At 74.0% G+C, this 56009-nt stretch carries 52 protein-coding genes and 1 pseudogene (2 of these 53 running past the window's edge); 29 read left to right on the top strand and 24 right to left on the bottom strand.

The annotated features are described in order from the left end of the window. Positions 1-561 carry the 3' portion of a hypothetical protein gene (locus AB0C76_RS07080; protein ID WP_359960868.1) on the top strand. The gene continues 96 nt to the left of window position 1, outside the view, so only the last 561 of its 657 coding nucleotides appear in the window; the start codon falls outside the window, past its left edge; it ends in the stop codon at positions 559-561. An 87-nt stretch (positions 562-648) separates the two neighbouring features. After that, positions 649-1389 (top strand): BTAD domain-containing putative transcriptional regulator, encoded by a 741-nt coding sequence (locus AB0C76_RS07085; RefSeq protein ID WP_359960871.1) that lies wholly within the window; start codon positions 649-651, stop codon positions 1387-1389. A gap of 82 nt (positions 1390-1471) precedes the next feature. Here AB0C76_RS07085 and AB0C76_RS07090 read toward each other — a convergent pair whose 3' ends face one another. Further along, positions 1472-2806 carry an MFS transporter gene (locus AB0C76_RS07090; protein WP_359960873.1) on the bottom strand — a complete coding sequence of 445 codons (1335 nt, stop codon included), beginning with the start codon at positions 2804-2806 and terminating at the stop codon, positions 1472-1474. Between the two features lie 344 nt (positions 2807-3150). Here AB0C76_RS07090 and AB0C76_RS07095 point away from each other — a divergent pair, with 344 nt between their 5' ends. Further along, the gene (locus AB0C76_RS07095; RefSeq protein WP_359960876.1) at positions 3151-4782 is read left to right on the top strand and encodes a hypothetical protein; all 1632 of its coding nucleotides are present in this window, start codon (positions 3151-3153) and stop codon (positions 4780-4782) included. Positions 4783-4786: 4 nt separating this feature from the next. On the opposite strand, the gene AB0C76_RS07100 is transcribed toward AB0C76_RS07095, so the two are convergent. Beyond that, positions 4787-5230 carry a VOC family protein gene (locus AB0C76_RS07100; protein ID WP_329928491.1) on the bottom strand — a complete coding sequence of 148 codons (444 nt, stop codon included), beginning with the start codon at positions 5228-5230 and terminating at the stop codon, positions 4787-4789. Between the two features lie 159 nt (positions 5231-5389). Between AB0C76_RS07100 and AB0C76_RS07105 the strand changes: the two genes are divergently transcribed. Both AB0C76_RS07105 and AB0C76_RS07110 read left to right on the top strand, forming a co-directional pair. Beyond that, the gene (locus AB0C76_RS07105) at positions 5390-6562 is read left to right on the top strand and encodes a hypothetical protein (protein WP_359960878.1); all 1173 of its coding nucleotides are present in this window, start codon (positions 5390-5392) and stop codon (positions 6560-6562) included. Positions 6563-6708: 146 nt separating this feature from the next. Then, a complete protein-coding gene (locus tag AB0C76_RS07110) occupies positions 6709-8190 on the top strand; it encodes an alkaline phosphatase PhoX (protein WP_359960881.1) in 1482 nt (493 codons plus the stop codon). A gap of 29 nt (positions 8191-8219) precedes the next feature. On the opposite strand, the gene AB0C76_RS07115 is transcribed toward AB0C76_RS07110, so the two are convergent. After that, positions 8220-9821 carry a helix-turn-helix domain-containing protein gene (locus tag AB0C76_RS07115; protein ID WP_359960883.1) on the bottom strand — a complete coding sequence of 534 codons (1602 nt, stop codon included), beginning with the start codon at positions 9819-9821 and terminating at the stop codon, positions 8220-8222. A 153-nt stretch (positions 9822-9974) separates the two neighbouring features. Between AB0C76_RS07115 and AB0C76_RS07120 the strand changes: the two genes are divergently transcribed. The 4 genes from AB0C76_RS07120 to AB0C76_RS07135 all read left to right on the top strand — a co-directional run bounded on the left by AB0C76_RS07120 (position 9975) and on the right by AB0C76_RS07135 (position 14735). After that, a complete protein-coding gene (locus tag AB0C76_RS07120; protein ID WP_359960886.1) occupies positions 9975-10571 on the top strand; it encodes a PadR family transcriptional regulator in 597 nt (198 codons plus the stop codon). Further along, a complete protein-coding gene (locus tag AB0C76_RS07125) occupies positions 10568-11815 on the top strand; it encodes an FAD-dependent monooxygenase (RefSeq protein WP_359960888.1) in 1248 nt (415 codons plus the stop codon). Before AB0C76_RS07120 ends, AB0C76_RS07125 begins: the two co-directional genes overlap by 4 nt. 206 nt (positions 11816-12021) lie before the next feature. Then, positions 12022-13650 carry an L-glutamate gamma-semialdehyde dehydrogenase gene (pruA, locus tag AB0C76_RS07130; RefSeq protein WP_359960891.1) on the top strand — a complete coding sequence of 543 codons (1629 nt, stop codon included), beginning with the start codon at positions 12022-12024 and terminating at the stop codon, positions 13648-13650. Between the two features lie 155 nt (positions 13651-13805). Further along, the gene (locus AB0C76_RS07135; protein WP_329928485.1) at positions 13806-14735 is read left to right on the top strand and encodes a proline dehydrogenase family protein; all 930 of its coding nucleotides are present in this window, start codon (positions 13806-13808) and stop codon (positions 14733-14735) included. A gap of 76 nt (positions 14736-14811) precedes the next feature. Here AB0C76_RS07135 and AB0C76_RS07140 read toward each other — a convergent pair whose 3' ends face one another. Further along, positions 14812-14985 carry a hypothetical protein gene (locus AB0C76_RS07140; RefSeq protein WP_359961225.1) on the bottom strand — a complete coding sequence of 58 codons (174 nt, stop codon included), beginning with the start codon at positions 14983-14985 and terminating at the stop codon, positions 14812-14814. Positions 14986-15131: 146 nt separating this feature from the next. On the opposite strand from AB0C76_RS07140, the gene AB0C76_RS07145 reads away from it, so the two are divergent. Beyond that, a complete protein-coding gene (locus AB0C76_RS07145; RefSeq protein WP_359960894.1) occupies positions 15132-15824 on the top strand; it encodes an RraA family protein in 693 nt (230 codons plus the stop codon). Between the two features lie 6 nt (positions 15825-15830). On the opposite strand, the gene AB0C76_RS07150 is transcribed toward AB0C76_RS07145, so the two are convergent. From AB0C76_RS07150 to AB0C76_RS07160, 3 genes are all read right to left on the bottom strand, one after another. After that, positions 15831-16319, bottom strand: coding sequence for a GNAT family N-acetyltransferase (locus tag AB0C76_RS07150; protein WP_359960897.1), 489 nt, complete (start codon positions 16317-16319; stop codon positions 15831-15833). A gap of 62 nt (positions 16320-16381) precedes the next feature. Next, positions 16382-17647, bottom strand: coding sequence for a TerD family protein (locus AB0C76_RS07155; protein WP_359960900.1), 1266 nt, complete (start codon positions 17645-17647; stop codon positions 16382-16384). A gap of 138 nt (positions 17648-17785) precedes the next feature. After that, a complete protein-coding gene (locus AB0C76_RS07160; protein WP_359960903.1) occupies positions 17786-19042 on the bottom strand; it encodes a hypothetical protein in 1257 nt (418 codons plus the stop codon). Positions 19043-19337: 295 nt separating this feature from the next. On the opposite strand from AB0C76_RS07160, the gene AB0C76_RS07165 reads away from it, so the two are divergent. Beyond that, positions 19338-19838 carry an SsgA family sporulation/cell division regulator gene (locus tag AB0C76_RS07165; RefSeq protein ID WP_359960906.1) on the top strand — a complete coding sequence of 167 codons (501 nt, stop codon included), beginning with the start codon at positions 19338-19340 and terminating at the stop codon, positions 19836-19838. Here the strand turns inward: AB0C76_RS07165 and AB0C76_RS07170 are convergent. The 3 genes from AB0C76_RS07170 to AB0C76_RS07180 all read right to left on the bottom strand — a co-directional run bounded on the left by AB0C76_RS07170 (position 19757) and on the right by AB0C76_RS07180 (position 22813). After that, positions 19757-21289: a GAF domain-containing protein gene (locus tag AB0C76_RS07170; RefSeq protein ID WP_359960909.1), complete on the bottom strand. Its 1533-nt coding sequence runs from the start codon at positions 21287-21289 to the stop codon at positions 19757-19759. The two genes, AB0C76_RS07165 and AB0C76_RS07170, sit on opposite strands and share 82 nt — an antisense overlap. 160 nt (positions 21290-21449) lie before the next feature. Next, positions 21450-22439, bottom strand: a complete 990-nt coding sequence (locus AB0C76_RS07175; protein WP_359960912.1) for a M56 family metallopeptidase — start codon at positions 22437-22439, stop codon at positions 21450-21452. Further along, positions 22439-22813: a BlaI/MecI/CopY family transcriptional regulator gene (locus AB0C76_RS07180; RefSeq protein ID WP_359960915.1), complete on the bottom strand. Its 375-nt coding sequence runs from the start codon at positions 22811-22813 to the stop codon at positions 22439-22441. The genes AB0C76_RS07175 and AB0C76_RS07180 overlap by 1 nt, the downstream gene beginning before the upstream one ends. A 106-nt stretch (positions 22814-22919) precedes the next feature. On the opposite strand from AB0C76_RS07180, the gene AB0C76_RS07185 reads away from it, so the two are divergent. The 3 genes from AB0C76_RS07185 (at position 22920) to AB0C76_RS07195 (ending at position 24851) form a co-directional block, all read left to right on the top strand. After that, on the top strand, positions 22920-23588 hold the full coding sequence (locus AB0C76_RS07185; RefSeq protein ID WP_359960918.1) for a DedA family protein: 669 nt from the start codon (positions 22920-22922) through the stop codon (positions 23586-23588). Further along, a complete protein-coding gene (locus tag AB0C76_RS07190) occupies positions 23588-24220 on the top strand; it encodes a phosphatase PAP2 family protein (RefSeq protein ID WP_359960921.1) in 633 nt (210 codons plus the stop codon). The genes AB0C76_RS07185 and AB0C76_RS07190 overlap by 1 nt, the downstream gene beginning before the upstream one ends. Positions 24221-24335: 115 nt before the next feature. After that, entirely contained in the window at positions 24336-24851 is a 516-nt protein-coding gene (locus AB0C76_RS07195; RefSeq protein WP_359960924.1) for a pyridoxamine 5'-phosphate oxidase family protein, read from the top strand. A 51-nt stretch (positions 24852-24902) separates the two neighbouring features. Here AB0C76_RS07195 and AB0C76_RS07200 read toward each other — a convergent pair whose 3' ends face one another. The 6 genes from AB0C76_RS07200 to AB0C76_RS07225 form a co-directional block, all read right to left on the bottom strand. After that, positions 24903-25223, bottom strand: a complete 321-nt coding sequence (locus AB0C76_RS07200) for a multidrug efflux SMR transporter (RefSeq protein WP_359960926.1) — start codon at positions 25221-25223, stop codon at positions 24903-24905. Positions 25224-25230: 7 nt separating this feature from the next. Further along, complete coding sequence (locus AB0C76_RS07205; RefSeq protein ID WP_359960928.1) at positions 25231-25920, bottom strand: HAD family phosphatase; 690 nt, start codon at positions 25918-25920, stop codon at positions 25231-25233. Positions 25921-25971: 51 nt separating this feature from the next. Then, positions 25972-27057, bottom strand: coding sequence for an ABC transporter ATP-binding protein (locus AB0C76_RS07210; RefSeq protein ID WP_359960930.1), 1086 nt, complete (start codon positions 27055-27057; stop codon positions 25972-25974). A 34-nt stretch (positions 27058-27091) separates the two neighbouring features. Further along, positions 27092-27835, bottom strand: a complete 744-nt coding sequence (locus tag AB0C76_RS07215) for an ABC transporter permease subunit (RefSeq protein WP_359961195.1) — start codon at positions 27833-27835, stop codon at positions 27092-27094. 65 nt (positions 27836-27900) lie between these two features. Beyond that, positions 27901-28884, bottom strand: a complete 984-nt coding sequence (locus tag AB0C76_RS07220) for an ABC transporter permease subunit (protein ID WP_359960931.1) — start codon at positions 28882-28884, stop codon at positions 27901-27903. Positions 28885-28891: 7 nt separating this feature from the next. After that, positions 28892-30058, bottom strand: coding sequence for an ABC transporter substrate-binding protein (locus AB0C76_RS07225; RefSeq protein ID WP_359960933.1), 1167 nt, complete (start codon positions 30056-30058; stop codon positions 28892-28894). Between the two features lie 346 nt (positions 30059-30404). On the opposite strand from AB0C76_RS07225, the gene AB0C76_RS07230 reads away from it, so the two are divergent. Further along, positions 30405-31193 (top strand): GntR family transcriptional regulator, encoded by a 789-nt coding sequence (locus AB0C76_RS07230; RefSeq protein ID WP_359960935.1) that lies wholly within the window; start codon positions 30405-30407, stop codon positions 31191-31193. A gap of 56 nt (positions 31194-31249) precedes the next feature. On the opposite strand, the gene AB0C76_RS07235 is transcribed toward AB0C76_RS07230, so the two are convergent. Further along, the gene (locus AB0C76_RS07235; RefSeq protein WP_359960937.1) at positions 31250-32830 is read right to left on the bottom strand and encodes a phosphonate degradation HD-domain oxygenase; all 1581 of its coding nucleotides are present in this window, start codon (positions 32828-32830) and stop codon (positions 31250-31252) included. 329 nt (positions 32831-33159) lie between these two features. Here AB0C76_RS07235 and AB0C76_RS07240 point away from each other — a divergent pair, with 329 nt between their 5' ends. After that, a complete protein-coding gene (locus tag AB0C76_RS07240; RefSeq protein ID WP_359960938.1) occupies positions 33160-34734 on the top strand; it encodes an APC family permease in 1575 nt (524 codons plus the stop codon). 55 nt (positions 34735-34789) lie between these two features. On the opposite strand, the gene AB0C76_RS07245 is transcribed toward AB0C76_RS07240, so the two are convergent. Beyond that, positions 34790-35872 (bottom strand): aminotransferase class V-fold PLP-dependent enzyme, encoded by a 1083-nt coding sequence (locus tag AB0C76_RS07245; protein WP_359960941.1) that lies wholly within the window; start codon positions 35870-35872, stop codon positions 34790-34792. A gap of 200 nt (positions 35873-36072) precedes the next feature. Here AB0C76_RS07245 and AB0C76_RS07250 point away from each other — a divergent pair, with 200 nt between their 5' ends. From AB0C76_RS07250 to glnII, 4 genes are all read left to right on the top strand, one after another. After that, on the top strand, positions 36073-37164 hold the full coding sequence (locus AB0C76_RS07250; RefSeq protein WP_359960944.1) for an amidohydrolase family protein: 1092 nt from the start codon (positions 36073-36075) through the stop codon (positions 37162-37164). Positions 37165-37222: 58 nt separating this feature from the next. Next, the gene (locus AB0C76_RS07255; protein ID WP_359960947.1) at positions 37223-37900 is read left to right on the top strand and encodes a uracil-DNA glycosylase; all 678 of its coding nucleotides are present in this window, start codon (positions 37223-37225) and stop codon (positions 37898-37900) included. A gap of 126 nt (positions 37901-38026) precedes the next feature. After that, the gene (locus AB0C76_RS07260; RefSeq protein ID WP_359960950.1) at positions 38027-39007 is read left to right on the top strand and encodes an SCO1860 family LAETG-anchored protein; all 981 of its coding nucleotides are present in this window, start codon (positions 38027-38029) and stop codon (positions 39005-39007) included. 176 nt (positions 39008-39183) lie between these two features. After that, positions 39184-40206: a glutamine synthetase GlnII gene (glnII, locus tag AB0C76_RS07265; protein WP_359960953.1), complete on the top strand. Its 1023-nt coding sequence runs from the start codon at positions 39184-39186 to the stop codon at positions 40204-40206. Positions 40207-40294: 88 nt separating this feature from the next. On the opposite strand, the gene AB0C76_RS07270 is transcribed toward glnII, so the two are convergent. Next, on the bottom strand, positions 40295-43189 hold the full coding sequence (locus AB0C76_RS07270; protein ID WP_359960956.1) for a ricin-type beta-trefoil lectin domain protein: 2895 nt from the start codon (positions 43187-43189) through the stop codon (positions 40295-40297). A 130-nt stretch (positions 43190-43319) separates the two neighbouring features. Between AB0C76_RS07270 and AB0C76_RS07275 the strand changes: the two genes are divergently transcribed. After that, positions 43320-43868 carry a hypothetical protein gene (locus AB0C76_RS07275; protein WP_359960959.1) on the top strand — a complete coding sequence of 183 codons (549 nt, stop codon included), beginning with the start codon at positions 43320-43322 and terminating at the stop codon, positions 43866-43868. Further along, entirely contained in the window at positions 43865-44680 is an 816-nt protein-coding gene (locus tag AB0C76_RS07280; RefSeq protein WP_359960962.1) for an MOSC N-terminal beta barrel domain-containing protein, read from the top strand. The genes AB0C76_RS07275 and AB0C76_RS07280 overlap by 4 nt, the downstream gene beginning before the upstream one ends. A 12-nt stretch (positions 44681-44692) precedes the next feature. Here AB0C76_RS07280 and cobC read toward each other — a convergent pair whose 3' ends face one another. Both cobC and AB0C76_RS07290 read right to left on the bottom strand, forming a co-directional pair. Beyond that, on the bottom strand, positions 44693-45745 hold the full coding sequence (gene cobC / locus AB0C76_RS07285) for an Rv2231c family pyridoxal phosphate-dependent protein CobC (RefSeq protein ID WP_359960965.1): 1053 nt from the start codon (positions 45743-45745) through the stop codon (positions 44693-44695). Then, positions 45742-46971 (bottom strand): cobalamin biosynthesis protein, encoded by a 1230-nt coding sequence (locus AB0C76_RS07290; RefSeq protein WP_359960967.1) that lies wholly within the window; start codon positions 46969-46971, stop codon positions 45742-45744. Before AB0C76_RS07290 ends, cobC begins: the two co-directional genes overlap by 4 nt. Positions 46972-47256: 285 nt before the next feature. On the opposite strand from AB0C76_RS07290, the gene AB0C76_RS07295 reads away from it, so the two are divergent. The 4 genes from AB0C76_RS07295 to AB0C76_RS07310 all read left to right on the top strand — a co-directional run bounded on the left by AB0C76_RS07295 (position 47257) and on the right by AB0C76_RS07310 (position 51450). Continuing rightward, positions 47257-48162, top strand: a complete 906-nt coding sequence (locus AB0C76_RS07295; protein ID WP_359960970.1) for an alkaline phosphatase family protein — start codon at positions 47257-47259, stop codon at positions 48160-48162. A 5-nt stretch (positions 48163-48167) separates the two neighbouring features. Next, a complete protein-coding gene (locus tag AB0C76_RS07300) occupies positions 48168-49478 on the top strand; it encodes an MFS transporter (RefSeq protein ID WP_359960973.1) in 1311 nt (436 codons plus the stop codon). Positions 49479-49531: 53 nt separating this feature from the next. After that, the gene (locus tag AB0C76_RS07305; protein WP_359961198.1) at positions 49532-50584 is read left to right on the top strand and encodes a TolB-like translocation protein; all 1053 of its coding nucleotides are present in this window, start codon (positions 49532-49534) and stop codon (positions 50582-50584) included. A gap of 92 nt (positions 50585-50676) precedes the next feature. Beyond that, the gene (locus AB0C76_RS07310; RefSeq protein WP_359960976.1) at positions 50677-51450 is read left to right on the top strand and encodes a hypothetical protein; all 774 of its coding nucleotides are present in this window, start codon (positions 50677-50679) and stop codon (positions 51448-51450) included. 62 nt (positions 51451-51512) lie between these two features. On the opposite strand, the gene AB0C76_RS07315 is transcribed toward AB0C76_RS07310, so the two are convergent. Continuing rightward, the gene (locus tag AB0C76_RS07315; protein ID WP_359960978.1) at positions 51513-52445 is read right to left on the bottom strand and encodes an EamA family transporter; all 933 of its coding nucleotides are present in this window, start codon (positions 52443-52445) and stop codon (positions 51513-51515) included. A gap of 126 nt (positions 52446-52571) precedes the next feature. On the opposite strand from AB0C76_RS07315, the gene AB0C76_RS07320 reads away from it, so the two are divergent. The 3 genes from AB0C76_RS07320 to AB0C76_RS07330 all read left to right on the top strand — a co-directional run bounded on the left by AB0C76_RS07320 (position 52572) and on the right by AB0C76_RS07330 (position 55421). Then, on the top strand, positions 52572-53090 hold the full coding sequence (locus AB0C76_RS07320; RefSeq protein ID WP_359960981.1) for a MarR family transcriptional regulator: 519 nt from the start codon (positions 52572-52574) through the stop codon (positions 53088-53090). Positions 53091-53168: 78 nt separating this feature from the next. Next, positions 53169-53624, top strand: a complete 456-nt coding sequence (locus AB0C76_RS07325) for a hypothetical protein (RefSeq protein WP_359960984.1) — start codon at positions 53169-53171, stop codon at positions 53622-53624. A gap of 141 nt (positions 53625-53765) precedes the next feature. After that, the gene (locus tag AB0C76_RS07330; protein ID WP_359960987.1) at positions 53766-55421 is read left to right on the top strand and encodes a serine/threonine-protein kinase; all 1656 of its coding nucleotides are present in this window, start codon (positions 53766-53768) and stop codon (positions 55419-55421) included. Between the two features lie 54 nt (positions 55422-55475). Here AB0C76_RS07330 and AB0C76_RS07335 read toward each other — a convergent pair whose 3' ends face one another. Then, positions 55476-55946 (bottom strand): OsmC family protein, encoded by a 471-nt coding sequence (locus AB0C76_RS07335; RefSeq protein WP_359961201.1) that lies wholly within the window; start codon positions 55944-55946, stop codon positions 55476-55478. 60 nt (positions 55947-56006) lie between these two features. Further along, a pseudogene (gene cpt / locus AB0C76_RS07340) lies at positions 56007-56009 on the bottom strand (chloramphenicol phosphotransferase CPT) (its annotated part continues 519 nt past the right edge of the window); the annotation flags it as partial.

Below are 56009 nucleotides of genomic sequence, written 5' to 3' on the forward strand. Positions count from 1 at the left end.
GCGCACGCCCAGGACTTCGGCCCGGACACCTGCCGCCAGGGCTTCGTCTGGCGGGACGCCAGGCCGGGCGACCACGTCTGCGTGACGCCGGACGTCCGGTCCCAGGCGGCGTTCGACAACAGCCAGGTGCCCGTCCGGACCCTGCAGGACGGCTTCTGCGTCCAGGGCTTCGTCTGGCGCGAGGCGTGGGTCGGCGACACCGTCTGCGTGACGCCGCAGACGCGCTCGCAGGCGAGGTCCGACAACGCCCAGGCCGACGACCGGCGGCTGGCGGTGCGGATCTGGGCCGACGACACCAACGGCCAACTGGAGTTCGGCGGTGACCACTTCAACGTCAACGGCCGGGTGCGGGTCGAGATCAGGCTGAACTCCACCGGCACCGTGCAGTGGGCGCAGAACGTGACGGCCGTCCGGAACGCCGGATTCGCCGGCGGCAGCTTCGGCCTGTTCACCGGGCACCCGTTCGGCTGTGCGTCGAAGAACGCCACCGCGCGGGCGATCGACCTGACCTCGGGCCGGGTCACGGCGTCGATCCCGGTCGGGTACTGCTTCAACTTCTGAGGCACCCGCGGGCCGCGGTCGACAGCGCGCAGCGGGCGGAGCAGCATGGATGAGGGGCTCGTCCGTACGCGAAGAGACGGTGGTTCGATGGCCTGCGGTGATCGGTGCCCGCCGGTTGGCGGCGCGGGCGTACGGCTCGGCCTGCTCGGCGGCTTCGCCCTCTCGGCGGGCGGCGCGCCGGTTGCCGTCTCCGCGGGGGCGGAGCGATTACTCGCCTTCGTCGCCCTGTGCTGCAACGGGAACGTGCCGCGCGGTCTGGTCGCCGGGACGCTGTGGCCGGACGCCGCGGAGCGCTGCGCGCTCGCCAGCCTGCGCTCGGCGCTGTCCCGCCTGCCGGCGGCGGGCCGGGCGGCGCTGGAGATCGGCCCGGCCGAGCTGAGGTTGGCCGACGGCGTCGGCGTGGACCTGCGCGACGCCCGGTCGCTGGCCCGCCGGATCCTGGCACCCGGCCCGGCGCCGGGCCGGGACGGCTTCGGGCTGGCGGCCGTCGAGGACCTCTCGGCGGACCTGCTGCCGGGCTGGTACGAGGACTGGACGTTGCTGGAGGCGGACACCTGGCGGCGCCTGCGGGTGCACGCCCTGGAGGCCCTGGCCGGCGCCTTCGTCGGGACCGGCCGCTTCCCGGAGGCGGTGGCCGCGGCCGGCGCCGCGGTCCGGGCCGACCCGCTGCGCGAGAGCAGCCAGGCGTGCCTGATCCGCGCCCACCTCGCCGAGGGCAACCCCGGCGACGCCCTGCAGGACGTCGAACGCTACGAACACCGCCTGCGCACCGAACTCGGCCTCCCCGCCCCGTCCCGCCTGTGGCGTCTGGTCGCCGAGTCGGGGTAGTCGGGGTAGTCGGGGATGAGGAACGACGAATGCCGCCGTCCGGGGTTTCCGGGCGGCGGCATTCGGCTTCGTGCGGTGCCGGTCAGGCCGTCTTCCGGGGCTTGCGGGCCACGGCCACGGCGAGGGCCGCGCACAGGAGGGCGGCCACGGTGGCGAAGCCGCTCACGGCGGGGAGGAGGCCGTAGGCCTGGACGAGGGCGCCGACGATGACGATCGGGAGCGAGCTGCCGAGGTAGACGATGATCCACAGGGAGGACAGCTCGGAGCCGCGGCGTTCCGGGTCCATCGCGGCGACGGCGGTGGTGAACAGCGAGCGGAACGCGATGCCCTGGCAGGCGCCGCCGAGGACGCTGCCGATGAAGAGCAGGGCGGGGGTGTCGCTGTACCCGGCCGCGACGACCAGGCCGAGGCCGGCGGCCAGGCCGGTCATGCCGAGGGCGATGACCAGGCGGTCGGAGGTCGGCGGGACGAGCAGCTGGGCCGCCGCGGAGGAGCCCAGCAGCAGGGCCGCGACGACGGCGCCGACCAGGTGGGAGGGGGTGTGCAGCAGCTTGGCCGCGAAGGACGGCGCCAGGCTGAGGTAGACGCCGAACACCGCGTACGAGATGAACCCGGCGGTCGCGGCGAACAGGAACTCGCGGCGGCCGGCGATCGGCAGGGCGGGCTTGCGCGGGCGCAGGTGGGCCGGGGTGGTGATGCGCGGCGGCGAGGCCGGCGGTCGGTTGCGGCCGGGCATCCGGGGGTGCACGACGGCCAGGGGTACGCAGAGGGCGGCCAGGGCGACGGCGTGCAGCAGGAACGGCGTCAGCAGCGGGTCCGAGCCGCCGGCCAGCAGGGCGCCGACCACCGGGCCGAGCGCGACGCCGCCCGCCGAACAGGCCAGGGTGAGCTTGGCGGCGAGGGTCGGGTGGTCCGGCAGCAGGTCGCCGAGCGCGGCCCCGGCGGCGCCGGTGGACAGGCCGACGGCGATGCCCTGGACGGCCCGGCCGAGGGCGAGCTGCCAGAAGCTCCCGGCGGTGGCGAAGACCACGTCGCCCGCGGCGGCGAGAGCGACGGCCGGCAGGATCAGGGCGCGGCGGCCGAGCAGGTCGGACCAGTGGCCGACCACGGCGAGGACCGGTACCAGCGCGAAGATGTAGATCGTGAAGAGGATCGTGGTGTCGAGCGTGGTCAGGCCGAGGCGCTGCTGGATCATCGGGTAGATCGGCGTCGCCAGGTTGGCACCGATGAGCATGAACAGCAGGCCGGCCGAGACCAGGCCGACGCGGACTCCGCGAAGCGCGTTCCAGCGGCTGATCGCGGAGAGCTGGAGCTGGGCGCGCGGCGCGAGCTCCAGGGGAAGCAGGGCCTCCGACAGTCGGCGTCCGTCGAACTGCGCGCTGCGCAGGCCGGGGCCGGCGGGGGAGAGGTCCGCCATCTCAGGGGTCTCCTGTGGCTTGGCCCCACCGGGGCGGCTGGGTGTGCCGGCGCGCCCGTCCTGAGGCGCTGTGGTGGTGGCCGCGGTGCGGGCTCCCTGATGGAGCGGATGGGTGTGGCAGGTCCCGTCCCGCCCGTGGACGGGCAGGAGGGTGGGGGCTTCGTTGCCCGGTGGCCCGCGCGGGGTTGTGCGCGGCGCCAATAGCGAAGGATAAGGGGTGGGCGCACGGTCGCGGCGCGCGCCCCTTGGGGCCGGGCATCGGGAGTGCCCGGCCTATACGCTGAGGTAGTGGATCGGTACGCGGAGCTGATGCGCGGCCGCTGGCTGAGGGAGAACGCGAGGCGATGGCCGGACGACGTCGGAAGAACGCAGGGGCCTCGGCGGGAGAGGGCGCGGCCGAGGCGGTTCTGCCCGCCGACCTGGAGCTCCAGGACCTCTACGGGGCGTTCGCCGCTCATGGACTGGACGACGAGGACCTGGACGACGCAGCCGTCCTGGTCCCGCCGGTGAAGCTGCCCGCCGAGCGGGAGCTGGCCGACCAGGCGAAGGCCGTTCCCATGTTCGGGTACGCGCTGGCGCTGGCCCGCTGGGCCGCCCCGCACCGCGGCGTGGACGAGTTCGGGGACCTGGTCGTCGAGGACCGCGCCCCGGCGGCGCGGCTGCTCGGCCTGGCCCCGGCCGGGGGCGAGGTGCCGGAGGAGGCCGAGATCGAGGCCATGCGGGCCTGGTCGCTGGCCTGCGACCTGGACCTGGTGGAGATCGGGACGACCGCCGACGGCGAGCACGTCGCCGTGCCGGGCCCGGACCTGGAGCCTGCGGAGGAGGGCGATCCGGACACCGTCCTGGAACTGTGGCTGACGGCCGCCGGGATCGTCCGCGAGCTGGCCGTGGAGGCCGACTCGATGCCCGAGGAGGACGGGGAGCACGCCGAGGCGGGCGTGGACGGCGACGAGGAGGACGAGGACGCGCTGTCCGAGGTCGAGGAGGCCCGCGACGCCGCCGCCGAGCTGCTCGACGAGGCGCTCCAGGTGCTGTACGAGACCACCGCCTTCGCCGAGCCGGGCAACGAGACCGTGCCGCTGGGCGTGCTGGCCGCGCTGCTGGTGGTGCCGGAGGGCGAGGAGCCGAGCGAGGAGCTGCTCGGCGACATCACCGACGTGATGGTCGCGCTGGACCCGATGCTGGGCGACCTCGCCGAGCTGGGCCTGCTGGACTACCGCCCGATCGACCCCGAGCTGTTCGACGAGGAGGAGGCCACCGGCGAGGAGGGCGCCCCCGTCGTCGGCGAGGCGCCGCTGGACGAGGAGGAGTCGGCGCGGTTCGGCCTGGTCCGGCTGACCCCGCTCGGCCAGTACGGCATCCGGCAGTGGCTGCTGGAGGACGGCTACGACGCGCCGCTGGTCGGCGACCTCGCCCAGGGCGACGCGGCCGAGCTGCTGCGCGGCGTGTGCGAGTCGGCCAACGTCCTGCCGGAGGAGGAGCTGCGGGTCTGGCTCGACGGTCGGGAGCCGGTGGCGGCGGCGCGCGAGCTGCTGGCGGCGGCGCGCGGCGGGGACGCGTACGGGCCGATGCGCCGGATGCTCGGCGTCTCGGCGCTGAACGTGCTGGGGGCGCCCGCCGAGCCGGCCGTCCGGGAGGTGCTGGACGACCCGGAGCTGGGCGGTGCCGCACGGGCCTGGCTGACCGCGCTCGGCGCGGCGGACGTGCCGGTGCCGGACCGGGCGATGGCGCTGTGGACGGTGGTCGACACCTTCGCCGCCCAGCTGCTCGACAGTGGCGGCGACGCCGAACCGCTGCGCGAACTGATCGCCGACCTGCCCGTCACCGGCGATCCGGGGAGTTACTTCGGCGAGCTGTGGCGGGTCGACCACGCGTACACGGCGGACGTCCTGGAGGCGATCGGCGAGTTGCACACCGACCGCGCGGTGGCCAAGGAGGCGCGCAAGGCGGCCTTCAAGGCGCGCTCGAGGAGCTAGGGCCTCAGGGCAGGTCGAGCGAGCCGTCCTCGGTGAAGGGGAAGAACGGGTTGTGCGCCAGCTCCCACAGGTGGCCGTCCGGGTCCTCGAAGTAGCCGGAGTAGCCGCCCCAGCCGGTCGTGGCCGGCGGCTTCACCACGGTGGCGCCGGCGGCGACGGCCGTCTCCAGGGCGGCGTCCACCAGCGCGGGGGACTCCAGGTTCACCGCGAGGGTGACGCCGCGGAAGGACGGCTCGCCGCCGCCGGGCACACCCGCGTCGGCGGCGAGTTCGTCGCCCGGGAACAGGCCGAGCACCGAGTCGGCGGTGCGGAACCAGACGATCTCCGGGCTGGAGGCGGAGGAGCGCCGCCAGCCGAGGGCCTCGTAGAAGGCGGCGCTGCGGCCGAGGTCCGTGACGCCGAGGGTGACGATGCTGATCCGGGCGGGGAACGTGCTCTGTGCTGTCATGCGGCCAGGGTAGGGAGAGCGGCTGACAACCGCGCGTCCTGACACGGCCCGGGTCCGACGGTCCCTGCGGGACGCGGGAGCTGATGACCCGGCAGGTTCCGGCCACGTAAGGTGGCGGGAGCGGTGCGGGCGGGAGGACTCGGGGGTGCGGCACAGGTGATGCGGGAGAGCGACGGCAGGCCCCAGGAGCGGCGCGGGACACCGGACGCCGGACGGAACGCCCCGGGAGCGCGCGAGCGGGCGGACCGGCTCGCCCAGGTGGAGGAGTTCACCCGCCGGACCCTGGCCGCCGCAGACTTCCCCGTGTACGGCGTCGCGGCCGGGCTCGACCGGGCGGGCGACGCGCTCGGTGCGTTCGAGACCAACGGCGGCCGGCTGGACTGGGTCGAGGTGCAGTCGGGCGACTGGAGCTCGACCGCGGGGCCGTACGTCACCGTCCGCACCTACCGGCCGGGCGCCGAGCGCTGCCTCGTCCTGCCCGAGCTGGAGGACGTCGTCGAGGACGAGCGGGACCGGGTCTACGACCACCTCGGGATCGACGAGGGCGACGGGCCCGGGAGGGTCCGGGCGCTGCGCGAGTGGATCACGGTGGACGGCGAGCCGTGCGCGGTCGAGGTGCACGAGGACCGGCCGGTGCTGTGGCCGGGGACGCCGGAGGACGGCGGGCCCGGGCCGGTGTGGGCCGGGCGGCTGCGGATCGACGGGCTCACCGTCACGGTGTGCGGGCGCGGAGTGGCGCCCGGCGGGCTGGAGCTCGGCCGGATCGGCGACATCGAGCGGTACCTGCGCGGGCGCAGCGAGCTGCTGCACGAGCTGTCGTCCCGGCACTCCGCGCGGGTGCCGGTCGAGGAGCGCGAACTGCCGCCGGTGCACGGGCTGGAGGCGCACCGGGCGCTGATCGGGCAGACCATCGCCGAGTCCGCGGCGATCGAGGCGCAGGTGCGGGCCGGGCGGCCGCCGCGGCTGCCGCGCGGGCTGCGCGGGGAGGCGTGCGCGGTGCGCTGGGAGGCGGCGGTGCGCCAGCAGATGCGGCTCGCCTCGGAGACCCGGGAGGAGGCGCTGGCGGCCGTGACGTCGATGGTCAACCACCTGGAGCGGCTGGCCGGGCAGACGCACTGGGTGATCGGGACGCCGGAGGGCGCGGCGGCCGTCGAGGAGGTCGTCCGGTACACGGTGTTCGCGAGCGAGGTGGCGAGCCTGCCGGCGCAGCGGGCGTGGGAGCAGCTGTGGCGGGACCGCTCGGGCGGCGGGCCCGAGGGCTGGGAGGCGCAGGCGCTGGCCGAGCAGCTGTGGCTGTCGGCCTGGGAGCAGTGGCGGACGCGGGCCGGGTAAAGCAGCGGTCATGTGACGGCAATAGGTCGGCAAACGGTCGCCCGCGCGTGACGTGCCCGCCATGCCGGGTTCACCCCTGCGGCGGAGTCTGCTGGGCGTCGACGACGCGTCTCGACGCCCCGCCCCTCGCCTCAGGAGTTGCTGCCATGCCGCTGTCCCGCCGGGACTTCGTCAACCGTTCCACCCTCGTCGGCGCCGGTGTGCTGATCGCCGGCAGCGCCGAGGCCCTGTCCAGCGCCCCGGGCGCGATCGCCGCCCCGGCCGGCGGCGAGCGGCCGGCCACGGCCGCCGCCGGCGCGGCGCGCGCCGCCGTCGGCTACGGACCGCTCGTCCAGGACCCGGCCGGGCTGCTGTCCCTGCCGGCCGGCTTCCGCTACACCGTGCTCAACCGGGCGGGCGAATCCCGGCTGCGCACCGGCGAGTTCACGCCGAGCAACCACGACGGCACGTCCGCGTTCGAGGACGAGCGCGGCGGCAACCTGCTCGTCACCAACCACGAGCTGCGCGGGCCGCGGGCGAACTGGCCGCACCCGGTGCCGCTGACCGAGGGCCACGTCTACGACCCCGGCGCGGCCGGCGGCTGCACGATCGTGCACGCCAAGCGGGACGGCTCGGTCGAGCAGTGGGTCGGCATCGCCGGCACCTCCACCAACTGCGCGGGCGGCGTGACCCCGTGGGGCACCTGGCTCTCCGGCGAGGAGACGGAGGACCGGGCCGGGCAGAACGGCATGACCAAGGACCACGGCTACGTGTTCGAGGTCGACCCCTTCGACGACGACTACAACCGCGACCCGCAGCCGGTCAAGGCGTTCGGCCGGTACGCGCACGAGGCGGTCGTCGTCGACCGGAAGCGCGGGCACGTCTACCTGACCGAGGACGCCGGGAACCCCAACGGGCTGCTCTACCGATGGACCCCGCCGGCCGGCTTCGAGCACGGCCGGTACAAGCTGCGCGCGTTGGCGGCGGACGCCGGCGTGCTGGAGGCCTTCAAGGTCTTCGACTCGCACGGCAAGCTGGTCGACGACCTCTCCCGGGCCGTCACGGTCGGGACGACGTACGGCGTCGACTGGGTGAAGGTCCAGGACCGGGACGCCCGGACGGTCTCCGTCCGCAAGCAGTTCAAGGACGGCGAGGTCACCCGGGCCCGCAAGCTGGAGGGCATGTGGTGGGGTGACGGCGGCTTCTACTTCGTCTCCAGCTTCGCCCGCTCGGAGAGCCCGGTGCAGCACGACGGGCAGGTGTGGTTCTACAGCCCGGCGCGGCGCACGATCACCCTCAAGGTGCTGCTCGGCGTCAACACCGACGTGCTGGGCGACCACGACAACTTCGACGGGCCCGACAACATCACCGTCTCGCCGTACGGCGGCGTGGTGATCGCCGAGGACGGCGAGGGGATCCAGCACCTGTTCGGCGCGACCGAGGACGGGCTGACCTACCCGATCGCGCGCAACGAGCTCAACATCGGCACCGCGGCGAAGCCCGAGTTCAGCGAGTTCACCGGGGTGACCTTCTCGGACGACGGCCGCACGCTGTACGCCAACATCCAGGAGCCGGGCATCCAGCTCGCCATCACCGGCCCGTGGCACCGCCTCGACGAGCACAAGCGCGGGCAGGGCTACGGGGAGTGACCCGACGGAAGTGAACGCGCTGCCCGCGGCTACTCGTCCGCGGGCAGCCGCAGTTGCAGCATCGCCAGCAGGCGCTGCTGCGGCTGGGCGAGGTCGATGCCGGTCAACTGCTCGGCGCGGCGCACCCGGTAGCGCAGGGTGTTGGGGTGGATGTGCAGGGCGTCCGCGGCCACCCGGACCTCGCCGAGCGCGTCCAGCCAGGCCAGCACGGACTCGGCGAGCCGGGTGCCGTGCCGCCGGTCGTAGGCGGTGAGCGCGGTCAGCCTCGGGTCGCGCAGGCCGCCACGCTCCTGGAGCAGCGCGAGCATCTCGCTCACCAGCACCTCGGCCTGGACGTCGATCAGCGCGGCCACGTCGAGGTCCACCCCGCCGCGGCCCATCGCGTCGAGGATCCGGTCCGCCTGGGCCCGGGAGTCCGGCACCTGGGCGAGGCCGTCCACGGTCGAGCCGATCGCGGCCCGCAGCGGCACGCCGAGGTGTTCCCTGGCCGCCTCGACCACCTCGGAGGCCCAGTCGCGGACGGTCGTCATCGGCAGGCCCGGCGGGAGTTCGGGCAGCAGCACGTACACCCGGGACTCGATCGGGGCGAGCAGCGCCCCGCGGTGCCGGGCGGCGGTGTGCACCGAGATCAGGCCGGTGATGTCGGTGCGGTGCAGCGCCTCGGTGGTGCGGGCGCCGTACGCGAGGACGGTGGCCGGGCGGCGCAGGTCGAGCCCCAGGTGGGTGGCGAGCGACTGCGGGCCGGTGGAGCCCTCCAGCAGGCCCGTGAGCAGGGTCTGCGTGAGCCGCACGTCCGCGGACAGCTCCCGTCTGCGGCGCACCAGCTGGGCGGCGGCGACGCGGGCGGCGCCGACCAGGGCCTGCTCGGCGAGCGGGGCCAGCGGCTGCGCGCCCTCCTGCACCCAGATGGTGCCGAGCGGCTGCGCCCCGGCCCGGATGCCGACCGCGAGGCGGCGGCGCAGGCCGAGTTCGGGGTGCGGCTCGACCGCGATCGGGGCGTCCGAGGTGCGCAGGTGCTGGAAGATGCCCCACTCGCGGAGCTTGGAGAGGTACGGCTCGGGGCCCTGCCAGCCGAGGATGGAGAGCCGGCGCAGGTCGTCGACCTCGTCGGAGTCGGAGGAGCGGGAGTAGGCGAGCACCCGGCTGGACGTGTCCTCGATCGAGACGATGCCGCTGGTGAGCACGGCGACGGTCTGGGCGAGGGAGAAGAGGTCGCCCGCGTTGTGCTCGGGGGCGCCGGCGGTGTCGGGGGCGTCCGGACCGGCGATGATCGCGCGGGCCAGCGAGTCCAGGTGCTCCCAGCGGGTCTCGCGGCGCACCGAGAGCAGGGCGACGCCGGCGTCGGTCGCGGCCTCGCGCAGGGCGTCCGCCTGGCCGGGGGCGTCGAGCTTGACGGCGACGGCCGCCGCGCCGGCCCGGCCGGCGGCGCGCAGGGCGGGGAGGGCGGCGCGGCCGCGGGCGCCGATCGCGAGGACGAGCTCGCCGGGGGCTGCGGCCGGCGGGTCCTCGGGGTCGAGGATCGCGACGTCGCGGACGGGCACGTCCAGGCCCTGCGGGGCGGCCTGGAGCTCGACCAGGGGCTCGCCGAGGGACATCAGGAGCTGCCGGAGCGGAAGGCCGGGGCTCGTCATCGGCCTCCCTTCAGCTGCCTTCATCCGAGCGGACAAGGCCGTGTGGTTGATTTTAGCCGGGCGGACAGAGTCGCCGCCGGGCATTCGTAGATAGTTGACTCTGACTATTCAGGAGTGGATAGTCAGTACTGACCAAGAGATGAGGAACGTCTCGTGGCGAAGCGACGCAAGGTGTCGAACCCGCTGGCCCTCGCCGTCCTGGCGGAACTCCTGGCCGAACCGCTGCACCCCTACGAGATGGGGCGCCGGCTCAAGGAGCACGCCAAGGACCGCAACATCAAGTACAACCGCAGCTCGCTCTACATGGTCGTGGAGCAGCTGCGGAAGGCCGGGTTCGTCGCCGAGCAGGAAACCGTCCGCGACACCCAGCGGCCGGAGCGAACCGTCTACGCCCTCACGCCCGAGGGCAAGGCGGAGCTCTACGACTGGATGCGCGAACTCGTCGCCGAACCGCAGCACGAGTACCCCGCGTTCGGGGTCTCGCTGTCGCTGCTCATGGTGCTCCCGCCGGCCGAGGCCGTGGAGCTCCTCGAGCAGCGGCGGACCGCCCTGACCGCCGAAGTGGCGGGGATCCGGGCGACGCTGCGCAAGGCCGCCGAGGAGGGCGTCGGCTGGGTCTTCCTGATCGAGGAGGAGTACCGGGTCGGCGGACTGGAGACCGAGATCGCGTTCGTCGGGCGCCTCGTCACCCAGCTCCAGGAGCCGGACTTCGTCCGGACCTGGCAGGAGTACTTCGGGAGTCTGCAATGAGTGCACCGCGCACGTCGAAGAAGGCCCTCGTCATCGGCGGCGGGATCGCCGGCCCGGTCATGGCGCTGGCCCTGCGCCGGGCCGGCATCGAGCCGCTCGTGTTCGAGGCCTACGAGAACTCCGCCGAGGGCATCGGCGGGACGTTCATGATCGCCCCCAACGGGCTCGGCGCCCTCGCGGTCGTCGGGCTGGAGGCGGAGGTCGGCCGGCTCGGCCAGCCGGTCGGCCCGATGGTCATCGAGGACGGCAGGGGCGGCACGCTCGCCGAGTTCGCCGGGCTGCCCGACCTGCCGCGCGGACGGCTGATGCGCCGCGCCGAACTGTACGAGGTGCTGCAGCGGCGGCTCGGCGAGGCCGGCATCGAAGTCCGCTACGGCAAACGGCTCGTCGGCGCCGAGGAGGGCGCCGACGGCATCACCGCCCGCTTCGCCGACGGCACCACCGCCACCGGCGACCTGCTGATCGGTGCCGACGGCACCCGCTCCACGGTCCGCACCCTGATCGACCCGGCCGCGCCCGGCGCCCGGTACACCGGGCTGCTCGGCATCGGCGGCTACAGCCCGTACCGCCTGCCCGGCCGGGCCGGACGTGGCGAGACCGTGCACTTCGCCAACGGCGCCCGCGCCTTCTTCGGCTACTGGGGGCTGCCCGGGGGTGCCGGGACGGCGTGGTTCAGCAACGTCCCGCAGCCCGAGCAGCTGACCTACGAACAGGTTCGCGCGGTGGGCAACGAGGAGTGGCTGCGCCGGCTGCGCGACCTGCACTCCGGCGACGTGCCCGCCCGGGACGTCCTCGCGGCGGCCGACGCCGACGGCATGGAGGTCTTCCCGCGGCTGGAGATCATGCCGTCCGTCCCGCACTGGTACCGCGGCCGGATGGTCCTGGTCGGCGACTCGGTGCACGCGCCGTCCAACAGCTCCGGCCAGGGCGTCTCGCTCGCCGTCGAGAGCGCCGTCGAACTCGCCCGCTGCCTGCGGGACCTGCCCGACCTCGCCGCCGCGTTCGCCGCCTACGAGGCGATGCGCCGGCCGCGGGTCGAGAAGATCGCCGCCGACGCGGCCCGCACCAACAGCCAGAAGTCCTCCGGGCCGGTCGCGCGGGTGATGTTCCGGCTGCTCGCGCCGATCGCCGTGCGGACCTTCATGAGCCCGGAGAAGATGCTCCGCCCCGTGCACGGCTACCGGATCGACTGGGAGCGGCGGGTGGCCGCGGGAGGCGTGAACGGGGTCGCGGCCGGGGTGTGAGGGGCCGTCGGGGCCACGCGGGCGGCGCCCGGCGCCGTCCGTGACCGCGCCGTGACGTTGTTCGTCGGGCCGGACAACGCCGTACGGGGGAATTTAGCCGCCCGGCCAATCAAGTGCCCGCGGGTGCAGGAATAGCGTTCGTGCTGTGGTCGACGTGCGACCCGCGTCGGCATCCCCCTGCAACAACGAAGGAGAGCGTGCGCTCTATGGACGCTGTGACCCAGGTCCCCGCGCCGGTGAACGAGCCGGTCCACAGCTACGCCCCCGGCAGCCCCGAACGGGCCCGTCTGGAGGCCAAGCTGAAGGAGCTGGGCGGCCAGGAGCCGGTCCAGCTGACCATGACGATCAACGGTGAGCGCCGCATGGGCGGCGGCGCCGAGATCCACGTCGTCCAGCCGCACAACCACGCGGCTCGGCTCGGCACCCTGCGCAACGCCACCCAGGCCGACGCGCAGGACGCCATCGACGCTGCCCTGGCCGCCGCCCCGGCCTGGCAGGCGCTCTCCTTCGACTCCCGCGCCGCGATCTTCCTCCGCGCCGCCGACCTGCTGGCCGGCCCCTGGCGCGAGACCCTGGCCGCCGCCACCATGCTCGGCCAGTCCAAGACCGCGCAGCAGGCCGAGATCGACACCCCCTGCGAGCTGGTCGACTTCCTGCGCTTCAACGTGCACTTCGCCCGCCAGATCATGGCCGAGCAGCCGGTCTCCTCGGACGGCGTGTGGAACCGCAGCGACCACCGCCCGCTGGAGGGCTTCGTCTACGCCATCACCCCGTTCAACTTCACCGCGATCGCCGGCAACCTGCCGACCGCGCCCGCGCTGATGGGCAACGTGGTGCTCTGGAAGCCGTCCCCGACCCAGCAGTTCTCCGCGCACCTGCTCATGCAGCTGCTGGAGGCGGCCGGCCTGCCCAAGGGCGTCATCAACATGGTGACCGGCGACGGCCTCGACGTCTCCGCCGTCGCGCTGAAGCACCCGGCGCTCGCCGGCATCCACTTCACCGGCTCCACCGCCACCTTCCAGCACCTGTGGCGCGAGGTCGGCAACAACATCTCGCAGTACCGCACCTACCCGCGGATCGTCGGCGAGACCGGCGGCAAGGACTTCCTGGTCGCCCACCCGTCCGCCGACCCGGCCGTGCTGAAGACCGCGATGACCCGCGGCGCCTTCGAGTTCCAGGGCCAGAAGTGCTCGGCGCTCTCCCGCGCCTACGTCCCCGCCTCGCTGTGGGCCGGCCTGAAGGACGAGTTCGCCGCCGAGGTCGACGGCCTCACCATGGGCGACGTCAGCGACCTGGGCAACTTCATGTCCGCCGTCATCGACGAGCGCGCCTTCGCCAAGAACAAGGCCGCCATCGACCGCGCCCAGGCCGACCCGCAGGTCGAGGTCCTCGCGGGCGGCACCTACGACGACTCGGTCGGCTACTTCGTCCGCCCGACCGTGCTCGTGTGCCAGGACCCGGCCTCGGAGTACTTCCGCGACGAGTACTTCGGCCCGATCCTCGCCGTCCACGTCTACGAGGACGAGAAGTACGACGAGATGCTGGCGCAGATGGAGTCCGTCTCGGCCTACGGCCTGACCGGCTCGATCATCTCCCAGGACCGCGCGGCCGTCGAGCACGCGATGGAGAAGCTGCGCTTCGCGGCCGGCAACTTCTACATCAACGACAAGCCGACCGGCGCCGTCGTCGGCCAGCAGCCCTTCGGCGGCGGCCGGGCCTCCGGCACCAACGACAAGGCCGGCGCCAAGCAGAACCTCGCGCGGTGGACCTCGACCCGCTCGGTCAAGGAGACCTTCGTCCCGCCGACGGACTACCGCTACCCGCACATGGGCTGACCGGCCCCCTCGACCCTTCGGCTCCCGCAGCCATCGGTCACCCGCGACGCCCGGTCCCGCAACCGGGCGTCGCCCCGCCGGGGCGGCGGGCCACCCCCGTACCGCCGCCCCGGCCCTTTCTGCCACCCTTAGAAGCACCAGCTCCAGGAGTCACGATGCTCCGTTCCGCCCTCCTCGCGGCCTCCCGGTCGCCGCAGGTCCGCACCGTGGTCGAGAAGTTCCCGCCGACCCACGCGATAGTCGAGCGCTTCGTCGCCGGCGAGGTCCTCGACGACGCCGTCACCGCCTGCGACGACCTGGTCGCCACCGGCCGCAAGGTCACCCTGGACCACCTCGGCGAGGACACCCAGGACGCCGCCCAGGCCGCCGGCACCGCCGAGGCGTACGAGCACCTGCTCAAGGCGCTCAAGGAGACCGGCCTCGCGGCCGGCGCCGAGGTGTCCGTCAAGCTGTCGGCCGTCGGCCAGTTCCTGCCGGTGGACGGCGAGAAGATCGCGCTGGAGAACGCCCGTCGCATCTGCGAGGCCGCCGCCGACGCGGGCACCACGGTGACCCTCGACATGGAGGACCACACCACCACCGACTCCACCCTCGCCATCGCGCGCGAGCTGCGGGCCGACTTCCCGTGGCTGGGCGTCGTGCTCCAGGCCTACCTGCGCCGCACCGAGGCCGACTGCCGCGAGTTCTCCGGCGCCGGCTCGCGCGTGCGCCTGTGCAAGGGCGCCTACAAGGAGCCCGAGTCGGTCGCCTTCCAGGGCAAGCACGAGGTCGACCTCGCGTACGTCCGCGCCCTCAAGGTCCTGATGGCGGGCGAGGGTTACCCGATGATCGCCTCGCACGACCCGAACATGATCAAGATCGCCGGACAGCTGGCCCAGTGGAACGGCCGCACGCGCGACTCGTTCGAGTACCAGATGCTCTACGGCATCCGCCCGGAGGAGCAGCTGCGCCTCGCCGGCGAGGGCAACACCATGCGCGTGTACCTCCCGTACGGCCAGGAGTGGTACGGCTACTTCATGCGCCGCCTCGCCGAGCGCCCGGCCAACCTGACCTTCTTCCTGCGCGCCATGGCCACCCGCAGCTGACGCTGCGGCCCCGGTGCCGACGGCTCGTACCCCCTTTGTGGGAGGGGGTGCGAGCCGTTTCGCGTCTTCCGGGGCTCTAGAGGAAGTCTTTCGTGTCCAGGCCGTCCGGCGATGGTGCCACGATGATCTCTCCCTCGATTTGCTCGGCCCGGAAGCCTTCGGGGGAGTGCAGGCTCAGGAAACTCTCCAGCAGGATGTCGGCCTGCGACGGGGAGCCCGCGATCGCTTGTTCATGCGCCGCAGGACTCATGATGCCCCTCCTTCGATGGGCGCCACGCTCATCGTTCTTCGGTCGGGTTGTGCCGTATGCGGCGGACTTTCACCCGATGGTGTGAGTTTGAGTCCCGCCTAGGATCTGGGGGTGGTGAACTGGGGCTCCGGCGGGAGGAGTTGGGGATGCTGAAGGAGTTCGAGGGGCTGTCGACGCCGCTGGTGGCGGATGCCTGCGTGCGGCTCGGGGTGGGGGTGCGGGCGGCGCCGGTGGGGGTTGCGGGGGTCGTGGCGGGGGCCCGGGTCGCCGGGCGGGTGCTGCCGGTGCGGCACTACGGGAGCGTGGACGTCTTCCTGGAGGCGTACGGGGCCGCGCGGGACGGGGACGTCCTCGTGATCGACAACGGCGGGCGGACGGACGAGGCCTGCATCGGGGACCTCGCCGTGCTGGAGGCGATGGCGGCCGGGGTCGCCGGGATCGTCGTGTGGGGGCTGCACCGGGACACGCCCGAGCTGGTGGAGATCGGGCTGCCGGTGTTCAGCTACGGCGCCCTGCCGCTCGGGCCCCTGCGGCTGGCCGAGCGGGAGCCGGAGGCGCTGGTCACGGCGCGGTTCGGGCCGCACCTGGTGGACGCCGGGGACGTGGTCCTCGCCGACGCGGACGGGGTGCTGTTCGTCCCCGGCGACCGGATCGAGGAGGTGCTCGCGGCGGCTGCGGACATCGCCCGCACCGAGCGCGCCCAGGCCGGGCGGATCCGCTCCGGTGACACGCTCCGGCGGCAGACCGCCTTCGACGAGTACCTGGAGCGGCGCGCCGCCGACCCGGCGTACAGCTTCCGGCAGCACCTGCGCCGGGTGGGCGGGGCCATCGAGGAGTAGCCGCTCTCAGAGCGGGCGGTGCATCACGTGGAGGCCGACGTATCCCTCGGTGGGGTGGCGGAAGGCCTCGGGGACGGTGCCGACGATGGTGAAGCCCAGCGACTCGTAGAGCCTCACCGCATGGTGGTTGCTCGCCACCACCGCGTTGAACTGCATGGCGCGATAGCCCTGTCGGCGGGCCCAGTCGAGGGTGTGCTCGACCAGGGCCCGCCCGATGCCCCGCCCGTGGTGGGCCGGGTCCACCATGTAGCTGGCGCTGGCCACGTGCGAGCCGTTGCCCGGGCGGTTGCGGCACATGTTCGCGGTGCCGACGACCGTGCCCGCGTCGTCCACCGCGACCACCGTGCGGTTCGGCGCGGGCAGCAGCCACCACTCGCGGCCGAGCTCGGAGGAGAGGTCCGGCGGGTAGGGGAACGTCTCGCCCGCGGCGACGATCGCGTGGAAGAACGGCCAGACGGCCGGCCAGTCCTCGGCGGTGGCTTCTCTGATCTGCATGCGGACAGGATGGCTCCGGCCCAGCGGCCCGGCCACCGGTTTTCCGGTGGGCGGGCCGGGGTTCAGAGGAGTGCGGCGGACGGCTCGATCATCGCGCGGGCGGTCTTGGCGTCCACGTACTCGCCGAGCGCCGTCATCTCCCACTCGCCGGTGTTCTGGCGGACCAGCTTGCACATCACCACACCGGTGCGCGGCTCCGAGTGGGTCAGGTCGAAGCGGGCCAGCTCCTGTCCGCTGCCGGCGTCCAGCAGGCGGCAGTAGGCGTTCTGCACCTCGGTGAAGCGCTGCCCGGAGAAGGAGTTGACGACGAAGACCAGGCCGGTGACCTCGGCGGGCAGGCCCTCCAGGTGGACGGTGATCGACTCGTCGTCGCCGGTGCCCGCGCCGGTGAGGTTGTCGCCGGAGTGGGCGATCGCGCCGTTGAAGACGGTGAGCTTCATGAACCAGGCCGTCTCCAGCTTGCGGCGCCTGGCGTCGAAGGCGATGCAGGAGGCGTCGAGGTCGACGCTGCGGCCGCGGCCGGCGGGCTCCCAGCCGAGGGCCATCCGGACCGAGGAGAGGAACGGGCGGCCGTTCTTGACCAGGGACACCGAGCTGCCCTTGACCAGGTTGACCCGGCCCTTGTCGAGGGTGACCTTCGGGCGGGTGGCCGCCGCAGGTGCCGGCGGTGCGGCGGGCGGCGGGGTGGCCGGCATCGGGGGTGCGGTGGTGCGGGCGATGCGCGGGTCGACGGGCGACGTGGTCGGTGCGGGCGGCGGGGCGGTCGGCATCGGCGGCGCGACGGAGACCGCCGGAGCCGCCGGAGCCGTCGGGGTCACCGGGGTGTCGTCGACGGTGACGCCGAAGTCGGTGGCGATGCCCGCGAGCCCGTTGGCGTACCCCTGGCCGACCGCCCGCACCTTCCACGCGCCGTTGCGCAGGTACACCTCCACCACGATGAGCGCGGTCTCCCGGCCGAGCGGCGGCGGGGTGAAGGAGACCAGCACCTGACCGGTGTCGGCGTCGCGGACGGTCGCGGTCGGCTCCATCCCGGCGAACGTGCTCTCCTGGTCGGCCGGGCTGGCCGTCACGACCACCTTGGTGATCCCGGGCGGAAGGGCCCGGGTGTCCACGGTGATCGCGTCCGGCACCCCCGCGCCGGCCGGGCGGTGGCTGACGCCGGGGCCGTGCGGGGCGTTGAAGAACACGAAGTCGGCGTCCGAACGCACCTTCCCGGCGTCGGTCAGCAGCAGGCCGGAGACGTCCAGCGTCTTGGGCGCGGTGACCTCGACGGTCACCCGCGCGGCGGACAGCGGTGCGTTTCCGCCGGGGGTCAGGACGGTGGACACGGACTCCTCCTCGGGTACGGGTCGGCGGCCGCACGGGGCCCGGTCGGGCCGCCGGGCCGGGTGCTGCCCACAGTAACGAACGTGGCCGCGGAGACGAGCCCCGGCCGCCGGGTGGGACCCGCGGGGCCCGGCCGGGCGTCAGCGGTGGACGGGCGGGGTCTTCGGCCGGGCTCCCGGCGGGGTCTTCGACGGGGCTGCCGACGGGGCGGGCTGCCGGTCTGCTTGCGGTGCCGCCTCGGCGAAGGTGCCCAGGGCGGCGACGGCCCGGGGGTCGGTGATGCCGAAGGCGGCGGCGTTCCAGCCCTCCGCCCCGGCGCCCTTGCACGGAGCCGTCACGGCCGGGCGGGTACCGCGGACTCCGAACGTGTAGCGGCCCGGGCTGACGTCGGTACCGGCCGGGGTGGTGAACCGGTAGACCAGGGCGCCCCGTTCCTGCTGGGTGGTGACCACGGCGCCGGGCAGGTCCGTCCACGCGGTGCCGCTTCCCGGGGCCAACTCGCCCGGGGAGAGCCGGAATTCGGCCTGGAGGGCGGTGACGGGCTCGGTGATGCTGAGGCCGAGCACGTGTCGCGTGCCGTCGCGACCGAGCGGGGTGACCTGGGCGACGCCGCTCAGGGGCTGCTCGGCCTCGGGGATCGCGTCGGCGGTTCCAGTGGTTCCAGTGGTGTCGGGGACGCCGGCGGTGCCAGGGGCCTTCGGTGTGATGTCGGATCCCGGGACGGCCGGGACCACCGAAGGGACGGTCGGGAGCCTCGGTGTGAACGACGGCGTGCCGGACGGGAGGCCCGCGTTCGGGGACGGCGACGGCTGTCCGGACGGCTGCGCCGGCGACGGGGTGGGCGTCAGCTGCGGAGACGTCTGCGGAGACGTCTGCGCAGGCGCCTGCCCGGACGGCGCCGCCGGCCCGTGCGCCGTGGTGGCCCCGCGGCCCAGGCCGGACGGATCGTCGGTGGACGCGAGTCCGGTGTGTCCGCCCTCGGGCGCGGTGGCCGTCGGCTCGGGCGTGCCCGGCCGGGGCGTGGAGGGGGCGGGCGTCGACGATCCGGGGTGGGGCCGCGCGGGCCGGGAGGCGGCCGGCCGGCCGCTGGGCTCGGGCGCCGCCGGGGGGTGCTCCGCGGCGGCCTCCGCCTGTTCGGTGCCGCTCCCGCTCGGGGTCGGCGGCGGCGTCGTGCCGACCCGCGCGACGCCGGCCCGCCGGCCGATGCCCTGCTGCTCGTGCAGGAGCAGGGTGGTGGCGATGCTGATGCCGACGACCGTGGACATCGCCATCGCGGCGCCGGAGAACCGCAGGGTGGGCAGCCGGAACCGGCCGCCGAACGGGCGTGGCCGACCGTGCCGACCGTGTGGCGCGGCCTCGTGCCGCACGTCCGGTACCGCGTCCTCGCGCACAGCCACCGGACCCCTCCCTCCCCGAAGTCGCCGTCGCAGTCGCCGCATTCTCCCACGGTCCGTGGTGCGGGGTCCGTTCCGGGAGGGGGTGAGCGTACCAGCGGGCGGCCACGTCGTGGACGGATCCCATCCACTTCGTGGACATCCGTTCAAGGTAAGGAAGTTGACGGATCGTCTGACAAGTCCCGGTGAGGACCGTCCGTCCGGGACGGGTGTGGTTGCAACCTCCTTGCAACCCTTGCCCGCCCGGTTCGCAGTGGCGCAGTCTGAGAGCATCCCACGCCGTCCCGGAGAGACCGTCATGCCGCCCGACCCGCTGTCCGCAGCCTCCAGTGCACCCCTCGCCGCCACCCCCACGGGCGACGATGGGGAGGGCTCCACCGCCGCTCCGGCGGCGGTGGAGGAGGTGCTGACGCTGCGGATCTCGCTGGGCGAGGAGACGGTCGGCGAGGTCCGTACCCGGTTCCGCTTCGACGCCGCCCGTCCGTACGAGGTGCTGCTGACCTTCCACGTGGGCCGGCCGGACGAGGCCGACTGGGTGTTCTCGCGCGAACTCCTGCGCGACGGCCTGCGCACGCTGAGCGGCCAGGGCGACGTCAAACTGTGGCCGGCGTACTGCCCGTGCCACGGCTCGACGTTGCACCTCGCGCTCGAATCCCCGCACGGCAGCGCCCTGTTGGAGGTCTCCAAGCCCCGCGTGCAGGCCTGGCTCGAGCGGACCTACGCGCTGGTCTCCGAGGAGGCCGAGCGTGCCTGCGGCCCGACCGACGCCCAGCTGGCCGCCCTGCTCGCGGGCGGCTGAGGGGCGCTCACGCGGGTGCGCGGGTCGGATGCCCGGGGCTCGGGTACCACCGTGCCCGGCAGGCGTACCGTGCCGGCGGCCAGTGCCGTCCGCAGGCGGCGCACGGCCGGGGCCGACGACGACGGCAGCAGGTCGTACGGATCGTCCGGGCCCAGTACCGTGACCAGCACCGACTCCGCGAACCGGTACGGCCGGTGGGCCAGCAGGCCGCCCAGGTAGCGGCGCAGCCGGGACAGCTCGGCGCGGACGGTGACCGTCCTGGCCGGATCCCCGAACAGCGCGTCGGCGAGTTGCGCGGCGGTGCTGCCGTTGCGTCCGGTGGCCAGCAGGAGCAGGAGTTCGGCGTGGCGGGGGCTGAGCGCGTGGGACCACCCGCCGGCCGCGCCCTGCACCGAGAGCTCCGGACGGTCCGCGCGTCGCAGGTCCAGGCGCAGCCGGGCTCCCTCCAACTGCTCGGCGGCGAGGGTGCCGTCCCCGTCCGACGGCCGGACCGGCCGCACCAGCCAGCCGTCGGCCAGCGGTTCGAGGACGCACTCGCCGAGCCCGGGCACCCACTGGACGGCCGTGCCGCCCCAGCTCTCCGCGGGCAGGCGCAGCCGGCCGAGCGGCGGGAGCCCGGCCGAGGCGGCGGTCCACCCGGCGGCGTCCACCACGAGCGCCGGACCGGCCACCCGGGCGAGCAGCGGGGCGGCCATCGTGCGCAGCTGGTGGAGCGACTCCAGCCGGTGGGCGCGCAGTTCGGTCTCGGCGAGGCGCGCCGCCGTGGTGGTGAGTTGGAGCAGGTACGGGCGCACGCTGTGGGCGGGGCCGCTGAGGTTGACCGCGCCGATCAGCTGTCCGGTGCCGGGGTCGTGGACGGGCGCGGCGACGCACGTCCAGGAGTGGTGGCTGCGCAGGTAGTGCTCGGCGGAGTGGACGTGCATCGGGCGCTGGGTGCGGAGCGCCGCCGCGATCCCGTTGGTGCCGACGCTCTCCTCGATCCAGCGGGCGCCGATCAGGAAGCCGATCCGGTCGGCGCTGCGGCGCAGGCCCCGCTCACCCTCCTGCCACAGGACGTGGCCCTCGGCGTCGGCGATCGCGAGGATCAGCGGGGCCTGGTCCACGGGCTGGATGAGGGTCTCGCGCAGCACGGGCATGACGGCTTCCAGGCCGCTCGCCCGCCGGCGCAGTTCGACCTCGGCCGGGCCGAGGTGGACGGCGGCGGCACCGGAGTCGGGGTCGAGGCCGAGACGGCGCAGGCGCTCCCAGGAGTCGCCGATCTCGGGGCGGGGTTCCAGCAGGTCCTGGCCGTTGCCGGCGGTGCCGGTGCCGGCGGGCTGTTGGGTGTTCTCGCGGGCGGCTTCCCGGGCGGCGGCGCCGGCGAGGGTGCGGTCGTGGACCTTGGCCAGTTCGGCCGCGGTCGGCGCGGTTCGACGTTCTGGTCGTCGGGTCTGCCGTCCGGTCTGACGCACTCGGGTTGCTCCTCGCCGCCGATCGAGGGCGCGTCGGGGTCGATGCGCTGACGAAAGCGTAAGGGGGAGGTGGGGGTCTGGGGATGGGGTCGGGGAAGTCGGTGTGCGGGGTGGTGGGGGTTTCTTCCGCGCCCGCCGCCGGCTCCGCGCGCGGCGGCCGTCAGCGTTCCACGTGTCCGTCGTTGTGCTGGGCGGCCTCCACCGTGCGGTGCAGGTCGGCGGTCGCCTCCAGGGTGGCCGCCGTGCTCAGCGCCAGGCAGGCGGCCAGGGCCAGGGCCACCGGGCGCAGGCGGGTGCGCGTGGCGGTCGGGCGGGGTTGCAGGAGGGCGGCCACCCGCCGCGGGACGGGGCCGGTGTGGGCCGCGGCCGCCAGTTTGGGGCGGGCGGGCGAGGGGGCCCGGTTGGCGGCCAGGGCGGCGCGGCCCACCGCGCGGGCGGTCACGGTGCGGTCGCCCACCCGGGCCGCCGCCACCTCGTCGGCCCAGCGCTCCAGGTGGTACCCGAGGGGCGTGCGCAGTTGCCGGAGCGCCGGGTGGATGTCGGCGGCGTGTTCGGCCAGGGCGAGGAAGAGGTGGTGGCGGCCGGTGAGGTGGGCCCGCTCGTGGGCGAGCAGGGCCGCCCGTTCGGGGCCGCTGAGGGCCCGCAGCATGCCGGCGGTGACGACGATCCGGCCGGGCTCGCCGCGGTGCAGCCGGCCCGGGAGGGCGAAGGCGTCGGCGCGTTCGTCGTCGAGGACGGTGAGCCGGTGGTCGGGCGGGGTCAGCAGGTGTCGCGGGGGCCGGCGCGTGTCCTCGGCGGGCAGGGCGGCCCGGGCGGTGCGCAGGTCGTGGTGGTGACGGCGGGCGGTCCGGACGGCGAGGGCGGTCAGCGCGGCCAGGGCGAGTGCGGCGACGGCCGCCGCGAGGGGTGCGCTGGGCGCGGCGGCGGTGAGCCAGGGCAGCGACAGGTGGCCGAGTGCGGCGACCGGCGGCAGCTGGAGCAGTCCGGCGGCGGCGAGCAGGCCGAGCGAGCACAGGGCGCCGCCGGCCAGGACGGCGGCCGAGCCGGCGAGTGTCCAGGCGGCGGCCCGGGGGGACAGCGCGTCGGCGAGGCGGCGGGCCAGCGGGGCGGCGAGGAAGGGCAGCAGGAGGGGCGCCCAGACGGCGATCATCACGCGGTGCCGTCGCCCAGGAGTGCGCGGAGGAGCTGCTCGTCCTCGGTGGAGAGGTCGGAGACGAAGCGCGCGAGCACGGTGGAGCGGTCGGCCTCGCGGCCGAGCTCGGTGTGCATGCGGCGGGCGGCGAGGCCCGCGGTGTCCTGGACGGTCGGGGTGTAGGCGTAGGCGCGGCCGGCCCGGGTCCGTTCGACGGTGCCCTTGTCGTGCAGGCGGGCGAGGATCGTCGCGATCGTGGTGCGGGCGAGGTCCCCGCCGAGCGCCGCCTGGACGTCCTGCGGCGTCATCGGGTGCCGTGCGGACCAGAGGGCGGCCAGCACCTCGGCCTCCAGCTCGCCGGCGGGCCGGCGGGCGGACGGTACGTCGGACATGGCGGCGCTTCCTCCAGGTATCGTCTACAGTCATGTAGACCGTCTACGTCACTGTAGACGGTCCGGGCGTTCCACCGCCCTCCAACGTACGGGAGGTCCGCCAGCCTTGCTCCAGCTGCCCCTCGATCCGGCCGTCCACCTCGCGGTGAACCCGCTGGACGCCTCCTCGCTGCTCGCCGCCTTCGGCGCGCTCGGCATCGCCGTGGTGCTCTTCGCCGAGACCGGCCTGCTGGTGGGCTTCTTCCTGCCCGGCGACTCGCTGCTGTTCACCGCCGGGCTGCTCTGCGTGCCCGGCGCCACCAAGGGCCCGCAGCTGGAGCTGTGGCAGGTCCTCCCGGCGGCCCTGGTCGGCGCGCTGGCGGGCGCCCAGGTCGGCTACGTCATCGGCAGGCGGGGCGGGCGGGCGATGCTGCGCCGCAGCAAGCGCAAGAGCCTGCAGCAGGGCGTCGAGCGGGCCGAGGAACTGCTGGCCAAGTACGGCCACGGCAAGGCGATCGTCCTGGCGCGGTTCATCCCCGTCGTCCGAACGGTGCTCAATCCGATGTGCGGCGTGCTCGACGTGCCGGTCCGCTCGTTCACCTTCTGGCAGGTCGCGGGCGGTGCGCTGTGGACGGTGGGCGTGGTGCTGGCGGGCTACGGGCTGGGATCGTCGATCCCCAGCATCGACCGGTATCTGCTACCGATCATCGGTCTGGTAGTAGTTGTCTCCGTGCTCCCCATTGTTCTCGAAGTGTTCCGCGCCCGTAAGGCGCGCCGTCACGGAGGTGACGCGTGATGTCCTCCCGGGCTCTCGCCGTGTTCGACGGCAGCGGCATCTCCGGCGGCCTCTACACCCAGGTCAACGGGTGGTCCAAGGCCGCCCCGGTGTGGTTGGACGACGTGATCAAGGTCTGGTCGGCCATCGGCCTCGGCCTGTTCGCCGTCTTCATGCTCTACGCGTGGTGGCGGGCGCGCGGCGCCGACTCGGCCCTGATGGCCCGGGTGCTGGCGACGCCGGTGATCGTGGTCGTCGCGTACGGCGCGAACTCCGTGCTGAAGGGCATGGTCGAGGAGGTCCGGCCGTGTGCGCAGATCCGCGGGAGCGTCCCGCTGGAGACCTGCCCCGGCACCGGTGACTGGTCCTTCCCCAGCAACCACACCGTGATCGCCTTCGCCGCCGCGACCGCGCTGCTCTTCGTCGACCGCCGCCTCGGCGCGATCGCCGGGATCTTCGCCGTCCTGATGGGCGCCTCCCGGGTCTGGGTCGGCGTGCACTACCCGCACGACGTCGCGGTCGGCATGCTGGTCGGCATCGTCGTCGCGGCGATCCTGGCGCCGCTCGCCGGGCGCTGCGGGCCCCTGGTGGACCGGATGCGGGGCGGGGCGCTGCGCCCGCTGCTCGGTCCGGGCGCGCTGTCGCGGTACTGATTCCGTCGCCCGCCTTGTTCGGGCGGGACGGCGGGTAGAGCATGTGAGCCGGGCGTGGAGCCCCGTCGCGACGGGGAACCCGCCCGGCTCTGTCGTGCCAGCGGAGGGAGCGTCCGTGCCGTACCGACTCGACATCACCCAGGGGGACTGGCCCGGCGACCTCCTGCACAAGGGCGTCGAAGGCCTGCTCGCCGAGGCCATGGTGCTCACCCTCGCGACGGCGGGGCACGAGCACGGGCCGCACGCCAACCTGGCGTTCTTCGCCCACGACGACGACCTCGTCCTGTACTTCGTCAGCGAGCGCTCCACCCGGCACAGCCACCACCTCGCCGAGGAGGCCCGCGCCGCCGCCACCGTCTTCCTGCCGCCGCCCGTCTTCGGCGAACAGCTGCGCGGCCTCCAGCTCGCGGGCAGCGCCGGCGAGGCCTGGGGGCACCAGGCGGAGGCCGCCCTGGCCGCCTACCAGGCCCGCTACCCGTCCTTCGCCCAGGACGACGAGCTCCGCCGCCAGTACCTCACCGGCGCCGGCGCGGCGGCCCTGTACCGCTTCGAGGTGGACGAGCTCACGGCGGTGGACGAGCCCAACTTCGGGCGCCGCAACTACCTGCGGGCCCGCGTGGTGCGGAGCTGAGAACGGCGGTGCGGCACGGTTGTCCGTGCCGCACCGCCGGAGCGGGAGGGCTCAGTGTCCTCCCTTGAGGTTGAGCACGACCACCCCGACGATGATCAGGGCGATCCCCGCGATCTGGAGCCTGCCGAGGGACTCGCCGAAGGCTACGACGCCGATCCCGGCGACCGCCGCCGTCCCGGCGCCCGACCAGACCGCGTACGCGACCGAGACCGGGATGTGCTTGAGCGCGCGGCCCAGCAGCGCGAAGGAGAGCACGTAGCCGACGCCCACGCCGACGCTGGGCCAGAACTTCGAGAAGCCCTCGGTGAGCTTGAGGCAGCTGGTCGCGCAGACTTCGCTGAGGATCGCGAGGGTGAGGAGGAGGTAGGGCATGCCGGACTCAAACGGCCTGGTGGGCGCCGAGCTTCCCGAGCAGGGCTAGATCCGCGTTCGCCAGGCTGTCGAGCAGCGTGATCCGGGCGCCGTCCGGCATCGGCGTGGCCGTGGACGGGACGGCGAGCACGGCGCAGCCGGCCGCGCTGGCGGAGGTGACGCCGGTCGGCGTGTCCTCGACGGCGACGCAGGCGGCCGGATCCAGGCCGAGCCGCTCGGCGGCGGCCAGGTACGGGTCGGGCGCGGGCTTGGTCCGCTCGGTGTCCTCGGCGGCGAGGGTGACGGTGAACCAGTCCCGGCCGATGGTGGACAGGACGAGGTCGACCACCCGGCGCGGCGAGGCCGAGACCAGTGCGGTGGGCACCCGGGCCTCGCGCAGGGAGGCGAGCAGGGCCAGCGCGCCGGGGCGCGGGACCGTCTCGGCGGCGACCTTGCCGGCGAAGGAGTCGCCGAGCCGCTCGGCGACCTCGGCCTCGCTCAGCGCGGTGCCGCTGACCCGGTGCAGGTGGGCGGCGGTGTGCTCGACGGCGCGGCCGAGCACCTCCGGGGCGTCCTGGTCGGTGAGCGGGCGGTGCAGCTCCTCGGCGAGCTCGGCGGCGGCCTCCCACCAGAGGTGCTCGGTGTCGACCAGGGTGCCGTCCATGTCGAACAGGACGGCGGCGGGCAGTGCGGAATCGGGCTGTGCGGATTCAGGCATGGCGGTACCTTCGGTGGATCGTCAGGAGCGAAAAGGGGACGTCACAGGCTCTCAGGCCGCGCGGCGGTCCACCAGCACGGGTCGCTCGGGGAGGGTGAGCACGGCGCGCGAACCGGCCGGGAGGGCGGCGGCGGCCTCGGTCGGCAGGTCGGCCTTGACCTCGGTGCCGTCGTCCAGGCGGACGGTGAGCCGGGTGACGGCGCCCAGGAAGGACGCGGTCACGACGAGGGCCGGGCCGTCCGCGGACGGCGTCAGCGTGACGTTCTCCGGGCGGACCAGCACCTGGAGCTCGCCGTCGACCGGCAGGGCGCCGTCCACGGCGTGCCGGCGGCCGAGCACCTCGACGCCCCCGTCGGTGCGGGTGCACGGGATCCGGCTCATGGTGCCGACGAACTCGGCGACGAACGGGGTGGCCGGGCGCGAGTACAGCTCGTTCGGGCTCGCGCACTGCTCCAGCCGGCCCGCACGCAGGACGGCGACGCGGTCGGCCATCGACAGCGCCTCCTCCTGGTCGTGGGTGACGAACAGGGTGGTGATCCCGAGCTCCTGCTGGAGGCGGCGGATCTCCTCGCGCAGTTGGAGGCGGACCTTGGCGTCCAGCGCGGACAGCGGCTCGTCGAGCAGCAGGACGCGCGGCTGCAGGGCGAGCGCGCGGGCGAGCGCGATGCGCTGCTGCTGGCCGCCGGACATCTGGTGCGGGTAGTGCCCGGCGCGCTGCGGCAGGCCTACGAGCTCCAGCAGCTCCTGGGCACGCCGCCGGCGCTCCGCCTTGCCGGCGCCGCGCATCCGCAGCCCGAAGGCGACGTTGTCGAGCGCGGTCAGGTGCGGGAAGAGGCTGTAGGACTGGAACACCATGCCCGCGTCGCGCCTGTGCGCCGGGATCGCGGTGATGTCCCGGCCGTCGACGAGGACCTCGCCGGAGTCGTGCTGCTCGAAGCCGGCCAGGATGCGCAGCGCGGTGGTCTTGCCGCAGCCGGACGGGCCGAGCAGGGCGAGCAGTTCGCCCGGGGCGACGGTCAGGTCCAGGCCGTCGAGGGCGGTGGTGGCGCCGAACGAGCGCCGCAGGGAGCGGAATTCGACGGTCGCGCCGCCGGTGGCCGGGGCCTTGCCGGTGGCGGTGGCGGTAGCCGTGGTCATGGGGGAGGTACTCCTGGGAAGCGGAAGGGGCGGATCAGGACCGCGCGGCCTTGCGGCCGCGGCCGACGGCGGACATCAGCAGCAGGACGAGCCAGACGATCAGCAGGCTGAGCATCGACACGGCGACGGACATCTGGCCGTCGCTCTTGCCGTTGGAGTTGATCCACACCGAGAAGGGGGCGAAGCCGAGGATCGAGGCGGTGGTGAACTCGCCGAGCACCAGGGCGACGGTGAGCACGGCCGCGTTCAGCAGCCCGCTGCGCAGGTTCGGCAGGACGACGGTGAACACCGCGCGCAGCCAGCCGGCGCCGCAGTTGCGGGCGGCCTCGACGAGGGTGACGACGTCGACGCCGCGCATCCCGGCGTCCAGCGCCCGGTAGGCGAACGGGAGCGCCATCAGCACGTACGCGATGACCAGGACGATCGGGAAGTTCGGGTCCTGGATGGCCACGACGGTCTGGAAGAACGGCGTGTCCTGCAGGTAGTCCGGACCCCAGCGCAGCACGCCGATGATGCCGGTGGTCAGCGCGACCACGGGGACGACCAGCGGCATCGAGCACATGATCTCGATCACCGGGCGCAGCTTCGGCGCGCCGAGCCGGGCCGCGAGCATCGCGGGCACCAGCAGGAGCAGCAGCACCGCCACGGAGACCCCGGCGAGTTCGAGGCTCAGCACGAGGCTGTCGGTGAAGCCCGGGGCGTTCACCAGCTCCGTGTAGGCGCGGAAGGTGGTGCCGCCCTTGTTGTCGTCGATGCTGAACCACAGTGACGCGGCCATCGGGACGGCGAAGTAGGTCCCGCAGATCAGCAGGACGAGGCCGCGGCCGAAACGGATGCGGTTGATCAGGCGAGCCACTTGGCACTCCGGCGCTGAAGGGGCAGGTACACGGCCATCACCAGGCAGGCGACCACGATCATGTCGAGGCCGAGGGCGAGGGCGAGGTTGCCCTGGCCGACGAGGACGTTGCCGGACAGCGCGTCGCCGATCTGCATCGAGATCAGCGGGACCGAACTGCCCACCATGGCCTCGGCGGTGGCGTACGCGGCGAAGGAGGCGCCGAAGAGCAGCACGAAGCCGCCGAGCAGCGAGGGCGCGAGCACCGGCAGGGCCACGTGGCGCCAGTACTGCACGCCGGTGGCGCCGTTGTTGGCCGCCGCCTCGCGCCACTGGGTGCGCAGGCCCTCCAGGGCCGGGGTGATGGTGATGACCATCAGCGGCACCAGGAAGTACAGGTAGACCACCGAGAGGCCGGAGAACGTGTAGAGGCTCCAGCCGTGCTTGGTGAGGCCGAACTGCTTGGTGACCTCGCCGGAGTTGCCGAGGGTGGCGACGAACATGAACGCGAGCGGGACGCCGCCGAAGTTGGCGAGCACGCCGGAGGCGGACATGACGGCCTCGCGGAACATCCGGAACCGGGAGGTGGCGACCGCCTGTGCCAGCGGCAGGCCGACGACGGCGGCGATCAGCGCGGTCAGCAGGGAGAGCTTCACGCTGCCCCACAGGGCGGTGAAGTAGGCGCCCTGGAGCGAGCCGGTGAGGTTGTCGGTGGTGAACGTGCCGCCGCCGTCGGGAGCGTCGGAGGAGGTCGTGAACGCGCCGACGGCGATCGCGACGGCGGGCAGCCCGAAGCCGATCGCGAAGAACAGCAGCAGGGGGAGGGCGGCCAGCCAGGCCCGGCCGCGGGGTCCGCCGCGCCTGCCGGGGCGGGGGGCCTTGGCGGCCGCGGTGGTGGCCGGGGATTCGGGGGTGACGGAGCCGGGGGCGCCGCCCCCGCCGCTACGCGCGGCGGAGGCGGAGGCCGGCACCGGGGTGGGAGCCGTGGTCATCGTCAGGTCAGCCCGCGATCGCCTTGGCCCAGTTCTCGGTCACGACCTTCTTGGCCGCGTCGGTCTGGTCCGGGGTGGGGAAGGTGGTGAAGGGCTTCTCGACCGGCGGCAGCTTCGAGGCGGCGTCGGCGTCCAGGGTGCCGGCGGCCTTCAGGGCGTCGAACAGGGCCGGGGTGGCGAAGCCGCCCATGAAGCCGTTCTGGCCGGCGGCGCTGTAGAGGTACTCCTCCCACAGGCGGGCGGCGGCCGGGTGCGGCGCGTCCTTGTTGATGGCCTGGTTGTAGTACTGCGCGTAGGAGCCGTCCGACGGGATGGCGACCTGCCAGTCGATCCCCTTGTCCTTGAACTTCACCGAGTAGCCGGCGTTCAGGTACGACCAGTCGATGCTGATCGGGGTCTCGCCCTTCTCGATGGTCGCCGGGGTGACCTCGACCGGGTTGAAGTTGCCGGCCTGCTTGACCTTGCCGAAGAAGTCGATGCCGGGCTGGATGTTGTCCAGCGAGCCGCCGTTGGCGAGGGCCGCGGCGTAGACGGCGCCGAAGGCGGCACCGGCCTTGGTCGGGTTGCCGTTCAGGGCGACCATGCCCTTGTAGTCGGGCTTGAGCAGGTCGGCGAAGGTCTTCGGGCAGACGGCCACCTTCTTGGCGTCGCAGCCGATCGACATGTAGCCGCCGTAGTCGTTGTAGCTCAGACCGTTGGCGTCCTTCATGGTGGCCGGGATCTTGTCGAAGTCGGCGACCTTGTAGGGGGCCAGCAGGCCCTGCTTGCCCGCACTGATCGCGAAGGCCGAGCCGAGGTCCACGACGTCGGGGGCGCGGTCCTGGCCCTTGCGGGAGGTGATCGCGTTGATCTCGTCCTGGCTGGAGCCGTCCGGGTTCTCGTCCTCGATCTCGATGCCGTACTTCGCCTTGAAGTCGTCCATCAGCTTGCCGTAGTTCGCCCAGTCGCGCGGCAGCGTGATGACGTGGAGCTTGCCCTCCTTCTTGGCGGCGGCGACCAGCGCGTCCATGCCGCCGAAGTCGGCGACGGAGGTGGCGGTCTTCGCGTCCTTGCCGCCCGAAGCGCTGTTGGACTTCGCGGAGGACGAGCCGGCGGAGCCGCAGGCGGTGAGGGAGAGCGCGGCGGCGGTCAGGACGGCCGCGAAGGCGGCGGAGCGGGCGCGGTGCACGGACACTGGTCAGTCTCCTGATCGGGGGTGTACTGCGAGAGGTGAGTGCGGAGCAGAGGTGTCTGATCGGGGGATCGTGCGAGTGGTGGCGTGCTCGGGTCCGTCCGATAGCCGGGCGAATCCGTCCGAGTTGACTAGCCAACTTCGCTGACGGGGGTAAGTAACCCGGAGCCCGGTGACGGGAAGGTGAACGGCCGGCCCAGAACCGGGGTCGGCTGTGGGAACGGTGGAATCCGGCCGGTCGGGAGTGATCCGTTCGGTGCGATGCTTCGAAGGCGCAGCGGGATAAGGTCGGGCTGTCCGCGCCGGTACGGCTGCGCAGGACACCGCCCCAGGAGGGACATTGACTGACGTGGCAACGGATCCCGGGCTGGAGCCGGGGCGGCCGGCGGAGCGCACTGGAGCCCTCTACCGCAAGGTGGCCGCCGACCTGCGCGAGGCGATCACCTCCGGTGCGTTCGGCGAGGCGGGCCGGCTGCCGGCCGAGGGCGCGCTGGCCGAGCAGTACGGGGTCTCCCGCGGGACGGTCCGCCAGGCGCTGGCCGTGCTGCGCTCGGACGGCCTGGTGACCTCCCGGCGCGGCACCCGGCGCGTGGTGCTCGGCGGCGCGCGGGTGCAGAGCTTCTCCGAGCTCCTCAGCTTCACGCACTGGGCGTACTCGATGGGGGAGGAGCCCGGCGGCATCCTCGACTCGCTGGTGCGCCGCCCGGCCGACGCCGCCGAGCGCGAGCAGCTGCGGCTGGAGCCGGGCGCCGACGTGTACGTGACGGTCCGGCTGCGGACGCTGTCGGGCACGCCGGTGATGGTCGAGCGCACCGTCTACCCGCCGCGCGTCGGCGAGATCGTGGCCGAGCTGCCGCCGGACGTCGTCTCGCACACCGAGGTGCTGCGCGAGCACGGCATCCTGTTCTGCGACGCCGACCACACCATCGACATCGTCGCGGCCAACGCGGAGGACGCCCGCCTGCTCGGCTGCCGCCGCGGCGGCCCACTGCTGCGCGAGCGGCGGCGCACGACCGACCCGACCGGCACGCCGGTGGAGTGGTCCCAGGACCGCTACCTGCCCGGGACGGTGGCGTTCAGCGTGCACAACTCGCTTGCGACGTCCGCGCTTTCGCGGCACGCGCGCGAACTGGACTGAGCCGGAACGGCACGACGGGGGAGGAGCTTCCTGCCCTCCCCGTTCGTGCCGTTCCGCTACCTCATGAGCGAGGCGAGCAGCGTGCGGTAGTGCTCGAAGTCCGGTGCGGCCGCGCCGGCGGCCTTCGCCTGATCGTCCCAGCGGCGCACGGCCACCGCGTCGGCGGCGCCCGGGAGCGCGGCGAACGCGGCGGCCTGGGCGTCGTCCATCGGGCCGCCCTGGACCATGAGCGTGTACTCGGACGCCTCGGACAGCCGCTCGCGGTAGCCCGGCTCGACCGCGCACAGGTAGCGCTTCGCGGCGACGTGCAGCCGGACGGGCTCGGTGACCTCCGGACCGAACCACTGCGCCAGCCAGTCGGCGCCGCTGTCGCCGTGCCGGCTGTCCTGCCCCTGCATCAGGTCCCGCCCGCGCAGGGCTCCCTGGAAGTGACCGACGTCGTGCAGCAGCGCGGCGGCGACCAACTGCGGGGCCGCGCCCGCCGCCTCGGCGGCAGCGGCCGCCTGGAGCATGTGCTCGGCCATCGTGACCGCCTCGCCCAGGTACTCCCCGGCGCCCTCGCCCGCGAACAGCTCGGCGATCGCGTCCAGGGCGGCGGTGCGGCGGTGCAGCACGGCCAGGGTGGAGGTGAGCGAGTCGAGGTCGGCGTAGCAGCCCTGGAGGTGGCGGCGGCCGTCCTGCCGGAAGGCCGTCCGGGCGTGCAGGAGGCGGGTGTTGTCGAGGACCAGGCAGTCGCCGGGATCCAGCCGGAAGGTGAGCTGGAGCTCGGGGCGCAGTGTGACGGCGGCGAAGCGGCGGTAGGCGGCGTAGAAGGCGTCCAACTCCTCCCGGCTGCCGCGCAGGGTGCCGATCGACCGGTTGTTGAACCGGACCTCGCGGATCCGGCCGAGCGGGTCCACGTCGATCAGCGGACGGTCGGCGCGCAGTTCGGCGCCGTGGTCGCGGAAGACGAACGGGACGGGGGTGCGGGTGAGGACGGCGAAGTCCGCCGGTGCCTCCTCGCGCAGCACGGCGGCGGCCCCGAAGCCGTCGACGAGCCCGGAGTCGCCGCCGGTGGCGGAGTTCTCCAGGCAGTGCAGGAGCTGGAGGGTGGGCACCGGGTCCCGGTACGGGTTGTCGGTGTGCGGGGTGATGGCGACGCTGGTGAAGGCGAGGTTGTTCGGGTCCGGCTCGACGCGGACGTCGAACAGCTCGCCGTAGTTGGTGACCCGGACGAACCCGAAGCTCCCGGCCACCCGCAGCACCTGCCGCTCCACCGCCGGCACGCCGCGCAGCACCGCGAACCCGCTGCGCCGCACGGCCGTGAGGACCGCCGCCTGCTCGGCGGGATCGGCCAGGTACGCCTCCCACTCGGCCTCCGGCAGGCCGCGCCGGAAGTCCGCCGCGACCCAGAGCCGCTTGTCGGCCTCGGTGCGCCCGTCCCCGTCGCCGGCCTCGGTCAGCCAGCCGAGCGGGTAGCGCGAGCGGTGCCCGTCCGACCAGAGCACCTCCAGGTTCCCGTTCATCTCGCACTGCGCGGAGACCACGAGGTCCTCGGGCAGGTCGGCGATCTGGAACAGCTTCTGCCCGCTGCGCGGGTCGCGGCACTCGGCACACGGGCAGTTGTCGCGCAGCCAGTGCGTCGGCAGTTCGGGCACGGCGGGTCTCCTCCTGGACGGCATCCCGGTCGGGGTGGAGTTGTATAGCCAACTTCGCCCCTTTGCCTCGGGAGCCTGCCGCCCCCAGGTGAGTTCCCGGTGCCCTGCGGGTGAACGTCCCGGGAACTGTCCCGGGAGATCGCGGCCGGATTCGGCCGTCCGGCTGACGGGCGGCCGGGGGAGCGCGTGCCGGGGCGGGTGAGGCGGCGGGGCTGCGGCACTGTCGGGGTGGATTTGTCCCGATAGGCGAGAGGTGGCCGGGCATGGCTGGTTCCAGTACGACGACTCCGACTGGTTCAGGGCATACCGGGCTCAAACGAGAAGTCGGGATGATCGGCCTGCTCTGGGCCTCGGTCGGGGCGATCATCGGCTCCGGGTGGCTGTTCGGGGCGCAGAAGGCGGCTGTCGCCGCCGGGCCCGCCGCCCTGCTGTCCTGGGGGATCGGCGCGGTGGCGATCATCCTGCTGGCGCTGGTCCACGCCGAGCTGGGCGGGCTCTTCCCGGTGGCCGGCGGGACGGCGCGCTACCCGCACTACGCGTTCGGCGGGTTCGCGGGGATGTCGTTCGGGTGGTTCACGTGGCTGCAGGCCGCGACGATCGCGCCCATCGAGGTCCAGGCGATGATCAACTACGCGCGGCACTGGAGCTGGGCGGACGGCTTCCTGAACCCGGACCTCACGCTGACGGCCAGCGGGTTCGTCGTCGCGGCCGTGCTGCTCGGCGTCTTCGTCGCCGTCAACTTCCTCGGGGTCCGGCTGCTCGCGCACACCAACAGCGTGGCCACCGTGTGGAAGGTCGCGGTCCCGGTCCTCACCATCTTCGCCCTCGGGTTCACCGAGTTCCACAGCTCCAACTTCTCCTCGCAAGGCTTCGCCCCGGACGGCGCCAAGGGTGTGCTCGCGGCCATCAGCACCAGCGGGGTGATCTTCGCGCTGCTCGGCTTCGAGCAGGCCATCCAGTGGGCGGGCGAGAGCCGCAACCCCCGCCGGGACATCCCGCGGGCCGTGCTCGGGTCGGTCGTGGTCGGCACGGTCGTCTACGTCATGCTCCAGGTGGTGTTCATCGGGGCCCTGCCTGCGGAGACCTTCGCCGGGGGCTGGGGCAAGCTCGACTACCCCGGCATCAGCGGGCCGTTCGCGGGCCTCGCCACGCTGATCGGGCTCGGCTGGCTCGCCACCATCCTCTTCATCGACGCGGTGATCTCGCCCGCCGGCACCGGGCTGGTCTACATCACCTCCAGCTCGCGGGTCACCTACGGCCTCAGCCGCAACGGCTACGCGCCGCAGGCCCTCCAGTACACCGACAAGCGCTCGGTGCCCTGGCTCGGCCTGGTCATCGCCTGGGTGGCCGGCGTGCTGTGCTTCCTGCCCTTCCCGAGCTGGCAGCGGCTGGTCGGGTTCATCACCTCCGCCGTCGTGCTGATGTACGCGGGGGCGCCGCTGGCCTTCGGCGTGCTGCGCAAGCGGCTGCCGGGGCTGGAGCGCTCGTACCACCTGCCGGCCGGCTCGGTGATCTCGCCGCTGGCCTTCGTGGTGGCGAGCCTGGTGATCTACTGGTCCGGCTGGGACACCCTGTGGCGGCTGGGCCTGGCGATCCTGATCGGGTACGCGCTGCTCGGCGGGTACTCGGCGTACGCCGCCTCGAAGGGGATGCCGAACGCGCCGCGGATGGACTTCAAGGCCGGGCAGTGGCTGCCGGTCTACCTGGTCGGGATGGGGATCACCTCGTGGCAGGGGACCTTCGGCGCGGGTGCCAAGGGGAACCTGCCGCTCTGGTGGGACATCGGGGTCGTGGTCGTCTTCTCCCTGGTGATCTACTACTGGGCCCTCGCGGTCGCGCTGCCGAGGGAGGAGATCGAGCGGAACATCCGGGGCGTCGAGGTGGTGGACGCGGGCGGGCACTGAGCGCACGAGCGGAGAGCGGCCCCCGAGGAGTCCCGGGGGCCGCTCCGCTGGGCGCTCAGACCTCGACGGTCGCGGCCCAGGCGGCGTCGGCGGCCGCGAGGGCGGGCCCGGCGTCGGCGCCGGTCGCGGCGGCCAGGGCGGTGAGGCACGCGCGGACGGTGTCCAGCGCGGCCGCCCGGCCGTAGTGGTTGACCCGGAGCATCTCCGCCGCGAGCGCGCCGCCGCCCGGCTGGACGGGGAGCGACGGGTCGAGGGCCGCGGCGAGCTCGCCGGCGTGCACGCCCGGGGCGGTGCGCAGGGTGGTCGCGACCGGCGCGGCGTGCGCGTCCTCCGGGACGTACGGGGTGAGTGTGCCCAGCGCGCGGACGCCGGCCCGGGTCGCGGCCGAGGCGGCGCGGTGGCGGGCGATGACCGCCGACAGGCCGTCGGCGGCGATGCGGTCGAGGCAGGCGCCGAGCGCCAGCATCTCCAACTGGGCCGGGGCGTGGGGCAGTACGGCCCGCCCGGCGTCCGTCCAGCGCTCCTTCCAGTCCAGCAGGGACAGGTACGAGCGGCGCGGGGCGGCCGGGTTGGCGGCGATCCGCTCCCAGGCGCGCTCGGAGACGGACACCGCGGAGACGCCGGCCGGGCCGCCCATCGCCTTCTGGCCGCCGATGACGCACAGGTCGACGTCCCACGCGTCGGTGAGCAGCGGCTCGGCGGCCACCGAGGCCACCGCGTCGAGCATCAGCAGTGCGCCGTGCTCGCGCACCACGGCGGCGATCTCGGCGACCGGGTTGGTGTTGCCGGTGGCGGCCTCGGCGTGGACCAGCGAGACGAAGTCGACCGCCGGGTTCGCGGCCAGCGCGTCGGCCACCTGCTGCGCGCTCACCGCGCTGTGGAAGGGGACGGCCAGGTCGACGACCTCGGCACCGCACGAGCGCAGCCAGTTTCCGAAGGTCTGGCCGTACGGGCCAGTGACGATGTTGAGCGCGGTCGAGCCCGGGTGCGCGGCGCCGCGGATCGCGGCTTCCAGGGGCAGCAGGGCCTCGCCCTGGGTGACGATCACGTCCGCGGAGGTGTGCAGCAGCGCGGCCACCCGGTCCTCGATCGCCGCGAACCCGGCGGCGCTGAGCGGGGGGAGGTCGAGCAAGCTCATGCCCCCGCCTCGTTTCGCTCAGCGGGGGCATCCGCCCACGCGCACCTCTCGATGGTTCGCTCGCTGCGCTCGCTCACGGGCTGGTGCCTTTCGCGTACGGGTGGTTGGGACGGGAACGAGTCTGCCGCATTCTCGCCGCTCCCACGGAACCCGCCCGTCGGTAGAGTGCGGGCCATGAGCGAGCGAAGCGAGGCGGCCGCATGAGCGACGGCGCGGTGCTGCACGTCCGGGGTCGGGTGCTGGTCGGTCCGGAGGACGTCCGGGACGAACTCTGGGTGGTGGACGGCAGGGTGAGCTTCACCCGCCCGCCCGGCGCCGGGGACGTCCGGACCGTCACCGGCTGGGCGCTGCCGGGACTGGTCGACGCGCACTGCCACGTCGGCCTGGACGCGCACGGCGCGGTGGACGCCGAGACCAGCGAGAAGCAGGCGCTCACCGACCGCGACGCCGGCACCCTGCTGATCCGCGACGCCGGCTCCGCCGCCGACACCCGCTGGATCGACGAGCGCGAGGACCTGCCGCGGATCATCCGGGCCGGGCGGCACATCGCCCGAACCCGCCGCTACATCCGCAACTACGCGCACGAGATCGAGCCGGGCGACCTCGCCGCCTACGTCCGGGCCGAGGCCCGGCGCGGCGACGGCTGGGTCAAGCTGGTCGGCGACTGGATCGACCGCGAGCGCGGCGACCTCACCGCCTGCTGGCCCGGTGACGCGCTGGCCGAGGCGATCGCGGCGGCGCACGAGGAGGGCGCGCGGGTGACGGCGCACTGTTTCGCGGCCGAGTCGCTGCCGGACCTCCTCGCGGCGGGCATCGACTGCGTCGAGCACGCCACCGGGCTGACCGAGGAGCTGATCCCGGCCTTCGCCGAGCGCGGGGTGGCGATCGTCCCGACGCTCGTCAACATCGCGACCTTCCCCGCGCTGGCGGCCGGCGGCGAGGGCAAGTTCCCGGCCTGGGCCGCACACATGCGCCGCCTGCACGAGCGCCGCTACGACACCGTCGGCGCCGCGCACGACGCCGGGATCCCGGTCTTCGTCGGGACGGACGCGGGCGGCTCGCTCGCGCACGGTCTGGTGGCGGAGGAGGTGGCCGAGCTCGTCAAGGCCGGACTGAGCCCGAACGAGGCGCTTTCGGCGGCGAGTTGGGGTGCGCGCGAGTGGCTCGGGCGCCCCGGCCTGGAGGAGGGCGCCCCGGCGGACCTCGTGGTCTACGACGAGGACCCGCGGGCCGACGTCCGGGTGCTGGCCGCACCCCGCACGGTGGTGCTGCGCGGCCGCCCGGTGGGCTGACGGTTCTCAAGATCATCCGCTGAACGCGCTGTCGGCGTAGGCCGATAGGGTGGCGACCATGGCACCGCGTCCACTTCACGAGATCGTCGAGCCCGGCTGGGCGACCGCCCTTGCACCCGTCGCCGGGCAGGTCGCCGCGATGGGCGACTTCCTGCGCGCCGAGCTGGCCGCAGGCCGCACCTACCTGCCCTCCGGGCCGAACGTGCTGCGCGCGTTCCAGCAGCCCTTCGACGACGTGCGGGTGCTGATCGTCGGGCAGGACCCGTACCCGACCCCCGGGCACGCCGTCGGGCTGAGCTTCTCGGTCGGGCCCGAGGTGCGGCCGATCCCGGCCAGCCTGATCAACATCTTCCAGGAGTACGGGACGGACCTCGGCCTCCCGCAGCCGTCCAACGGCGACCTCACCCCGTGGACGCGGCAGGGCGTGCTGCTGCTCAACCGCGCGCTGACGACGGCGCCGCGCAAGCCCGCCGCGCACCGCGGCAAGGGTTGGGAGGAGGTCACCGAGCAGGCGATAAAGGCGCTGGTGGCGCGGGGCGGCCCGCTGGTGGCGATCCTCTGGGGCCGGGACGCCCGGAACCTGCGGCCGTTGCTCGGCGAGGTCCCGGCGATCGAGTCGGCGCACCCGAGCCCGTACTCGGCGAACGGTGGCTTCTTCGGCTCGCGGCCGTTCAGCCGGGCCAACGACCTGCTGGCGCGCCAGGGTGCGCAGCCGGTGGACTGGCGGCTGCCGTAGCAGCTCCGGGTCACGGCGGAACGCCAACCTCACTCCAACGGGTGAAATGACGGTCCGTGTGACTCGTGTGACGGATCGTTTGAGAAGACTGGCGGCTCATCGTTCCATCGCTGTGGGGGTACCGCCATGTCTTCCCGACGAATCGTTTCTGCCGCTGCTGCCACGGTGGTGTGCGCACTGCTCGCCGTCCCGCCCGCCGAGGCGGCCGGGCCGACACCGGTGCCGGCGCCCGGATCCCCGGGCACGGCGCGCGCCGTCACCGCCGAGCTCGCGCTGGACGTCAGCCTGCTGAACAAGGCGGTCGACGTCCCCGTGGACATAGCGCTGAACAAGGTGGAGACGCCCGCGCAGCGCGAGGGCTCCGTGCTGACCGCCAAGGTCGACGGCGTCGACCAGCAGGGTCCGGTCACGCTCGTCAGGGCCGACGTCGGCAAGTCGGCGACGCGCTCCGACGCCAAGGGCACCGCCGCCTCCGTCCAACTGGTCAACGCCGACGTGCACGCGCCCGGCCTGCCGGGCACCGCGCTGCTCGGCCTGGAGGCGATGAGCGCCGAGGCGACGTGTCCGGTCGACGGGCAGCCGACCGCGAACGTCGTCGCGCCCGCGAAGCTCACCGTCCTCGGCAAGCCGGTCACCGTCGGCCTGTACGCGCCGACCACGGTGGACGTGCCGCTGGTGGGCAGCGTCTCGGTGGAGTTCTCCAAGCGCACCACCACCTCGACCACGGCCGCCGCCTCCGCGCTGGAGGTGCAGGTGGAGGTGAACCCGCTGAACCTGAACGTCGCCAAGGTCACCGGGAAGATCACCGTCGCCTCGGTGAGCTGCGAGAAGCCGGCCCCGCCGACCGGCCCGGCCACGGCCACCCCGACCGCGGCGCCCACCACGGACGCACCCACCGGTGCGCCCACCGCCCGCCCGGCGGCCGACACCACCACGGGTGCCGCCGCGCACGCAGCCTCCGCGCGCCCGGCCGCTGGCCTCGCCGAGACCGGCGGCAGCAGCGCCACCGGCCCGCTCGCCGCCGGGGCCGCCGTCCTCGTGGCGGGCGGCGTCGCCGCCCTCTGGGCCACCCGGCGCCGCCGCGCCGCGCACGCCCGTCACCGCTGACGGACCGGCCCGGGGCACGGGAGGAAGCGGGAGTGCCATCCCCGGCACTCCCGCACCGTGACCGTGTCAACGCGGACCGTTGGTTCACATGCGCGTTACACGAGAGGAACAACCGGGAAACGGCGGCTTGCGACGCTACGCGGGCACCCACCACCCAGCAATGCGAGGGACCAGCCGTGGCAATCAAGGCCGAGTACATCTGGATCGACGGCACCAAGCCGACCGCGAAGCTCCGTTCCAAGACTCGCGTCCTGCCCAACGCCGACAAGATCCCGACCTGGGGCTTCGACGGGTCGTCGACCAACCAGGCCGAGGGCCACGCGTCCGACCGCGTGCTGGAGCCGGTGAAGGTCGTCAAGGACCCGATCCGCGGCGGTGACAACATCCTGGTCCTGTGCGAGGTCCTGGAGACCAACGGTGAGGCGCACGAGTCCAACACCCGTGCCCTGCTGCGCGAGGTCGCCGAGAAGTACTCCGCCCAGGAGTCGATCTTCGGCATCGAGCAGGAGTACACCTTCTTCAAGGGCTCCCGCCCGCTCGGCTTCCCGGAGGGCGGCTACCCGGCCCCGCAGGGTGGCTACTACTGCGGCGTCGGTGCCGAGGAGGTCTTCGGCCGCGAGATCGTCGAGCTGCACCTGGACCGCTGCATCGACGCCGGCCTGGCGATCTGCGGCATCAACGCCGAGGTCATGCCCGGCCAGTGGGAGTTCCAGATCGGCCCGGTCGACGCCCTGACCGTCTCGGACGACCTGTGGATCGCCCGCTACCTGCTGTACCGCACCGCCGAGGAGTTCGGCATCGACGCCACCCTGGACGCCAAGCCGGCCCGTGGCGACTGGAACGGCGCGGGCGCCCACACCAACTTCTCCACCAAGGCGATGCGCGAGGGCTACGAGGCCATCATCACCGCCTGCGAGTCGCTCGGTGCCTCCCAGGAGAAGGTCATGGAGCACGTCAGCCAGTACGGTGACGACATCCAGTCCCGCCTGACCGGCAAGCACGAGACCGCCCCGTGGAACGTCTACAGCTACGGCGTCTCCAACCGCGGTGCCTCCGTCCGCATCCCGTGGCAGGTCGAGGTGGAGCAGAAGGGCTACATCGAGGACCGCCGCCCGAACGCGAACGTCGACCCCTACGTCGTCACCCGCCTGCTGATCAACACCTGCTGCGAGGCCCTGGAGAAGGCCGGCCAGGTCTGATCCGCCGCAGAGCGCACGTACGGCCGCAGGCCCTTCCCCGTGGTGGGGAAGGGCCTGCGGCCGTCTTAGGGTGCCTACCGGTCGGGGGTCAGACCAGGGTCCACTTCTGGTTGGCCGCGCCGGAGCACGTCCACAGCGAGAGCGCGGAGCCGTCGGCCGTCGCCGCCTGCGTCACGTCGATGCACAGGCCGGACTGGACGCCGACGACCGAGCCGTCGGCGTTGAGCCGCCAGAGCTGGTTGGCGCCGCCGTTGCAGTCGTAGATGTCGATCTTGGTGCCCGGTGCCGTCTGGTTGTCGTAGGCGTCGAGGCACTTGGTGCCGCCGTAGATCGTCAGCTGGCCGGCGGCGGTGTAGGTCCACTGCTGGTTGCCGCCGCCGTTGCAGTCCCAGATGTCGGGCTGCGTGCCGTTGGCCTGGCTCGCGAACGGCAGGTCCAGGCAGCGGCCGGAACCGGTGCCGAGCAGCGCGCCGGTGCGGGGCCACTGCTGGTTGGCCGCGCCGGAGCAGGTCCACAGGGCGATGCCGGAGCCGTTGGCGGTGGCGGCCTGCGTGATGTCGATGCACAGGCCGGACTGGAGGCCGGTCACGGTGCCGTCGGCGTTGCGGCGCCACTGCTGGTTCGCACCGCCGTTGCAGTCCCAGATGTCGATGGCCGTGCCCGGTGCCGTCTGGTTGTCGTAGGCGTCGAGGCACTTGGTGCCGCCGTAGATCGTCAGCTGGCCGGCGGGGGTGTAGGTCCACTGCTGGTTGCCGCCGCCGTTGCAGTCCCAGATGTCGGGCCGGGTGCCGTTGGCCTGGCTCGCGAACGGGACGTCCAGGCAGCGGCCGGAACCCGCCCCGCGCAGCACGCCCGCGCTCGGCGTGGGCGGCTGGGCGCAGGGCCCGGCGGCCGGGGCGCCCGCGACGTCGGAGGCCTTCAGGAAGGCCAGCCGGTGGTTGTAGCGGATCGGGTAGTAGGTGTCGCAACCGACCACCAGCGTGCGGTCGTTGGGGGCGCTGCCGTCGATGTTCTGCCCGTAGTAGAAGTCGGACTGAACCGGGGCCGCGCTCGCCGCGACGTAGGACTGCCCGGCCGGCACGGCGGCGTTCAGCGGGGTGACGGCCTGCGCGGTGATCGCGGGGTACGGGAGGTAGGCGGAGGCCTCGGGGTAGCTGCGCCCGTACACCGGGATGGAGGCGGCGCCCGACTTCGGGGTCAGCAGGGTCTGGCCGGGCCGGTTGTCGGCGGTCGCGGTCTGGCCGCCGGGGTTGTAGAACCAGGCCTTCTGGCCGTCGTACCAGATGGCCGTCCAGTCGCCGCTCAGGTCGGCGACGACGTAGGAGGCGCCGGTGACGGCCTTGTCGCTCCAGTCGGCGGCCTTGGTCGAGCCCCCGTTGATCAGCGGGGCGTTCGGGTCCGGGTTCGTGCGCAGGTAGACGAAGTTCTCCGGGCGGTCGGCGGTGCCGGTCACCGGGGGCTGGTTGGTGGCGTCGAAGGCCGGGGTGATGGTGACCTTGCCGCCGACCGCCGGCAGGCCGCCGATGCCCGCCTTGAGCGGGGCGCCGAGCAGGTCCATGTAGTGCGACCAGTCCCAGAACGTTCCCGGGTCCCAGTGCATCCCGGCCACGTTCGCCTGGAGCGGGCCGGGGACGTCGTCGTGGCCGATGATGTGCTGGCGGTCCAGCGGGATGCCGAAACGGTCCGCCAGGTAGCCGACCAGCGCGGCCGAGGACTGGTAGAGCTGCTCGGAGTACCAGGTCGGGCGGTCGGTCGGGAAGGCGTAGCCCTCGTGCTCGACGCCGATGCTGTGCATGTTGACGCTCTTGTTGCCCGCGTGCCAGGCCACGTTGTTCGTGTTGACCAGCTGGGTGACGTGACCGTCCGAGGAACGCACCATGTAGTGCGCGCTGGCCTGGTTGCTCGGGTTCTGGAACGCCGAGATCGAGCCGGCGAAGCCGCCCTCGGTGTCGTGGATGACGATGTACTGGATCCGGTCGCCGTCGTCCGGGCGGTTGGCTTTGGCGTAGTTGCCGTAGGACGTCGGGTCGCTCGGGTTGGTGAGCGCGTACGCGGCGGGCTGGAAGTCGCAGCCGAGCGAGGCGGGGCACTCGACGCTGCCGTCGGCGACCGCCGCGGCGGGGGTGGCCGTGGTCGCCGTGGTGGTGCCTGCCGGTGCGGTGCCGGCGGTCGCCGTCGTGACGAACGCGGCGCGGGTGGCCGTGCGCGGGGCCGGCGCGGCGGACCGGGCCGCCGTGGACGGGACGTTCAGGACCGGGACCGGCGCGAGGGTGACGGTCTCGCCCTCGGCGGTCTGCCGGGAGACGCCCTTGCGGAGCGTGTCGAAGACCCGGTCGGCGAACGGGTTCGCCGCGCCCGCGTCCCCGGACCGGCTGAACCGGGCCACCGCCTGGTACCAGGCGCTCGGGTCCGCCGAGGCGGCCCGGCCGCTCCGCTTCAGCGACTCCTTCTGGTACTCGGCCAGCAGCGCCGCGCCGCCGCGGACGCTCTGCGCGGCGTCCCGCTTGAGGTCGTCCGCCGGACGGTGGATCAGCGCCGCCGCCGCGTCGAGCGTGTGCAGCTCCGGGCCGTCCTCGACGGACGGCGCGGTGGGCGTGCCGGAGACCGGCCGCGGCGGGACGTCGTCGCCGCGGCCGTCGGCCGTGTCGGGCCCCGGCCCGGCGGCCAGCGCCGCGCGGACCGCGGCGACGTCGACCTGGGTCAGGCCCATGACGTTGTAGTTGCCGGTCGTGCTCGGCGCGCCCCGGTGGGAGTCCCAGCGGGTCTCCTGGTAGGACAGCGCGAGCAGCACGCCCTCGGGCACCTGGAACTCGGCCGCCGCCGCCCGGAACTGATCCTGCAGCGAGCCCTGCGCGGGCGCGGCGGCGGCCGCCGGGACGAACCCGAAGGCCGTGCCGGCCAGCACGGTGGCCACGGCGGCGCCGAGGGCCCGTCCGCCGCGCGGGGCGAGCGGGCGCTGTGCCGCTCTCGGTATGGAAATCAACGGACTCTGCCGACCTTACGTTCTGTCGTGTGGAGGCCCCGGGAGGTTCTTCCGGGCCGCCGCGACGCTAGCACCCCGGGGCCGGAAACCCGGTAGTCAACCCGGCCGACGGCGGCCAGGATGAACAGGTATGACGCCCCTTCTGCTCATCGACGTCGACGGGCCCCTGAACCCCTACGCAGCCCCCGGGGAGCAGCGCCCGGACGGCTACGACACCCACCACGTCCTGCCCGATTCCTGGGTGGCGCGCCGCCGGCCGGGGCCGGGCGAGCAGGTCGAGCCGCTGCGGGTGTGGCTCAACCCGCTGCACGGGCCGGAACTGCTGTCCCTGCCGTACGAACTGGTGTGGGCGACCACCTGGATGGACGAGGCGAACACCTTCATAGGCCCCCGCATCGGCCTGCCCGAGCTGCCGTACATCCGCTGGACGGAGGTCTTCCGCGCGGACCCGGACGGCCTGCACTGGAAGACCCGGGACCTCGTCGCCTGGGCGGACGGCCGTCCCTTCGTCTGGCTGGACGACGAGCTCGGGCCCCAGGACATCGAGTGGATCGCCGCCCACCACCCGGGTCCGGCCCTGCCGCTCTGGGTCGACCCCCGGGCGGGGCTCGGGGAGCTGCACTTCGCGGCGCTCCGGGAGTGGGCGCAGGACGGCGAGCGGGTGGAGGACGGGGAGTGAGCGGGGACGCCGGAGGGACGGTCGTCGGGACGGTCGAGCGCCTGCGTCGCTACCCGGTGAAGTCGCTGCTGGGGGAGGAGCTGCCGCGCGCGGAGGTCACCGGGCGCGGCCTCGCGGGCGACCGGATCCACGCCCTGCGCGACGTCGGGACGGGCCGGATCGCCAGCGCCAAGCACCCGCGGCTCTGGGCCGGCCTGCTCGGCTTCACGGCCGGGACGGGAGCGGACGGCACGGTGGCGATCACCGGCCCGGACGGGCGGGGCGTGGACGAGGCGGGGCTGTCGCAGGCCCTCGGCCGCAAGGTGGCGCTGATCGCCGAGCGTCCGCCCGGGGCGACGATCGAGCGGGCCGTGCCGGACGAGGTGCTGGCCCGCGGGATCGGGGAGGAGGTCGCCTTCACCGTCAACGAGCTGGGCCGGGCCGCGCCGGACGGGACGTTCTTCGACTTCGCGCCGCTGCACCTCCTGACGACCTCGACGCTCGGCGCCGCGGGCGTGGAGGCCGAGCGCTACCGGCCGAACGCCGTGATCCGCACCGACGGCACCGGCTACGTCGAGAACGGCTGGGTGGGGCGGGAACTGGGCATCGGGCCGAGCCTGCGCCTGCGCGTGCCGGCGCCCACCCCGCGCTGCGCCGTGCCGACGCTGCGGCACGGACCGCTGCCCCGCAGCGCGGACGCCCTGCGGGTGCTCGCCGAGGAGAACCGCCTGGTGCCGCTGGAGGGCATGCCGGAGCTGCCCTGCGCGGGCGTGTACGCGCAGGTGCTGGCGCCGGGGCCGATCGCGGTGGGGGACGTCGTCACGCTGCGGTGAGGACGGGCCAGGTCAGGCCTCGTCCAGCACGGCCGCCAGCGCGTCCAGGAAGCGCGCGGTGGTCGGCTCGTCCCGGACGGCGATCCGCAGCCACTCCTCGCCCAGCCCCGGGAAGGTGTCCCCGCGGCGGACGGCGAAGCCGCGCGCCCGCAGCCGCTCCCGGACGGCGGCCGCGCCGGGCAGCCGGACCAGGACGAACGACGCGGCCGGTTCCCCGTGCACCCGGACGGACGGGAAACCGGCCAGCCCCTTCACCAGGTTCGCGCGCCACAGGGCGAGTTCGGCGGCCGCCTCCTCCGCCTCGGCCAGTGCCGCCGGCGTGCTGCACGCCTCGGCCGCGGCCAGCGCCGGGGTGGAGACCGGCCAGAGCGGCTGCGCGGCGCCGAGCTCCGCGATCAGCGGCGCGGGCCCGAGCACGTAGCCGATCCGCAGCCCGGCCAGGCCCCAGGTCTTGGTGAGGCTGCGCAGCACGACCACCCGGCCGGGCAGGTCCCGGGCGGCGGCGAGGGATTCGCGCTCGCCGGGCACGGTGTCCATGAACGCCTCGTCCACCACCAGGGTGCGCCCGGGGCGGGCCAGCGCGGCGACGGCGTCAGCGGGGTGCAGGACCGAGGTCGGGTTGGTCGGGTTGCCGAGGACGACCAGGTCGGCCTCCTCCGGGACGGCGCCCGCGGTGAGCCGGAAGCCGTCCGAGGGCGACAGGAGCACCCGGTGCACGGCGTGCCCGGCGTCGCGCAGCGCCGCCTCCGGCTCGGTGAACTGTGGGTGGACGACGATGATGTGACGTGCCAGCAGAACGCGCGCGAGCAGGACGAACGCCTCGGCCGCGCCCGAGGTGAGCAGCACCTCCTCCACCGGGCGCCCGTGCCGCGCGGCGACGGCCGCGCGCGCGGCCGTCTGGTCCGGATAGGCGGCGAGTTCGCCGAGCGTGGCGGCGAGGCGCTCGCGCAGCCAGAGCGGGGGCGTGCCGGTGCGGACGTTGACGGCGAGGTCGACCAGGCCGAGCCCGTCGGCGCGCACCTCGGCGTCGCCGTGGTGACGGAGGTCGGGTTCGGCTCGGGTCACGCGGGGTCTCCTTGGTGCTGCTCCCGGGGCTCGTCCCGGACTTCGAGGGGCAGGCCGGGGACGCGGAGGACGTCGTACGCGCCGGGCGGCACGCTCAGCGCGGCGCCGTCGCCGAGGGCCACGAGGGCGACGTCGTGGCCGTGCGAGGCCAGGGCGGCGGCGGCCCCGGCGCTGTCGTCCGTCGCGATCCTCCGGGTGGCCGGGCGCAGCAGGCCGGCGACCGCCGCGACCGCGTCCGGCGGCCCGACCACGGCCGAGACGCTCCGCAGCGCCTCCAGCGCGCGCGGCACGAGCAGGTCGTGCGGCCCGGGGCCGAGGCCCACCAGCGTCAGCCGTCCGCGCAGCGCCGTCCGCGCGATCGCGATCGTCGCGTGCGCCGACTTCCGCTTGGTGACGACGAGTTCGCCGCCCGGCGCGCTCGCCAGCGCCGCCGCCTCGGCGACGCTCGCGGTACCGACGGCGGCGCCGACCGCGGCGGACGGGTTCGGCACCGGGACGGCCGCGAGCGCGTCCGCCGGGTGTTCGTCCACCGGCGGCCGGCCGAGGCACCAGTGGGCCCAGTTCACGGCTGGGTGGTGGCCCCTGCCGGCCACGGTGGCGATGCGGGCGACGGACTGGCGGGACAGGCCGGTCTCCCGCAGGACGTCCATGAGCAGCCGCATCACCTCGGTCTGCTCGGTGCCGCTGCCCGCGCCGATGCCGAGGACGAGCGTGCGGGGGAGGACCACGAGGCCGCTGTCGGGGTCGTCCGGGTCCTGGGGGTCGGGGATCCGCAGGACCGCTTCCTCCGGGGGCGCCGTCGCGGTGGGGCCGTCGGGTCCGGGGCCGGTCCGCCGGGTCAGCTCGGCGAGCGCGGTCTCGCGCGGGGACGGCGGGCCGGTGAGCACCGGCTGGACGCCGAGGACGGCCGCCACCTCCCAGGCCAGCTCGGTGGTTCCGGGGTCGCCGGTCAGCGGGATCGCGTACCGGCGCCGGGGGTCCACGCAGAGCAGGCCCTTGCCCTCGGTGCCGCGCGGGCCGGCGTGGTCGAGCAGGCGGACGGCCCCCGGGAGGGGCGCCAGGCAGATCACGTACTCGCACTCGTGGAGCGCCAGCGTGATCGCCTCCGGTGGGCCGAAGCAGTTGCCGGCCGAGGCCCGGTAGACCTTGCTGCTGTCCGGCCAGACGGCGTGCAGTTCGGCGGCGAGCGGCCGCACCGACCCGTTGACGGCGACCAGCCCGATCACGTCCAGCTCCTCAGCTCGCTCCTTGACCAGGGTTTGACCCGGCTTCGGGCCGGCCCCGTCCGGCCCCGCCCCGACGGGCAAAAGCCCAGGTGATCCCACCACGCCCGGCCGGAACGGGTCAATCGCCGGTGGCTGTGACGTCGGTGGGGCGCTCCGCGGGCGGGCGGCAGCTGTTCGTCTGTTCTTCACTTGTCTTGTGCGGTACACGACACCACGGCGATCCTACTGTTCTCGGCGCTCAACCCCCATCAAGCCCGAAGCACATTCGACGCCCGGAGGATCCCCATGGCCTTCGCACGACTCCGCACCCCCGGCACTCCCCGCCGCCGCACCCTGACCGCGCTCGCCGCGGCCCTCGGCCTCTCGGCCGGCTCGCTCGGCCTGTGGGCCGCCACCGGCGACGCCGCGGCCGACACCGCAGCCGCCCTGCCGGCGCCGGACCACATCGTGGTCGTCGTCATGGAGAACCACGCCTACTCGCAGGTGATCGGCAGCTCCAACGCGCCCTACGTCAACAACACCCTCGTGGCCGGCGGCGCGACGCTGACCCAGTCCCACGCGCTCACCCACCCCAGCCAGCCCAACTACTACATGCTGTTCTCGGGCAGCTCCCAGGGCGTCACCGACGACAGCTGCGTCGACGTCGGCACCATGCAGGCGCCCAACCTGGCCTCCGAACTGCTGGACGCCGGCCAGACCTTCGCCAGCTACAACGAGGGCATCCCCGGCGTCGGCGCCACCGACTGCCGCGTCGACACCTACGCGCAGAAGCACAACCCCTGGTTCGGCTTCGGCAACGTCCCGACCTCCAGCGCGTACGGCATGGACGCGTTCCCGGCCGACTTCACCACCTTGCCCAAGGTGTCGTTCGTCGTCCCGGACCTCTGCGACGACATGCACGACTGCTCGGTCGGCACCGGCGACTCCTGGATCCAGACCAACCTCGCCGCCTACGCGGACTGGGCCAGGAGCCACAACAGCCTGCTCGTCATGACCTTCGACGAGGACAACAAGCTCTCCGGAAACCGCATCCCCACCGTGATCTACGGCGCGCACGTCGCTCCGGGCAGCAGCACCTCCACCAGCTACAACCACTACGACGTGCTGCACACGCTGGAGGACCTGGCGGGCGTCAACGCGCACGCCGGCAACTCGGCGAGCGCGAACGACATCACCGGCATCTGGAACTGACTCCCGTGTACGTCGCGGAATCCCGCAGCTCGAAGGCCCCCGTCGCCCCGGCCGGAACGCCGGGGCGGCGGGGCGCCGCCCCGCGTGCCGTACCCGGGGCCGTCCTCGCCCTCGGCACCGTCAGCCTGGTCACCGACGTCTCCTCCGAGATGGTCAGTGCCGTCCTCCCGCTCTACCTGCTGACCGGGCTCGGCCTCTCGCCGCTCGGCTTCGGGCTGCTGGACGGCATCCAGAACGGCTTCAGCGCGCTCGTCCGCCTCGCCGGCGGCCACCTCGCCGACCGGCGCGGCGCCGGCGGCGCGCCCCGGCACAAGGCCGTCGCGGCCATCGGCTACGGTCTGTCGGCGCTGTGCAAACCGCTGCTGCTGTTCGCCCACACCGTGCCCCTGATCGGCGCCGTCATCGCCGTCGACCGCACCGGCAAGGGCCTGCGCACCGCCCCGCGCGACGCGATGATCTCGCTCGCCGCCGACCCCGCGCACCGCGGCCGGGCGTTCGGCGTGCACCGCGCGATGGACACGGCGGGCGCGCTGCTCGGGCCGCTCACCGCGTTCCTGGTGCTCCGCCTGGCCGGCGGCCCGCTGCTCGCGGACGGCGGCGAACGGCACGGCTACGACGCGGTGTTCAGCGTCAGCGCGTGCGTCGCGGTGTTCGGCGTGCTGGTCCTGCTGCTGTTCGTGCCGAACCGGCTCACCGGCGACGAGCCCTCAACTGCCGCCCCCTCGCTGCGCGACGGCCTCCGGCTGCTGCGGCTGCCCGGGCTCCGGCGGCTCACCGTGTGCGCCGTTCTGCTCGGACTCACCACCGTCAGCGACTCGTTCGTCTACCTGCTCGTCCAGCGCCGCCTCGGCCTGTCCATCAACCTGTTCCCGCTGCTGCCGCTCGGCACCGCCGCCGCCTTCCTCCTGCTCGCCGTGCCCATGGGCCTGCTCGCCGACCGGATCGGCCGCCGCACGCTGTTCCTCGCGGGGCACGGGTTGCTGCTCCTCGCGTACGGGCTGCTGCTCTCGCCGCTGCGCGGACTGCCCGCGGCGATCTGCGTCCTGGTCCTGCACGGCTCCTTCTACGCCGCCACCGACGGCGTGCTCGCCGCCGCCGCGGCCGACGCCGTGCCCGCCGAGCAGCGCGGCGCAGGGCTCGCGCTCGTCGGCACCGGGCAGGCGCTCGCCCGGTTCGCCTGCTCGCTGCTGTTCGGCGCGCTGTGGAGCGCGATCGGCGGCTCCACCGCGCTCGCGTGGTCGGCGGGCACGCTCGCCCTGTGCGTCGTCGGCGCGGCCGTCGTGCTCCGCGAACCCGCCCGTGAGGTGTCCTCGTGAACCAGCCGCTCCAGAACCAGCCCCTTCCGGAGCCCGTCCGGGACCAGCCCGTCCTGGACCGGCCCGTTCAGGGCCGGACCCTCGGGAACCGGGCCAGGGTGCTCATCCTGCTGGTCGCCGTCCTGCTGCTCGGATCGGTCGGCACCGGCGCCGTCCTCTACGCCTCCGACCGCACCGCCCGCCGCGACCGGACGCAGGCGGGCGGCCCGGCCGTCTCGTCCGGGACGGTGTCCCTCAAGGCCGCCTCCGACGGCCGGCGGCTGGTGTTCCGCAACATGGCGTGGGGCCCGCACCGCGACGAGCTCACCACCGTCCCGGCCGACCGTGCCGACGGCCCCCGCACCGCCTCCGGTGTCAAGTGCCTGCGCTTCCACGCCGCCGGCGGCACCGGCATCTGCCTCCAGGCCGAACACGGCGCCCTGGAGGACACCTACCGCGCCGTCGTCCTCGACGACCACCTCGACGAGAAGCGCTCCTTCCCGGCCGCCGGCATCCCCACGCGCGCCCGCGTCTCGCCCTCCGGTCACTTCGCGGCCTGGACCGTCTTCGTCAGCGGCGACTCCTACGCCGGCACCGACTTCTCCACCCGCACCTCGATCGTCGACGTCCGCGACGGGAACCTCCGCGAGAACCTGGAGACCTTCGACGTCATCAGGGACGGGCAGCCGTTCCGGGCGCACGACGTCAACATCTGGGGCGTCACCTTCGCCGACGACAACACCTTCTACGCGACCCTCGCCTCCGGCGGCACCACCCACCTCGTGCGCGGCGACCTCGCCGCCCGCACCCTCACCACCCTCCACGACGACGTCGAGTGCCCCTCGCTCTCCCCGGACGGCACCCGCGTCGCCTACAAGAAGCGCGTGCCCGGCCTGCCCGCCGACTCGCCCTGGCGGCTCTACGTCCTCGACCTCGCCACCATGACCGAGACCGCCACCGCCGAGCAGCGCAACATCGACGACCAGGCGGTCTGGAGCGACACCGGCACCCTCCTCTACGCCCTCCCCGGCGACTACGGCGCCGACCTGTGGACCGTCCCGGCCGACGGCACCGGCGCCGCCCGGCGGGTCACCACGGCCGCGGTCGCCCCCGCGTACGTGGGGTGAGCGAGGGGGACGGCGGAGCACGTCGAGGAACTCTCGGCCGCGGTCCCTCGTCGAGCACGGTGACGGCTCGATCGAACGGGGGAGCGACAACGGTGGACGGAATCCCACCCGAGCGCGTGGTCACCGACTCCTGGCCCGCCCTGCACGGCCGGCCGGTGCTGCGCCGCACCGTCGCCGTGAGCCTCGTGCTGCTCGTCTCCGTCGCGGCGGCCCTGCTCGTCCAGGGCATCAACACCCTGACCCTGGGCGGCGGCGGCCGCGAGACCGACCGCGACCGCGCCGAACGCCTGGCCGGCCTCCACCCGTCCCAGCACCCGGGTGCGGGCCGCGCCTTCGTGCCCGTCGGCTCCGTCTACACCCACGCGCCCGACGGGTCCGCCGTCGCGTACCTCCACTACCGCGTCGCGGGCGGCAAGGACGTCGGCCTCGCCGACTTCCTGCGCGCCTACGACCTCCCCGAACCGGGCCCCGCCGCCCCGCTCCCTCCCGACCTGTCCACGGCCCTCGGCGGCAACGAACCCACGACCGCCCCGGAGCTCCCCGAGCCGTCCCCGTCGGCGCCCGAACTCCCCGGGCCGTCCCCGGCGGTGACCACGCCGGTGACCACGGACGCGTCGCCCGCCGACGTCACCCCGCCGGGCCCGGCGTCCGCCGCCGACCCCGACGAGGACGAGGACGGGGACGACGACGCCCCGCCGCCGCCCACCCCGACCCCCACCGCGACCGTGACCGTGACCGTGAGCCCCACGGCCACTCCGACCGCTGCGGCCACCCCCACCACGACCGCCGGCCGCCGCATCTACGTCTCCACGATCCCCGGGGGCCTTCCCGGCGCCGCCGACATCTACGTCCGCGCCACCGGCTGACGCGTTTTCCCCCGCCCCGACGCCGTACCCCCGCCGAGCGGGCTCGGCGGGGGTACGGGACGTCAGCGGGCGGCTGGTGCCGCTTCGGGGACCGGGTTCGTCGTCGCGGGCTCCGGGGCCGGGGCCGCGGGCTTCGGGGCGCGGGCCGGGGACTGGCCGGCCACCAGGGCGCCCAGGGCGATCAGGAGGCCCAGGACCTGCCACGGGGTGAGCGTCTGGCCGAGGACGACCAGGCCGCCGACCGTCGCGACGACGGGGTTGATCAGGCCGAGGAAGGACGCCGGACCGGCACCCAGGCGCTCGATGCCGCGGAACCAGAGGACGTAGCCGAGCGCCGTGCCGAACAGCCCGAGGTAGGTGAACCCGGCCAGGTTGGTGGCGGTCAGCGCGGGCGGTGCGCCCTCGACGACGGCGGCGAGCGGGACGAGGAAGACCGAACCGGCCAGGAGCTGCCACGCGGTCAGGTCGAGCATGGTGGCGCCCTCGGGGCGGCCCCACCGGCGGGTGAGGACCGTGCCCATCGCCATCAGCCCGATCCCCGCGACCATCGCGGCGATGCCGACGCCGTCCAGCCGTGCGCCGCTCTTGAGGACGAGGAGCGCGACGCCGCCGACCCCGGCCAGTCCGGCCAGGACGGTCCGCCGTCCGGGCCGGAGGCCGAGCACACCGATCGAGAACCCGGCGACGAGCAGCGGCTGGATCGCCCCGATGGTCGCCGCGACCCCGCCGGGCAGGCGGTACGCGCCGACGAAGACGAGCGGGAAGAAGAGCCCGATGTTGAGCATCCCGAGCACGGCCGCCCGCCCCCACCAGCGCCCCTTCGGCAGTCTGCGCCCCATGAGCAGCAGGAGCAGCCCCGCCGGGAGGGCACGGACGACGGCGAGCAGCAGCGGGCGGCCCTCCGGCAGGAGCTGCGTGGTGACGAGGTAGGTCGTGCCCCAGGCGGCCGGGGCGAGGGCGGCGGTGGCGGCGATTCCCAGGCGGTTCCGGTCCATGGCGGGTTCCCCTCAACGTTGACTATCTGAACGTTGAGATAAATTGTGCGCCGAGGATCTGTGAACGTCAAGTATGTGAAGGTTAAGATAAACGGGTACGGACAGCGGCCGAAGGAGGCGGAGGCCATGCAGGAGCAGGTGCGGCAGCGCGACACCGTGGACGACATCGTCGACCAGTGGGCCCGGGCCCGCCCCGAGATCGACAGCGGCCCGATGGCCCTGATCGGCCGGCTGCGCCGCCTCAACCTCCGCGTCGACTCCGCCCTGCGCGAGTACTTCACCCAGCACGGCCTGGACACCTCGGAGTTCGACGTCCTCGCGACGCTGCGCCGGGCCGGCGAGCCGTACGAGCTGAACGCCCGCGCGCTGCTCAAGTCCGCGATGGTGACGTCGGGCGCGATCACCAATCGCGTGGACCGGCTGTCCGCGAAGGGCCTCGTCGAGCGGCACCCGTGTCCGGGCGACCGCCGGGCGGTCCTGGTCCGGCTCACCCCGGAGGGCAAGGAGCTCGTGGACGCGCTGCTGCTCGGCCACGTCCGGAACGAGGAGCGCCTCCTCGCCCCCCTCGACCAGGGCGAGCGCGCCCAGCTGGACGCGCTGCTGAAGAAGCTGCTCGTCGCCCACGGGGACGTCGAGCGGCTGTAGCGCCGGTGGGCGGGACGACGTATCCAACCGATCCCGGTCGCGTTAGACCCGGCACAACCGTGCCGGAGGAGAACGCCGATGAAGGACAGGACCCCCAGGGACATCGCCGTCGACGACCAGCTCCGAGCCGCCGGCGCCGAGGGCAGGGAGTGGCTCGTCGCCGCCGGCTGGGGTCCGCCGGTGACGATCCCGATCCAGCAGGCGGCCCGCTGGCAGCAGGAGGCCCGCGCCCGGATGCTCGCGGCCGAGGCCGACGACACCTGGACCTTCTGCGAACACCTCTGCGCCGGCGGCCCCCAGCCCGTCGTCGTCCACGCCGAGGCCCCGGAGCGGATGCTCTGCCGAGCCTGCTCCACCGCCGAACGCCCCACCCGCCGCTGCCTGGAATGCGGCCGCCCCGCCGCCTCCACCTCCCCCGCCGACGGCCGCGAAGACGTCTGCATGGGCCCCGTGGCGATCTACACCCGCCTCCGCTGCCGCGCCTGCTACCGGGCCGACCCCCTCCGCGGCACCTTCGCCGCCGGCCGGCCGTAGGGCGTCGGCGGGCACGGTCACCCGCCGACCGCCGCCGAACTGCGGGAGGAGGTCGCGCGGTACCCGGCCGCTCTGCTCGGGAGGTTGGCGCAGGAGTCGGGCCCCCTATACTCCCCTGTGCTCGATGAGGCTGGGGGACGCATGCTGAACGGTTTCGAGTCGACTCTGCTCACCTTGCTCGGCGCGGTGCTGGTGATCCGTCTGGCGACGCTCCCGCTGCTGGTGCGTGCTCAGACGGCGGCACGCCGAAGGGCGTTGACGGCCCTGGGGGAGGACGCGAGCGCGGGTGCCCCGGGCGGCACCGGGGCGACCGTCGCCGATGCGGCCGTGGTCGTGCTGACCGCGGCCGCGGTGGTGGCCGTGGTCCCCGCGATGTTCGTCTTCGGCGACCGGCTGTTCGCGAAGCCGTTCGACACGGTCAACGCGCGGTACATCTCCATCGAGTCGCACCTGGCTCTCCACATGGCCCGGACCTGGTACGTCACGGTCTTCGTCGTGTGCCTGGTGCTCTGGCTGGGGCTCTCCTACCTGACCCAGCGCAACGTGCTGGCCACCGGCCTGCCACGGCAGGCGTGGCGGTCCGGGCCGACCCAGCTCCGGGTCGTCGGACTGCTCGTCCTCCGTGCCGTGCTCGCCGTGTTCGTCCTGCCGGTCATCCTGGTCCCGGCCGCGCTGGTCTTCCAGATCGTGGCCGTGTTCACGAGCCTCCGGCCCAAGCCGGTCGGCGCCGGCGCGGCGCAGCGACCGCCGCTGAACCCGCACGCAGCCACCGTGCCGCCGCAGGGGTACGTCCCCACCCAGCACACGCCGCCCGTACCGCAGTTCGCGCCGCCCGCACCCGCGCCGTCGACCGCGCAGTCCCAGCCGGCCCCGCCCGTCCCGTCCCTCGGGCAGCCGCTCGGCTCCCACGAGCCCCGCGTCATCGGCGGCTACCAGCTCCTGGGCCGGATCGGCTCGGGCGGCATGGGCACGGTGTACCTCGCCCAGCGGCAGGGTTCCGCGACGCAGGTCGCGCTCAAGACCATCAACCTCGAACTCCTCGACGACGCGGAGCTCCTGCGCCGGTTCCAGCGCGAGTCCGAGGTGCTGGCGATGGTCCCGGGCGCCTACACCGCCCGGGTGCTCGACTCGGGCGTCGACCAGGGCCGCCCGTACCTCGCCATGGAGCTGCTGGACGGCCGCCCGCTCGACGTCCACCTGCGCGAGCAGGGGCCGATCCGCTCCGCCGAGGCGCTGCGTGCCCTGGCGCTCGCGCTGGCCGTGGCGCTGTCCGGGGTGCACCGGCTGGGGTTGGTCCACCGGGACCTCAAGCCGGCGAACATCATGCTGACGACGGCCGGCCCGCGCCTGCTCGACTTCGGCATCGCGGCGATCGTGGACGGCACCCGGCTCACCATGACCGGCGGCGGGCCCGGCACCCTCACGTACATGGCACCGGAGCAGTTCGGCGACGAGCGGGTCGGCACGGCCGCCGACGTGTGGGCGTGGGCGTGCTGCGTGGTGTGCGCGGCGCACGGCGCGAGCCCGTTCGCGGCCACCAGCACGGGCGCGGTGATCCGCCGGATCGTGGAGACCGGGCCCGAACCGGCCGCGGTGGCGGCGGTCCGGGACCTCGATCCGGGGCTCGCCGCCGTCGTGGCCCGCGCCCTGGCCATCGACCCCGCGCAGCGCCCGGCGGACGGGGCGGCCCTGCTGGCCGCGCTCGCGGCGGCCCGGCAGGAGGCCCGGCAGGCGGCCCCGGACCCGGCGGCCGTCCACGACCAGATCACCCGGGGCTGGCAGACGCTGGCGCTCTGACGGAGAGGGCGCCCCTTTCGGCTCGGGCCGGGTGCCGCGGCGTCAGGGCACGCCCTACCCCGCGGCCGTCACCACCGGCTCGTGCCGGACCGGGAAGTTGACCGAGCTCGCGATGAAGCAGGCCCGGTGCGCGTCGGCGTGCAGGGCGAGCGCCTTCTCGACCATGCCCTCGGACGCGACCTCGATCCGCGGGTGCAGCACCGCCGAGGTGAAGTGCCCGCCCTCGGGCGTCTCGGCCATCGTGCCGACCGGGTTGTCGACGTACGAGGTCACGACGACGCCGTTGACGGCGCACAGGTGCAGGTACCAGAGCAGGTGGCACTGCGAGATCGACGCGAGGAGCAGCTGCTCGGGGTTCCAGCGGGCCGGGTCGCCGCGGAAGGCGGGGTCGGACGAGCCGGGGATGGTCGGCCGGCCGTCGGCGGCGACGTCGTGGTCGCGGCCGTAGGAGCGGTAGTCGCTCGTGCCGGTGCCCCGGTTGCCGGTCCAGGTGACCTCGGTGGTGTACGTGTGCAGCTTGGGCATGGGGGAGCCTCTCTCGACGGTTCTGGCGGGCAGTCGATCGCACCCGGGGAGGTGCCCGAGGAC

The sequence above is a fragment of the Kitasatospora sp. NPDC048722 genome (assembly GCF_040650235.1).
In the GTDB taxonomy this organism is placed as follows: Bacteria; Actinomycetota; Actinomycetes; order Streptomycetales; family Streptomycetaceae; genus Kitasatospora.

Coding starts and splice junctions, on each gene's coding strand:
- AB0C76_RS07085 (WP_359960871.1), top strand. CDS start 649: ATGGCCTGCGGTGATCGGTGCCCGCCGGTTGGCGGCGCGGGCGTACGG.
- AB0C76_RS07090 (WP_359960873.1), bottom strand. CDS start 2,806: ATGGCGGACCTCTCCCCCGCCGGCCCCGGCCTGCGCAGCGCGCAGTTC.
- AB0C76_RS07095 (WP_359960876.1), top strand. CDS start 3,151: ATGGCCGGACGACGTCGGAAGAACGCAGGGGCCTCGGCGGGAGAGGGC.
- AB0C76_RS07100 (WP_329928491.1), bottom strand. CDS start 5,230: ATGACAGCACAGAGCACGTTCCCCGCCCGGATCAGCATCGTCACCCTC.
- AB0C76_RS07105 (WP_359960878.1), top strand. CDS start 5,390: ATGCGGGAGAGCGACGGCAGGCCCCAGGAGCGGCGCGGGACACCGGAC.
- AB0C76_RS07110 (WP_359960881.1), top strand. CDS start 6,709: ATGCCGCTGTCCCGCCGGGACTTCGTCAACCGTTCCACCCTCGTCGGC.
- AB0C76_RS07115 (WP_359960883.1), bottom strand. CDS start 9,821: ATGACGAGCCCCGGCCTTCCGCTCCGGCAGCTCCTGATGTCCCTCGGC.
- AB0C76_RS07125 (WP_359960888.1), top strand. CDS start 10,568: ATGAGTGCACCGCGCACGTCGAAGAAGGCCCTCGTCATCGGCGGCGGG.
- pruA (WP_359960891.1), top strand. CDS start 12,022: ATGGACGCTGTGACCCAGGTCCCCGCGCCGGTGAACGAGCCGGTCCAC.
- AB0C76_RS07135 (WP_329928485.1), top strand. CDS start 13,806: ATGCTCCGTTCCGCCCTCCTCGCGGCCTCCCGGTCGCCGCAGGTCCGC.
- AB0C76_RS07140 (WP_359961225.1), bottom strand. CDS start 14,985: ATGAGTCCTGCGGCGCATGAACAAGCGATCGCGGGCTCCCCGTCGCAG.
- AB0C76_RS07145 (WP_359960894.1), top strand. CDS start 15,132: ATGCTGAAGGAGTTCGAGGGGCTGTCGACGCCGCTGGTGGCGGATGCC.
- AB0C76_RS07150 (WP_359960897.1), bottom strand. CDS start 16,319: ATGCAGATCAGAGAAGCCACCGCCGAGGACTGGCCGGCCGTCTGGCCG.
- AB0C76_RS07165 (WP_359960906.1), top strand. CDS start 19,338: ATGCCGCCCGACCCGCTGTCCGCAGCCTCCAGTGCACCCCTCGCCGCC.
- AB0C76_RS07175 (WP_359960912.1), bottom strand. CDS start 22,439: ATGATCGCCGTCTGGGCGCCCCTCCTGCTGCCCTTCCTCGCCGCCCCG.
- AB0C76_RS07180 (WP_359960915.1), bottom strand. CDS start 22,813: ATGTCCGACGTACCGTCCGCCCGCCGGCCCGCCGGCGAGCTGGAGGCC.
- AB0C76_RS07190 (WP_359960921.1), top strand. CDS start 23,588: ATGTCCTCCCGGGCTCTCGCCGTGTTCGACGGCAGCGGCATCTCCGGC.
- AB0C76_RS07200 (WP_359960926.1), bottom strand. CDS start 25,223: ATGCCCTACCTCCTCCTCACCCTCGCGATCCTCAGCGAAGTCTGCGCG.
- AB0C76_RS07205 (WP_359960928.1), bottom strand. CDS start 25,920: ATGCCTGAATCCGCACAGCCCGATTCCGCACTGCCCGCCGCCGTCCTG.
- AB0C76_RS07210 (WP_359960930.1), bottom strand. CDS start 27,057: ATGACCACGGCTACCGCCACCGCCACCGGCAAGGCCCCGGCCACCGGC.
- AB0C76_RS07215 (WP_359961195.1), bottom strand. CDS start 27,835: ATGGCCGCGTCACTGTGGTTCAGCATCGACGACAACAAGGGCGGCACC.
- AB0C76_RS07220 (WP_359960931.1), bottom strand. CDS start 28,884: ATGACCACGGCTCCCACCCCGGTGCCGGCCTCCGCCTCCGCCGCGCGT.
- AB0C76_RS07240 (WP_359960938.1), top strand. CDS start 33,160: ATGATCGGCCTGCTCTGGGCCTCGGTCGGGGCGATCATCGGCTCCGGG.
- AB0C76_RS07245 (WP_359960941.1), bottom strand. CDS start 35,872: ATGAGCTTGCTCGACCTCCCCCCGCTCAGCGCCGCCGGGTTCGCGGCG.
- AB0C76_RS07250 (WP_359960944.1), top strand. CDS start 36,073: ATGAGCGACGGCGCGGTGCTGCACGTCCGGGGTCGGGTGCTGGTCGGT.
- AB0C76_RS07255 (WP_359960947.1), top strand. CDS start 37,223: ATGGCACCGCGTCCACTTCACGAGATCGTCGAGCCCGGCTGGGCGACC.
- AB0C76_RS07260 (WP_359960950.1), top strand. CDS start 38,027: ATGTCTTCCCGACGAATCGTTTCTGCCGCTGCTGCCACGGTGGTGTGC.
- AB0C76_RS07275 (WP_359960959.1), top strand. CDS start 43,320: ATGACGCCCCTTCTGCTCATCGACGTCGACGGGCCCCTGAACCCCTAC.
- AB0C76_RS07295 (WP_359960970.1), top strand. CDS start 47,257: ATGGCCTTCGCACGACTCCGCACCCCCGGCACTCCCCGCCGCCGCACC.
- AB0C76_RS07315 (WP_359960978.1), bottom strand. CDS start 52,445: ATGGACCGGAACCGCCTGGGAATCGCCGCCACCGCCGCCCTCGCCCCG.
- AB0C76_RS07320 (WP_359960981.1), top strand. CDS start 52,572: ATGCAGGAGCAGGTGCGGCAGCGCGACACCGTGGACGACATCGTCGAC.
- AB0C76_RS07325 (WP_359960984.1), top strand. CDS start 53,169: ATGAAGGACAGGACCCCCAGGGACATCGCCGTCGACGACCAGCTCCGA.
- AB0C76_RS07330 (WP_359960987.1), top strand. CDS start 53,766: ATGCTGAACGGTTTCGAGTCGACTCTGCTCACCTTGCTCGGCGCGGTG.
- AB0C76_RS07335 (WP_359961201.1), bottom strand. CDS start 55,946: ATGCCCAAGCTGCACACGTACACCACCGAGGTCACCTGGACCGGCAAC.